This window comes from Bradyrhizobium macuxiense (assembly GCF_001542415.1).
Classification (GTDB): domain Bacteria; phylum Pseudomonadota; class Alphaproteobacteria; order Rhizobiales; family Xanthobacteraceae; genus Bradyrhizobium; species Bradyrhizobium macuxiense.
In genome coordinates, this window is sequence record NZ_LNCU01000036.1 from 101,205 (window position 1) to 146,380 (window position 45,176).

The following is a 45,176-nucleotide window of genomic DNA, read 5'->3' on the forward strand; positions in this document are numbered from 1 at the left end:
CGCCGTCACTCACAATACTGCCGGTGCCATTTCCGCCAGCGCCGCCGTTGCCGCCTTTGACGGTCACTCCGCTGTTGATGGTCAGGGATGTGCCCGAAAAATACACTCCTGTGCCGCCGCCGCCTCCGCCCGACGCGAAATTGAACCCGTCCGGTCCAGTGCCTCCGGTAACGCCGGTGGTTGTTGCTGACACGACGGCCGTTCCGGATGCTGTCGAGCCAGGGGCGCCGCCGGATCCTCCAGCGCTTTCTCCAGCACCGCCGATCCCGCCCGTGCCGCTGCTGCTCGGGCTGCCCGGCGTTTGCACTGTGACGCCCCCCACAATGGTGCTGCCGTTGCCGCCGACGCCATTGCCGCTGCCGCCGAGGCCGCCACGGTCGAAAGCGACGCTTCCCCCGGCTGCACTGCACGCCGTGGTGTCGGCCGTGCAGGCCGCCTGGGCGTGAGCTGGAACCGCAAAGCCTATCGTGCCGAGGATCAGCGCAAGCGGTGACACGGTGGCGAGCGCACGAAAATACTTTTCGCGCAATCTTGCCTCAAGACAACCAGAACGTGCCTTGTCGAATTGTCCTACAACGGGACGTTCCGCTGCGTCTTCCAATGGGGTCACCGCGTTCAGTCCCGGTCGTAACTCGAATTGTTGCAACTTTCGCCGGGGCATCCGTGTTGCAGCCCGAGACGACGTCGCGCGATGTGTCGGACTCGACACAGCAGAGAGATTCCGCAACCGAATGCGATCTGGCCACTACCCAAAAGGGTATACCAACGCGCGCACGAGCGATAAGACGGCGAGCGAGGCTTTGCTGCAACATGTAGGCACGTCGCGACGTTGCAGCGATAGCCGAAAAATCAAATCAAACGCTTTCGATCAGAAGCCCATGGAACGGGACAGCAAACTCGACGCCGAAATCATTCGCCTCTACGAATCCGAGCCCAACCTGCACACGCTGCCAGGCGTCATGTTCGCCTGCGTCGGCCGCCTGGTTGATGCGGAGGTGGTAAGCTTTACCGAATTCCATCGTCCGAGCTGGGATTTCCGATCGTTGATTTCGGTCGGAGACGATCCTGATGTCCGCGCCCGCGGGATGCAGGCGTTTGCGAAGCACATGCATTCGCATCCGTTCTGGCAACACGATCCGGCGTTCTATGGCGAGCGTGCGCTGCGCGAGTCGGATTTCTTCAGCGATGAGGAATTCGTCGAGTTGCCGATCGCCAAGGAGGTGTTCCTGCCGTCGGGGGCGCGGCGGATCATGGGAATCGCGTTCGAGCACGCCGGCTACGTGGTCACGGTTGTCGGGCATCGCGTCGTGGGACGGCCGGCGTTCAGCGACGATGAGCGCGACCGGATGCAGGGCTTTCGGCCGCACATCCTACGCAGCTACCGCCAGTCGCAGGAGCGAACGCTGGCGGCGCTGACGCCGAGCGATCGACTACGGCTGGCATTTCCCACGCTCACGCCGCGCCAGATCGAGGTGGCGTCATGGATCGCTCAGGGCAAGTCGAACGAAGAGATCGCTGCCATCCTCGGGGTCGGACTCGATGCCGTGAAGGCGCACGTCAAGGCGATCAACAGCAAGATCGATTCCGACAGCCGTCGTGCCGCGATCGCGATCGCCCACACCACGCCGCCGTTCGCCGACCTGCCGCCGCTGTGGAAGCTGGGTGTGCAGGGCTGACCCGCGCCTGATGGGCTCGGTCCCTCCACAAACTCGTCATGCCCGGGGATACGCGAGCGGAAGCGACGCCGTCCTTCTGACGGCTATGCCGGGCCATGACGGTGCGGAAAGCCGATTGATGCCAAATGCGATTGCCCGCGCTGGTCAGGGAGGGCAGGCGAACTCCCACTCGCGCAGTTCGCCTGACCGCCATCTGCTCAACGTTCCCGGCCCGGGTCCTTGCCGATCCTGCCAATGGTGAGAAGTCCCGCGAGCGACAGCAGGGCGAGGGCCAGGCTGCAAAGGAACGTGGCCGCGGGTCCAAGCGCGTCCCACAGGGCGCCCGCGATGATGCTCGAGCCAAGCATCGCGATGCCGGTGAACAGGTTGAAATATCCATAGGCGGTACCGCGCAGCGAAGCGGGCGAGGCGTCCGCGACCAGCGTTGCGAAAAGGCCTTGCGTCAGTCCCATGTGCAGGCCCCAAAGGATGACGCCGAGCGCGACCCCGCCGAGATTTGCAAAGCCCGCAAGCGCGAGATCGGCGGCGGCAAGGCATGCGAGGCCGAGCCCGAGCAGGCCGGTGCGGTCGATCCGGTCAGCCAGCACGCCGGCGGGATAGGCCGACAACGCATAGACGATGTTCATCAGCACCAACACCGCGGGCACCCACATCGCGCCAAGTCCGACATCTTGCGCACGCAGGATCAGGAACGCCTCGCTGAAGCGGGCGAGCGTGAACACGACGCCGATCCCGACCACACGCCAGTAAGCTCCTCCAAGATTCTTCGCAGCGGCGAGGCTAAGCGGATTTTTCGCGGCGCCGGCGTCCGCGTGCCGCTTCGGCTCCTCGACGGCAAGCACGATCAGCGCAAGCGAGAGAAAGGCCGGGAGCACGGCGACCCAGAAGACCACGCGGAAGTTGTCGGCGCTGGCCCACATCAGGGCGATGGCGAGCAGGGGGCCGAGGAAGGCGCCGACGGTGTCGAGCGATTGCCGCAGCCCGAAACTCGCGCCGCGCAATTCGGGGGGCGCGATATCGGCGACGAGCGCATCGCGCGGTGCGCCGCGTATGCCCTTGCCGACGCGATCGATGAAGCGGGCGGCGACCAGCCAGCCGACAGTCGGCGCCAGCGGGAACGCCGGCTTGGTGATGGCGGCAAGTCCATAGCCAAGCGCCGCGAGCAGCTTGCGCTTGCCTAGCCAATCAGATAGCGCGCCGGAGAAGATCTTCGTGATCGAGGCGGTCGCTTCCGCGATGCCCTCGATGAGGCCGACCGTCACCATCGAGGTGCCGAGCACGGTGACGAGATAGACCGGCAGGAGCGCGTGGATCATCTCGGAGGAGACGTCCATCAGCATCGACACGAAGCCCAGCGCCCAGATTCCCGTGGGGATCCGGGCGGATGAGGAAGGTTGGTTGGGTTTGGCCGTCACGTGCCGCCTTTCCTGCTCGGGTGACAAAAACTGCATCAGGCGGGGCTTACCATGGTTTCGGTGCGGCGAACTCCATCCACTCTCCGGCGGGCGCTGTCGGTCATCGCCCGCGTGAGTGCCAGCGCATCGCATATGCTAGCACAAGGTCGAGTCTGATATGGTGCTGCATGGCCTCGAGCGCGGCCGTCCTCGATAGGACGTCAGCATCGCTCTCGGCGTGACCTGCCCAACGCCTCTGCCAGGCCGGTCGGCTTCGTATCGGATGAACGGCCTGCGCGTGCAGCGATCTCGGCTTGCCGCGACCGGTGTCCGCCCTGCTGAACGTCCTGCTGCGCCTTGTGACGCGATCACGCATTCGATTCAAATTTTCCTCTGCACCTCCTGTGATTTGGATCACGGCAGTACACGCTTGGCGTGCATTAGTGTCAGAAGCAAGCGGGATCGCTTAGCGACCACTCGCGACAACCGCTGGCGCCACGACACGTCCGCGGCTCACTAGCTTTCAACAGGAGGGACACACTCCGAGGAGAACAGCATCATGACAAACATCTGGATTCGTTCCGCGACCAACTCGTTCGCATTCCTTCGCATGGACACCTCCAAGGTGACCAGCTTCAACGGCGCCGGAAGCGGCACCGTGAATTGTCAGTTCTATGGACCGGGAAGCGAGCCGGTCACCGCGCCCGGCAACGATGAAGTCTTCCTGTTCGTTGCACTCTCTGACACGGCCTTCGCACTCAGATCGACCGTTTCTGCACATGCGTATCTGCGCATGGACGGCTCGGGCGTGACTGAATTCAATGCGGCCGGAAGCGGAACGGTCAACTGCCAGTACTACGCTCAAGGCACCCAGCCGCAGGTTGCGCCCGGGAACGACGAGGTGTTCCAGTTCGTTCCGATACCGAACAGCCCCGTGGTCGCGATCCGCTCCTTCAACCATCCGAACGCCTATCTGCGGATGAATGCTGCCGGAGTCGAGTCGCGGCGCGGGAATGGCAGCGGCATTGTCAACTGCCAGTATTATCCTCAGGGGACCCTGCCGCAATGGACGGCCGGAAACCTCGAGGTGTTCTACGTCTCTGCCGTGCCGCTCCTGGCTTGATCGTCCCGAGGACGGCGAAAGCTTGAGGTCTGACATCGTCGGCGCTGCTTGTCGCGGCGCCGACGATCAGGCGCGCGGCGCTTCGCTTCAAACGAGATGCCTGACGCCGAGTTCAGCCCGCTGCCGTACCGCGCCGCCTTATGTCCTCATCCAAAAGAAAATGGCCGCGGTTGTCCGCGGCCATCTGTGATCTTAAGCGCGTCGCTTACTCCGCCGCCTGCTTGCGCGGCGGATCCAGCGCGCCGGAGTCGTGGATCTCGGCGACCTGGTGATCGGAGAAGCCGAGCACCTCGCGCAGGATCTCGTCGGTGTGTTCGCCGAGCAGCGGCGATCGCTGCACGTCGCTCGGTGAATCCGACAGCTTGATCGGGTTGCCGACCGAGAGATACTTGCCGCGGGTCGGATGATCGACCTCGACCACGGTGCCGGTCGCGCGCAGCGACTGGTCTTCCGCGAGTTCCTTCATCGACAGGATCGGACCGCAGGGGATGTCGTCCTTGTTGAGGATTTCCATCGCCTCGAACTTGGTCTTGGTCATCGTCCACTGCTCGATGCGGGCGAAGATCTCGTTCAGGCGCGGCAGGCGGGCCGCCGGCTTGGCGTAATTCGGATCGGTCTTCCAGGTCGGCTCGCCGATCACGTCGCAGATCTTCTCCCAGACCGGGGCCTGGGTGATGAAGTAGATGTAAGCGTTCGGATCGGTCTCCCAGCCCTTGCACTTCAGGATGCGGCCGGGCTGGCCGCCGCCGGAATCGTTGCCGGCGCGCGGCACGGCGTCTCCGAACGGAATGCCTTCGCCGAACTGGCTATATTCCTTCAGCGGACCGTGGGCGAGGCGCTGCTGGTCGCGCAGCTTGACGCGCGACAGGTTCAAGACGCCGTCCTGCATCGCCGCGGTGACGCGCTGGCCGCGGCCCGAATGGGTCCGGTGATAGAGCGCGGTGACGATGCCGAGCGCGAGATGCAGGCCGGTGCCGCTGTCGCCGATCTGCGCGCCGGTGACGAGCGGCAGGCCGTCGCGGAAGCCGGTGGTCGAGGCGGCGCCGCCGGTACACTGCGCGACGTTCTCATAGACCTTGCAATCCTCATACGGGCCGGGGCCGAAGCCCTTGATCGAGGCGACGATCATCTTCGGGTTGATGCTCTGGATCTTCTCCCAGGAGAAGCCCATGCGGTCGAGCACGCCGGGACCGAAGTTCTCGACCAGCACGTCGCAGCTCTTGATCAGCGCGGTCAGCACCTCCTTGCCCTTCGGGTTCTTGGTGTCGAGCGTGATCGAGCGCTTGTTGTGGTTCAGCATGGTGAAATACAGGCTGTCCACGTTCGGGATGTCCTGCAGCTGGCCGCGCGTGATGTCGCCGACGCCGGGGCGCTCGACCTTGATCACGTCTGCGCCGAACCAGGCCAGCAACTGCGTGCAGGTCGGGCCCGACTGGACGTGGGTGAAATCGAGAATGCGAACGCCCGTGAGCGCCTTGGTCATATCGTGTGCTCCGTACTCTGTAGGCCCCTGCACCCGCAGGGAGTGATTGGGGTTAGGGGGTGACTTACTTCTTCTTCAGAACGCTCTGTGGATTGAGGTTGCCGATGCGGCCGCTCTCCGAGCCCGCTGCCGGATCGATCACTGCGTTGATCAGCGTCGGCTTGCCGGAATCCAGCGCCGCGTTGACCGCGCGCTTCAGCTCGTCGGGCGAAGTCGCGTTGACGCCGACGCCGCCGAAGGCTTCCATCATCTTGTCGTAGCGCGAGCCCTTGACGAACACGGTGGTCGCCGGATCGGCGCTCACATCGTTGACGTCGGTGCCGCGATAGATGCCGTCATTGTTGAAGATCACGACGCAGATCGGCAGCTTGTAGCGGCAGATGGTCTCGACCTCCATGCCGGAGAAGCCGAAGGCGCTGTCGCCCTCGACCGCGAGCACGGGATGGCCGGTCTCGATCGCGGCCGCGATCGAATAGCCCATGCCGATGCCCATTACGCCCCAGGTGCCGACGTCGAGCCGCTTGCGCGGCTTGTGCATGTCGACGACGCCGCGGGCGAGGTCGAGCGTGTTGGCGCCTTCGTTGACGAAAATGGTGTCCGGACGTTCCGCGATGATGGCGCGCAGTGCGCCGAGCGCACCGTGATAGTCCATCGGCGAGGCGTTGCTCATCAGCTTCGGCGCCATCTTGGCGACGTTCTCGTCGCGCTTGGTCGTGATCTTGCCGACCCAGTCGGCCGGCGCCGCGGTCCAGTTCGCGCCCATGCCCTGCAGCAACGCGGTGACGCAGGAGCCGATATCGCCGACCACGGGGGCGACGATCTCGACGTTGGAATCCATTTCCTTCGGCTCGATATCGACCTGGATGAACTTCTTCGGAGCTTCGCCCCAGGTCTTGCCCTTGCCGTGCGACAAGAGCCAGTTGAGCCTGGCACCGATCAGCATCACGACGTCGGCGTCCTTCAGCGCGGTGGAGCGCGCCGCACCCGCGCATTGCGGATGCAGATCGGGCAGCAGGCCCTTGGCCATGCTCATCGGCAGGAACGGAACGCCGCTCTTCTCGACGAAGGCCTTGATCTGCTCGTCAGCCTGCGCGTACGCCGCGCCCTTGCCAAGGATGATCAGCGGACGCTTCGCGCTCTTGAGCACATCGAGCGCGCGCTTGATCGCCGAAGGCGAGGGGATCTGCTCGGGTGCTGCGTCAATCACCTTGACCAGCGATTTCTGGCCGGCATCGGCATTCATCACCTGGGAGAACAGCTTTGCCGGCAGGTCGAGATAGACGCCGCCCGGACGGCCCGACACCGCGGCGCGGATAGCGCGCGCAAGGCCGATGCCGATGTCCTGGGCGTGCAGCACGCGGAACGCCGCCTTGCACAGCGGCTTTGCGATGGCGAGCTGATCCATCTCCTCATAGTCGCCCTGCTGCAGGTCGACGATCTCGCGCTCGGAGGAGCCCGAGATCAGGATCATCGGGAAGCAGTTGGTGGTGGCGTGCGCCAGCGCGGTGAGGCCGTTGAGGAAGCCGGGCGCCGACACCGTGAGGCAGACGCCGGGGCGCTTGGTCAGGAAGCCCGCAATCGATGCCGCATAGCCGGCGTTCTGCTCATGGCGGAACGACAGCACGCGAATGCCCGCCGCCTGGGCCATACGGCCCAGGTCCGTGATCGGGATACCCGGCACACCGTAGATGGTGTTGATGCCGTTGAGCTTGAGCGCATCGATGACGAGGTGGAAGCCATCGGTCAGTTCTTGCTCGGTACCCGGTGCCTCGGACTTCGCGGCGGTATTCAGCATCGGCATCGTCTCCCTGATCGTTCTTGTTCGGACGATCTCATGGTCGTCTGAAGCGTGTGGACTCAAAGTAACTAAGTGAACAGCTCCTGGCCGTGCGCCTCGACATAGGCGGCAAGGCCGAGCGTGTGATCGCGGGCCCGCTTCTCGGCGAGCTCGGTGTCGCGTGCCTCCAGCGCCTCGATGATCCCGAGATGCTCGGGCAACGAAGTCGCGGTGCGGTCCTTGCGGCCGATCGTGAGCTGGCGATAGCCGCGCACATGCAGCAGCAGGTCGTTGGTGAGATCGACCAGCACGGGCGATTCCGACAGCGAGATCAGTGCCTGATGGAAGGCGATGTTGGCCTTGGAATATTCCTCGACGTGATCTTGCGGCAGGCGATCGGGGCCGAAATCTCTGAAGAAGTCGCGCAGCGCCGTGATGTCCTTCTTGCGCGCGGTGGTCGTGATCAGGCGCGCCGCCATGCTTTCCAGTGCCGCCCATGCGCGGATCATGTCGACGATCTCGGCCTTGCTGCGGCGGACCACGACGATGCCGCGGCGCGGCACGGTTTTCACGAAGCCGTCTTGCTCGAGCATCGCGATCGCCTCGCGGATCGGCGTGCGGCTGACGCCGAGCCGTTCCGACAGCGCGCGCTCGTCGAGCATGACCGGCTCAGGCGTCGCGTAGATGTCCATTTTCAGAATCGCTTCCTTCAAGGCCTCGTAGGCCTTGTTCTTGAAGCTCGTCTCCGGAGCGATCCGGACGATGGCGATGTCTGTGTCTGCCATGATAGGCGACGCCTTGGTCTGTTTTGGATCTGGCACGACTCGTCTCCTCCTCTTGGAGACGTCTTCTTAGCAGAAGAAATTACCTAAGTTTTTGGCATGCCAAATACCAGAATGTCAAGATACCTTTATTTTTGGCGCTTTTGAGCATTCAGCGACCTTGACAATTTCTTCTCTGGCATACCAAATGCCATAAAATTTGTCCCAGGAGGAAGTCAATGTCAAACTCAAAGGATGCGGTCCGCAAAGTTCTCGATGCGGTCAAGGCCGACAGGCGCACGAGCCTCACCGCGCCCGAGGGCAAGGTGGTGTGCGACGCCTACGGCATTCCGGTGCCCAAGGAAGGCGTTGCCAAGTCCGCCGCCGATGCCGCGCGGGTCGCCTCCGACATGGGCTTCCCGGTGGTGATGAAGATCGTCTCGCCCGACATCCTCCACAAAACCGAGGCCGGCGGCGTCGTGGTCGGCGTCAAGAGCGCCGCGGAGGCCGAGAAGAGCTACGAGACCATTCTCGCCAACGCCAGGAAGTACAAGGCCGACGCCAAGATCGAAGGCATCCAGGTGCAGCAGATGCTGGGCGGCGGCACCGAGGTCATCGTCGGCTCCATCACCGACGGCTCGTTCGGCAAGCTGGTCGCATTCGGCCTCGGCGGCGTGCTGGTCGAGGTTCTGAAGGACATCACGTTCCGTCTCGCGCCCGCGACCCGGGAGGATGCGTTGTCGATGCTCGACGGCATCCAGGCGCACGAGATGCTGAAGGGCGTGCGCGGCGGCGATCCCGTCAATCGCGAGGCGCTGGCCGACGTCATCGTCAAGGTCTCGCAGCTCGTCAGCGATTTCCCCGAGATCGTCGAGCTCGACCTCAATCCCGTGTTCGCGACCAGGAAGGATGCGATCGCGGCCGACGTCCGCATCGTCGTCGACTTCAACTACAAGCCGCGTCCGGCGCCGCGCCCGACCGAAGAGATCATAGCTGCGATGAACCGCATCATGCAGCCGAAGGGCGTTGCGGTGATCGGCGCCTCCGCGGAGGACGGCAAGATCGGCAACTCCGTGATGAAGAACCTCGTCAACGGCGGCTACAAGGGCGAGATCTATCCGATCCACCCGAAGGCGGGCGAGATCCTCGGCTACAAGGCGTACAAGAGCGTCAAGGACGTGCCGGGCGTGATCGACACTGCTGTGTTCGCGATCCCCGCCAAATTCGTCGCCGGCGCGCTGGCCGAGTGTGGCGAGAAGAAAATCCCAGGTGCGGTGCTGATTCCGTCGGGCTTTGCCGAAGCCGGTGCGCCGGAGCTGCAGGCCGAGATCGTCGAGGTCGGCAAGAAGTACGACATCCGCCTGATGGGGCCGAACATCTACGGCTTCTACTACACGCCGGCCAATCTCTGCGCGACCTTCTGCACCGCCTATGACGTCAAGGGCCACGCGGCGCTGTCGTCGCAGTCGGGCGGCATCGGCATGGCGATCATCGGCTTCTCGCGCTCGGCGAAGATGGGCGTGTCGGCGATCGTCGGCCTCGGCAACAAGTCCGACATCGACGAGGACGATCTGCTCGCCTTCTTCGAGCAGGACCCGAACACCAATTTGATCGCGCAGCACTGCGAGGACCTGAAGGACGGCCGCGCTTTTGCGGAAGCCGCCAAGCGCGTCTCGAAGAAGAAGCCGGTCGTCGTGCTCAAGGCCGGCCGTACCTCGGCCGGTGCGAAGGCGGCCTCGTCGCACACCGGCGCGCTGGCCGGCAACGACAAGATCTACGAGGACGTGTTCAAGCAATCCGGCGTGATCCGCGCCCGCAGCTTGCGGCAGCTGCTCGAATTCGCCCGCGGTGTGCCGGTGCTGCCGACGCCGAAGGGCGAGAACGTGCTGATCATCACCGGCGCCGGCGGCTCCGGCGTGCTGCTGTCGGACTCGGTCGTCGACAACGGCCTATCGCTGATGCAGATGCCGCCGGATCTCGATGCCGCCTTCCGCAAGTTCATCCCGCCGTTCGGTGCGGCCGGCAATCCCGTTGACATCACCGGGGGCGAGCCGCCGATCACCTATGTCAACACCGTGAAGCTCGGCCTGTCGGACGAGCGCATCCACGCGCTGATCCTCGGCTACTGGCACACGATCGTCACGCCGCCGATGGTGTTCGCCCGCAACATGGTCGAGGTGAAGAAGGAGATGGAGGCCAAGGGTTTCGTGAAGCCGATCGTCGCCTCGCTCGCCGGCGACGTCGAGGTCGAGGAGGCCGCCGAATATCTCTACCAGCACGGCATCCCGGCCTATGCCTATTCGACCGAGCTTCCGGTCGAGGTGCTCGGCGCCAAGTACAAATGGGCGCGCGGCGCGGGCCTGCTCTGATCCCGTGGGTCTGCTCTGATCCCACGCTGACATGAACCAACGATGAATGCCGCTTCGGACAACATCCGAAGCGGCATTTTTCATCTGCGTCGGAACTGACTGCAATTGCAGTGAAATCAGACCTGCTCGCGACGTTGCCGTTTTCGAACAGGAACAACTCATTCCTCCGGCTGTTGAAAGGCGTCTATCAAACTCGGAGGAGGAGAATGATGACGAAGCGTTTTGTTGTTTCAATTGTCGCTGCGTCGCTGCTCGCATCAGGTTCGGCTTTTGCGCAGTCGACTACTGCAGCGGGCGCCGCGAACGGTGCGCGGGCGGGCGGCGATGTTGCGGGGCCGGTCGGCGCGATCGTCGGCGGTACCGTTGGCGCCGCGGTCGGCGCCGGGCTCGAGATTCCGAATGCCGTGATCTCGTCGATCCCGCGCGACGAACCTTCAGTCGTGGTGCACGAACGCGTCGTGGTCGGCGAGCCGTTGCCCGACACGGTCGTGCTGCGCCCGGTGCCGCGTTACACCGAGTATCGCTATGCGGTGGTCAATGATCGCCGCGTGATCGTCGACCCGCGTACCCGCATGGTGATACGGGTCATCGAGTGATCGAGCTGGAAGCTTTCTTGATTGCCGACATCCTCGCGGGCCAGTCGCCCGCGAGGATTCGTTGGACTTGGTGTTGTCTTGGCGGATAGCCGCAGCGCCGCCGCGGATGGCAAGGTCGATTAACGGCGCCGCTAAAATCGAAGCCCTTCTGATAATTCGGCTTTAACGGACGCACGATTAGGTGTCGGCTGACGGCAAACGTGCCGGGCGCGCGGTAGGTGCCTGACGCTGTGCGCCGAGGGAGGCGCTTCCACCATGTCAGCTCAGATCGATACGGATTTCGCGAGCGAGGATCGCGCCCGGGCGGAAATCGGCGCTGCGGTCAGATATCTGCTCAAGGATGCGACAGGCCGTGCCCGGGACGAGATCGTCGAGGGGATCACCGCGCTGGTCCGCGACGTCGCGAGCGCGCCGCCTGCGCCTGAAAATCCATTGAGGCCGTCACCGATGAGCGGCGTTGCCTACAAGACCTTTCTGATCGACGCCTACCGCCGCGATACCGACCGGTGGCGTGCAACGATCCGCCGCTCGAACGGCAAGAAGATCCGGATTGCCTTTCCGCCCGCGGTGCGCGACGAAGCCACGACGTCGGCCGACGCCATCACTGCCGAGAAAGCCATCGAGTTCGCAAAACGGGCGATCGACGCCGGCGAGGTGATTTGATCCGAACCGGCGGAGCTGTCAAAGGTACGGCTGTCTCTCGGAAAATTAAGGCTGGCGGCGAGCGCCCCGACATCGGTATATCCTTCCATCGCCGCATAGAGTTTGCGGGTCCAACGATGGGGACAGTCATGCCTTCCGAACTCCGCTCGCCCCGTCTCGCCGTCCTGATTGACGCCGACAACGCCTCGGCAAAGATCGCCGACGGATTGTTCGAGGAGATCGCCAAGATCGGCGAGGCCAGCGTCCGCCGCATCTATGGCGACTTCTCCAATCCCCGCTCCAGGAGCTGGGCCGATATTCTGTCGAAGCACGCCATCATTCCGCAGCAGCAGTTCGCCTATACGACCGGCAAGAACGCTTCCGACATCACGCTGGTGATCGATGCGATGGACCTGCTGCATAGCGGCCGGTTCGATGGCTTCTGCCTGGTGTCGTCGGACAGCGATTTCACCCGCCTTGCCGCTCGCATCCGCGAGCATGGCGTCGATGTGTTCGGGTTCGGCGAGCAGAAGACGCCGGAGAGCTTCAGGCAGGCCTGCCGCCGATTCGTCTACACCGAGAACCTGCTTGCCGGGACGGTGAGCAACAAGGACGCTGCCGCAGGTCCGAACTCGCTTCAGCCGCCCGACGCCGCGACCCCTGTCATCAAGAAGGTCATCACCCAGATGGAGAGCGAGGACGGCTGGGTGACCCTTGGCGAAGTCGGACGACAGCTCGCCAATCTCGCGTCCGATTTCGATCCGCGGACCTACGGGTTCCGCAAGCTGAGCGATCTCGTGCGCAAGACCAACTCGTTCGAGATCGATCAGCCCAAAGGCGGAACGACGCGCATTCGCGTCAAGCCCACGGCCGCTTCGCCTTCGCCTCCAAGGCGGCGAAGGTCCCGCAAGCCTGCGGAATGAACGGGCAGCCCACGACTATCGGCATGGCACCGGCCCGCTTTTGACATAAGGCGGCCGTTGGCACGAAGCCCCGATCCACTACAGTGCTCCCCAACCGCGGGACGCGTGTGCGTCCGCTACAACAGGTCCAGGGGAAGCAAGCATGGGTCGGAAGATCGCGATCGTCGGAGCTGGCGCCGTCGGCGGGTATGCCGGTGCGCACATGGTGCAGGCCGGTGAGGACGTCACCTTCATCGATCCCTGGCCCGAGCATGTCGAGCACATGAGAAAGCACGGGCTGCGCGTGACCCATGCGATGGACATCGCGGAATTCTCGGTTCCGGTTCGCGCGCTCCACGTCACCGACGCGCAGCAACTCGCCAAGGAGAAGCCGGTCGACATCGCATTCGTCTGCATGAAGTCATACGACACGGCCTGGGCCACCATGCTGATCCGGCAATATCTGGCGCCGGACGGCTATGTGGTGTCGCTGCAGAACTGCATGAACGAGGAGACCATCGCCGGCATCGTCGGCTGGGGCAAGACGCTCGGCTGCATCGCGAGCAGCATCACCGTCAATTTGCCGGAGCCCGGCCACATCCATCGCGGCGCCGGCAAGGGCGGGGCGGCGCACACGGTGTTTCGCGCCGGCGAGGTGCACGGGCGCATCACGGAGCGCGCGGAAGAAGTCCGCCGTCTGGTCGGCTATTCCGACAGCGCGAAGGTGACGAGCAATCTCTGGGGCGAGCGCTGGTCGAAGCTGGTCGCCAACGTGATGGCCAACGGACTGTCGGCCTGCAGCGGCCTGCCGGGCGGCGAGATCCTGCAGAGCGAGCCGCTGCGCCGCTTCTCGACGCGGCTCGGCAGCGAGGCGATCCGCGTCGGCCAGGCCTACGGCTATCAGCTCGAAGAGATCCTGCATCTGCCGCCCGAGACCATCGCCCGCGCCGGCGAAGGCGACGAGGCCGCAATCCGCGCCTGCGACGAGCAGCGATTCAAGGACAGCAAGCGCACCTCATCCGCTCAGCGCCCCTCGATGGGCCAGGACATGCAGAAGGGCCGCCGCACGGAGATCGAATTCCTCAACGGCTTCGTGGTGCGCGAGGGCGAAAAGCTCGGCCTTGCCTGCAACGCCAACGCCGCCCTGACCGACATCGTCAAGCGCGTCGAGCGTGGCGAGTTGAAGCCCGACCCGACGCACATCACCGAGCTGCGGATGAATTGAGCTAAACCTTGAGTCTCCCGCCGTCATTGCGAGGAGCGAAGGGACGAGGCAATCCATCTTTCCACGCGTGCGGCAGCATGGATTGCTTCGCTTCGCTCGCAATGACGGGACGAGAATTGCGCGAAGCGCTGCGACCTGCGCCGAGGTGCACTACAACAACTGCCTTACCCCCATGCCGTGCATGAACCGCTCGCGGATCTGCACGGGATCGCGGCGCGTCGTGCCGGTGCCGGGCTTGTCGTCGATGCGGACGCCGATCAGGGTCGGCGCTGTGGCCGTCATCGATTGCTCGATCAGCCGCTCGAAGTCGTCTTCATCCGCGGCCCAGGAGCTCTTGGCGAGGCCGCTTGCCAGTGCGACCGCGACGACATCGGTGTGACCGGCGGCCGGCGTCGGCTGGCTGCCGGTGATCTGATAGATGCCGTTGTCCATCACCACCATGGTGAGGTTCTTCGGCGCCTGCGTTGCGATCGTCGAGAGGCAGCCGAGCTGCATCAACAGCGAGCCGTCGCCTTCGAGCGCGAACACCCGCCGCTTCGGCTGCGCCAGCGCGACGCCGAGTGCTATCGGAAAGGCGAGCCCCATGCTGCCCAGCATGTAGAAATTCTGCGGGCGATGGCCGGCGGCCCAGAGGTCGAAATTGGTGTTGCCGATGCCGCCGATCACGGCCTCGTCCTTCAGCTTGGCGATCAGGCGCTGGGTGAGATCGAAGCGGTTCATCACCTTGGTGTTGCGTGCTGGTGTTGCGGTCATGGCTGATCTCACTTGTCGAACGTTTTGCCGCCGGTCAGAAGCGGCGAGAGGATCAGCGCCACGGGCGCCTGGGTGGTGACGGCCTGCTTGATCGAGCGGTCGGCGATGAACTCGAGCTCGTCGAGCCGCGTGACGGTGTGGTGTTCCACGGCAAGCGAATCCAGCACCGGGCGCATGGTGCGGCAGACCAACGCCTGGCCGTAGTTGAACTCGCCGAGCGTGCCGCGCTCGGAGACGAACATGATCAGCGGGATCTGGTAGGGCACCGCGAGCGAGGCCAGCACATTGGCGAGCGTGGCAAAGCCCGAGGTCTGCATCAGCACCGCGCCGCGCATCCCGGCCATCCAGGCGCCGGAGACGATGCCGACGGCCTCTTCCTCGCGCGCGGTCGGAAACGTCGTGAAATAGGGATCGGCGTGCAGATTCTTGATCAGCGTGGTCAACACCCGGTCGGGTACGTAGGGGACCAGGCGGATCTCGTTGCGCTTCAGCGTCTCGAGCACGATGCCGTGCCAGGTCGTCGCGGGCGACGCCTGCTTCTGAGCTGAGCTTTGTTCCGCTGATGCGGCCATCCCGTTCTCCCTCGTCGCGCGACGCTTGTGGCCGCTTGCGGGTGAAAACTTGACGTGGTGCACGGGATTGTCAACATGCCCCGGCCGCAACGCGATCTGCGGATTTCGGCGATACGGCGCCGATCCGGCGTGCGATAGAAATGACAACAATAATGACGGGAGGGTGTGCATGGCCGGGTGGGTCTGGCGGACGGCCGTCGCGGCAGCGGCGATGATCGCGGCCGGCATTGCCTCGGCCCAACCGTTCCCGACCAAGGCGGTTCACATCCTCGTGCCATATCCGCCCGGCGGCGGCGTCGATGTGCTGACGCGCACGCTCGCCGATACGGTGTCGAAGAGCTGGAGACAATCGATCGTGGTCGAGAACCGGCCCGGCGCCGGCGGGGTGATCGCCTCGCAGGCGATCGCGACGTCCGCGCCGGACGGCTACAATCTGATCATGGTGGCGAGCGGGCATGCCACCAATCCATTCCTCTATCCGAAACTGCCCTACGACACCTTCAAGGATTTTTCGCCGATCTCGCTGCTCGCATCGTCGCCGAACGTGCTGCTGGTGCGGACCGATTCACCGTTCAAATCGGTTGGCGACGTTATCGCCGCGGCGAAGGCGAAACCCGGCAGCCTGTCCTTTGCGCATGCCGGTAACGGAACTTCGACGCATCTGGCCGGCGAGCTCCTGAACAATCTGGCGAAGATCGATCTGGAGGCCATCCCCTACAAGGGCGGCGCGCCCGCGATCAACGATCTGCTCGGCGGCCAGATTCCGATGTCGTTCAATAACGGGCCGGAATCGGTCGGGCAGCTGCAGGCCGGCACGGTGCGGGCGCTTGCGGTGACGACCGCGACGCGCGCGCCGTTCCTGCCCGACGTGCCCAGCATGTCGGAAGCCGTGCCCGGCTACGACACCGAGGTGTGGTGGGGGCTGCTCGGGCCCGGCGGCATGCCGGCCGACCTGGCCGGACAGATCTCGCGTGATTTCGTTGCAGCGCTGAATACGCCGTCCGTGAAGGAACGTCTCGGCAAGCTCGGCGCGATTCCGATCGGCAGCACGCCGGACAAGTTCGATGCCAAGATCCACGCCGACTATGACAAATGGGGGCCGATCATCAAGGCCGCCGGCATGATGGCGGAGTGAGCCGATGACGACCTCCGAGATCCCGGCCTGCCTGCCGCCGCGCCCGGTCACGCCGCCGCGCGAGGCGCTGCCGCCGAGGGCCTGCGACACGCATGCGCATGTGTTCGGTCCGGGGGAGCGCTTTCCCTATGCCGCCGATCGGAGCTACACGCCTCCAGACGCGCCGTTGCAGAAGTATCTCGGCATGCTCGATGCGCTCGGCTTCGCGCGCGGCGTGCTGGTACAGGGCAGCGCGCATGGCTGCGACAATTCAGCAATGCTGGATGCGTTGCAGCGCGAGCCCGCGCGCCTGCGCGGCGTCGCCGTCGCGGATGCCGATGTGTCGGCGGGCACGCTGCGGCAATGGCATGTGCTCGGCGTTCGCGCGCTGCGCTTCAATCATTTCTTTCGCGGCGGCCAGCTGCACTATCGCGGCGGCATTCCCTTGAGCGTGGCCGAAACCCATGCGCCCGTGATGGCCGAGCTTGGCTGGCACCTGCAGCTCTGGATCGATGTGAAGGATCTGCCCGCGACGATCCCGGCACTGAAGGCGCTGGGATTGCCTGTCGTGGTCGATCACATGGGCCGAACCGATGCACGCGCCGGCGTCGACACCGAGGGCTTTCAGAGCCTGCTGCACGCGGTCGACGAGGGCTGGTGCTGGGCCAAACTCTCCGGGGCGCATCGTCTGAGCCTCAAGGCACCTGACTATCCCGATGCGCGCCCATTCCATGAGGCGCTGGTATCGGCCAATTCCGAGCGGCTGGTATGGGGCGGCGACTGGCCGCATCCGCGGGTCGAAGGCGAGATGCCCGACGCCGGCCATCTGCTCGACCTGTTCCACGAATGGACGCCGGATGCGGCGGCACGACACCGCATCCTCGTCGACAATCCCGCAAGACTCTATGGCTTCCCAAACTGAGAGCTGCTCGAAGACATGACCGTCAACAACAAGCGCGTGTTCTACGTCAAATACCTCGCCCACGACATCTACGTCGACATCCTGAAGAAGCGGCCGGACGTGCGGCTCGACCGGCTCGAGAACGAGACGCCGGAGGCGCAGTTCGCGCCGGTCCTGGCGGAAGCGCATGCTTACCAGATCGGCGCGGCACGCGACGAACTGGCGCCGCACTTCCATGCCCATGCCGAACTGCTGAAGCGTGCGCCGAACCTGTTGATCGTCTCCTCGAACGGCGCGGGCTTCGATCCCGTCGACGTCGACGCCTGCACCGCGGCAGGTGTGCTGGTCGTCAACCAGTCCGGCGGCAACGCCAATTCGGTCGCCGAGCACGCGCTCGGCATGATGCTGACGCTGTCGAAGCGCATCATCCAGTCCGACCGCCGGCTGCGGCGCGAGGCCAATGTCAATCGCAACGACCTGATCGGCAACGAGCTGAAGGAGAAGACCGTCGGCATCGTCGGTCTCGGCAATGTCGGCCGCCGTATCGCCGAGCTCTGCAAGGGCCTCCTGCACATGAAGGTGATCGCCTACGATCCCTATCTGACCGCGGAGGAGATGGCGAAGCGGGGCGGGGAGAAGGTTGAGCTCGACGATCTCCTCCGCCGCGCCGACTTCGTCTCGATCTCGTGCCCGCTGGACAGCAAGAGCAGGGGCATGATCAACACCCGCGAGTTCGCGCTGATGCAGCCGCACGCCTATTTCGTCACCACCGCGCGCGGCTTCATCCACGACGAGAAGGCGCTGGAGGACGCGCTGCGCGAGAAGCGGATCGCCGGCGCCGGCCTCGACGTCTGGGCCAAGGAACCGCCGCCGCCGGATCATCCGCTGCTCCAGTTCGACAATGTACTGGCGAGCCCGCACACTGCCGGCGTCACCCGCGAGGCGCGGATCAACATGGGCCGCATCGCCGCCGAGCAGATCCTCGACGCCCTCGACGGCAAGCGCCCGCCGCGCATCATCAATCCCGAAGTCTGGCCGGTCTACGCGAGAAGGTTCGAGAGGGCGTTCGGGTTTATGCCGGGGTAGGTCGACGTCCATTGCTGTCTACGGTGGAGTCAGCCAAGTGAGGTGAGCACGCCGGTCAGGCTCGCTCCGTCTTTGCGGAGGCCGCACAGCTGCGCGGCCAAAATATCGAAAACAACCCCATGCAAAGGAGCCGGCAGCCGCCGGCGCTCGGCTTGGCAACTTGACACGTCGGGCAACTCAGGAATATTTTTCCAATATTCCGAAATCGTGCAAGCGCCCCGCCTTGCGGGGGAGGGTTACCGCAAGGAGCCTTTCAGCCGGTGCGTCCCTTACGGGATGGCGAGCCGCGCGCGTGGGCTGTGTGCCCAAAAAACGCCGGAGAAAATCTCCTTCGCCGGAGCCTTGATTGAAGCAACAAACCCACTGCCGAACCGCCGCCCGGCAATGCGTCCGTTGTTATTTTCCCTGAGATATCGACGACTTAGCTCGAAAGCTCCATTTTCCCTTCATGCTCGAACAATCCGGGCACGGAAGGAAATCTATCATGCGACAGGTCCAGACATTGCTCCGCACCGCGAACGCCAGGATCGGCCGCCGCCTTGCGCAGATCGTCGCGATCGCCGCGGCCAGCCTGCCGCAGGCCGGCGCATAATTTTCCCGCGGCTCGCGAGCAGTCGCACACGACCCCGCCGAATTAACTCACTCCCATTTCGGGTTAGTGCTAGCGTGGTACCTCTCCGGCTCTCTGCCGGTTCTGCAGGGAGGGTTCCATGTCACGCTTCGTCGTCCAATTCATGAAGGACGTGCTCGGCGGCAACGGCCGCGAGCGCGAGGTCTGCCAAAGCGCGATCGAGATCGATGCGTTAAGCGAAGGGCAGGCCACCGAGATGGCCAAGCTCAAATTCTGCGAGCAGCAGTCGCTGTGCGACTGGTCGCTCCATGCCGACCGCATCCGGATCGATGCGGCCGACCTTCACGCCTGAGTTGACGCTGCCGCGCCGCGCTCACTGCTCTGGCAGGATGCGCACCGCGCCCTTTGCCGCGCTGCTCGCGAACGCCGCATAGGCCTTCAGCGCGGTTGAGACCGCGCGCTTGCGCGGCGCGGCCGGTTTCCATGCGGCCTTGCCCTTCGCGACCATCGCCTCACGCCGGCGCTTGAACTCGGCGTCGTCGACCGCGAGGTTGACCTTGCGGTTCGGGATGTCGAACTCGACGATGTCGCCTTCCTCGGCAAGCCCGATCAGGCCGCCTTCGGCGGCTTCCGGCGAGACGTGGCCGATCGACAGGCCCGACGATCCGCCGGAGAAGCGGCCATCGGTGATCAGCGCGCAGGCCTTTCCGAGACCCTTCGACTTCAGATAGCTGGTCGGATAGAGCATCTCTTGCATGCCGGGGCCGCCGCGCGGCCCCTCATAGCGGATCAGCACGACATCGCCAGCCTTCACCTTGTTGCCCAGGATGCCTTCGACCGCTGCGTCCTGGCTTTCGAAGATGCGGGCAGGGCCGGAGAACTTCAGGATGCTCTCGTCGACGCCGGCGGTTTTCACGATGCAGCCGTCCTCGGCGAGGTTGCCGAACAGCACGGCGAGGCCGCCGTCCTTGGAATAGGCATGCGCGGCGTTGCGGATGACGCCCTTTTCGCGGTCGAGATCGACCTCGTCGAAGCGGCGATCCTGGCTGAAGGCTTCCTGCGTCGGCACACCGCCCGGCGCGGCGCAGTAGAAGGTGCGGACCTTCTCGCTGGTGGTGCGCACCACGTCCCAGCGGTTGAGGGCTTCGCCGAGCGTCGGGCTATGCACGGTCGGTCCATCAGTCGTGATCAGCCTGGCGCGATCGAGTTCGCCGAGGATCGCCATGATGCCGCCGGCGTGGTGCACGTCCTCCATATGCACGTCCTGCACCGAGGGCGCGACCTTGCAGAGCACGGGCACCTTGCGCGAGAGACGGTCGATGTCGGCCATCGTGAAGGGCACCGCGCCCTCGCGCGCGGCGGCGAGCAGATGCAGCACGGTGTTGGTCGAGCCGCCCATCGCGATGTCGAGCGTCATCGCGTTCTCGAACGACTTGAAGCTCGCGATCGTGCGCGGCAGCACCTTGGCGTCGTCCTGCTCGTAATAGCGGCGGGCGAGATCGACGATCAGATGGCCGGCCTCGACGAACAGGCTCTTGCGGTCGGCGTGGGTTGCCAGCACGGAGCCGTTGCCGGGCAGCGCCAGGCCGAGCGCCTCGGTCAGGCAGTTCATCGAGTTCGCCGTGAACATGCCGGAGCAGGAACCGCAGGTCGGGCAGGCCGAACGCTCGATCACCGCGACCTCGTCGTCGGTGACGTTCGAATCCGCCGCCGCAACCATAGCGTCGATCAGGTCGACCGCGCGCTTCTTGCCCTTGAGCTGGATCTTGCCCGACTCCATCGGTCCGCCCGAGACGAACACGGTCGGGATGTTGAGGCGCATCGTCGCCATCAGCATGCCGGGCGTGATCTTGTCGCAGTTCGAGATGCAGACCATCGCGTCGGCGCAATGCGCATTGACCATGTATTCGACGCTGTCGGCGATCAGTTCGCGCGAGGGCAGGCTGTAGAGCATGCCGTCATGGCCCATCGCGATGCCGTCGTCGACGGCGATGGTGTTGAACTCCTTGGCGACGCCGCCGGCCTTCTCGATCTCGCGCGCGACGAGCTGGCCGAGATTCTGCAGATGCACGTGGCCGGGCACGAACTGGGTGAACGAGTTGACCACCGCGATGATCGGCTTGCCGAAATCCTCGTTCTTCATGCCGGTGGCGCGCCAGAGGCCGCGCGCACCCGCCATGTTGCGGCCGTGGGTGGTTGTGCGGGAGCGATAGGCGGGCATCGTAAATCCTTGGGCTATGGGCGCATTTTTAAGGGAGAAGGCGTCCTTATGCCCGTCTGCGCCAGCCGATTCAAGCGCGGAACCGCATGGCTGGATCGCGGTATTTGGGCAATCGCGGGCGGCCCGCTTGATCTCGGTCGGCCCGGTGCCTTAGGTGGACGCACCGGGATGCCGGACGACGACAACGAACAACAAGCAGCGAAACGGGAGAGACGCGTGGCAAGACTGCCTCTGATTGATCCGGAGACGACGAGCGGAGATATCCGCGCCTCGTTCGACCGCATGCCGGTCAAGCTCAACATCTTCCGCATGCTCGCCAACGCCGAGACCAACATGATCCCGGCGATGCGGCTCGGCAATTCGATCCTGCACAAGCAGAAGCTTTCGGCGGTCAATCGCGAGCTCCTGATCCTGCAGGCCGCGCAGCTCGAAGGCGGCGCCTATGAATGGCGCCAGCACGTGCCGATCGCGCTCGGCGTCGGCGTCAAGCAGGCGCAGATCGATGCGGTCGAGCGCGGCCGATACGACGATGCGGCATTGAACGAGGCTGAGCGTGCGCTGCTCACCTTCGGCCGCGAGGTCGTCGAGAACGTGCGCGTCGGTGACGCCGTCTTTGCCAGCACGGCCAAACATTTCAGCAATCGGGAGATCGTCGAGGCGATCATCACGCTCGGCTTCTACATGATGATGGCGCGGTTGACGGAAGCCACCGAGACCGATCTCGATCCGGCCGCCGGCATGGCCGTGTATGACGGCGGCAAGAAGCCGGGCTGAGGCGATGTCGGAGAGTTCGCTCGATGCCAAGCCGGAGCGCTATGTTCGCCCCTTGAGCGCGGAGTCCGCGGGCACAGCACCTGGCAAGGGACGGCTGAACGGCCGACGCATCCTGGTCGTCGGCGGCGGCCAGCGCGTATTCGATGCTGCGACCGATCCGATCGGCAATGGCCGTGCCATGAGCCTGCTGTTCGCGCGCGAGGGCGCGCATGTCGCGGTTGCCGATCTCAACCGTACGTCGGCCGAGGATACGGTCGCGCGCATCGCAGCGGACGGGGGTCGTGCCTTCGCGATCGCGGCCGACGTCACCGTCGAGGCCGATGTCATCAGGATGATCGGCGAGGCGCATCAGGTCATGGGTGGGCTCGACGGCATGGTCCTGAACATCGGCACCTTCGGCAAGACCGGGCTCGACAATGTCAGCGCGGAAGATTGGAACAGGATCTACGACGTCAACGTCCGTGGCCCCATGCTGTGCTGTCGTGCCGCCTTGCCGAAGTTCGAGAATGGCGGCTCGATCGTCTTCATCTCCTCGATCGCGGCGCTGAAGGCCGGCTCGCAGATGGCGGTCTATGATTCCTCCAAGGCCGCGCTCGGCGGATTGATGCGCAACATCGCGCATACCGGCGCGCGGCGCGGCATCCGCGCCAATCTCGTTTATCCCGGCCTCGTCGACACACCCAACGGCCGCGAGGCCGGCGCCGGGCGGCCGTCGCGCGGCAAGGGCCACGTTCCGTTCGGCCGCCAGGCGACCGCGTGGGAGGTCGCATACGCGGTGCTGTTCTTCATGTCGGACGAAAGCGTTTACGTCACCGCGCAGACGCTCGCGGTCGACAGCGGGCTGAGCGGATTGTGAACCGTCATTCGGCGGCGATTGCGGTAGGCGACGAGAATCCTGCCCTTGGCTTGGCCCTTGCCACACGTCCGTTCTTGCGGCCGAACTGGCTACCGGCCAGCAGTTTCGCGGCGGCCTGCAACTGCTCGCGTAGCCACTGATTGGTGGTGTCGCCCTCGGCGGTGGCATGCCAGTAAAGATAATTGACATGCGGGCTGATCGGGAACGGGCAGGGGAAGCACTGCAACAGCCCCGGCTGTTCCAGCACCGAGGCTGCGCTTTCGGACGCCGTCAGCAGCATGTTGCTGCGGCTGACGACGTGGCAGGCGGTCGCGAAGTTCTGGCATTGCAGGCGCACGGTGCGCTTGATGCCGAGGCGCTGGAACTGGAAATCCTCGAACGACAGCCCGCTGCGCCGCGACGTCACGCAGACATGTTCCAGGCGCAGATAGGTCTTCTTGTCGAGCCGCGTGCGCAAATCGGGATGGTCGCGACGGGCGAACACCGCGATGTGCTCGGTCAGGATCCGTTCGCGCCGCACCTCCGCCGATAGCGGCAGCAGCGTATCGATCGCGACGTCGAGCGTGCCGGCGGCAAGCTCCCGCTCCAGATTGTTGCGCTCGCTGCGTACGGTCGCGATCTCGACCAGCGGTGCGACCGCACTGATCCGGTTCACCAGCGCGCTCAGCATCGGCGCCTCGAGATTGTTGCGCAGGCCGATCACGAACCGCTTCGGCGTCTTCGCCGGATCGAAACGGTCGGTGTGGGTCAGCGTCGTCTCCAACCCGTTGAGCGCCTGGCGCACGGTGGTGATGATCTGGCGTGCCAGAGGTGTCGGCGTCATCACGTGATGGCGGCGCACGAACAGCGGATCGTTGAACATCGCGCGCAGCCGCCCGAGCGCGTGGCTCACCGCCGGCTGGGTCAGATTGAGACGAATGCAGGCGCGGCTGACGCCGCCCTCGGAATAGATCGCATCGAACACGACGAACAGGTTCAGATCGATGTCGCGCACATGCATGGAATTAATCAATCCGTATCCGCCGAATGCATTTGACGAATACTAAGCGGCACTCTTAAAGTCGCAAGCAAAATAATACCTGGAGGAAACGATGAGCGTGCAATCGCCATCGCGCGGCGTCGCTGTTCCGGCGGCGCCATCACGTTCGGCCTCGATCTTCGCCAAGCCGAGCCAGGAGCAGATCGTGCTCCTGATCACGATCGCGCTTCTGGTCGTGTTCGGCCTGACGCTGAACGGCTTTGCCAGCGTTTCCAATCTCCTCAATCTGTTGCGCAGCATTTCCATCCTCGGCGTGCTCGGGCTCGGCATGGGGCTGATCGTGATCAGCCGCGGCATCGACCTCTCGGAGGTCGCGATCATGGCGGGCTCCTGGGCGATCGCGCTGATCGAGATGCAGAACGGCATGGCGGTTTTCCCCGCGGTGCTGCTGGCGCTGGCGATCGCGGTGCTGATCGGCGTCGTGAACGGCGTGATGGTCGCCTTCGTCGAGGCGCCGGCGCTGTTCGTGACGCTCGCCGCGGGCTTCGTGATCTACGGCCTCGCATTCTGGATCGCGCCGGCCTGGGTGGTTTATGCGCCGAAGGACGCGCCGGGGCTGATGTATCTCGGCGCCGGCCGGCTGTTCGGCGTCCCGGTTCCGATCCTGGTGTTCGCCGTGGCCGCGATCGCGATGCATTTGTTCCTGTCGCGCACCTCGATCGGCCGCTTCATTTATGCGCAGGGCGACAACCCGGAGGCCGCGCGGCTGACCGGCATCCCGCTGCGTCCATTGATCGTGCTGGAGCACGTTCTGGTTGCATTGCTCGCCTGGATTGCAGGTATGGTCTGGGTCGGCACGACCGGCAGCATGCAGATGGCGATCACGCAGGGCACCATGATCTTCGACGTCGTGCTCGTCGTCGTGATCGGCGGCATCAGCCTGATCGGCGGCCGCGGCAGCGTGTTCAGCGTCGTGGTCGGCTGCATCCTGATCGGCACGCTGCTGAACGCCTTCACCATCATGGACGTCAACAGCGAGGTGCAGAACATCATCAAGGGCGTGGTGCTGCTGGCCGCGATCGTGCTCGACAACTGGCTGCACCCCCGCGACGAGGAGACGGCGCGGCAGGGTGACTGACGCGGGCGCGGCGCGCGCGCCGTCGCGACGGCAAATCAGACAATCAATCATAAGAATATCTGTGTGGAGGAGACGATGAAGACGACCAAGTTCTGGACGATCCTGCTTGCCGGGGCGACGCTCGCCGCGTTGCCGTTCGTGGCCAGCGCGCAGGAGGAAGGCACCAAGGCCGGGCGCGAGCTGCGCGCCGCCTACGACAAGGCGCTGCAGGGCAAGACCATCGCCTATCTGCCGATCGCGCTCGGCGTGCCCCTGTCTGACGAATGGGGCCGCGTGGTGCACGAAGAGGCAGAGTGGCGCGGCATGAAATACATCGTCCGCGATCCCAACAACAATCCGTCGGCGATGCAGCAGGCGCTGACTGCGCTGGTCGACCAGAAGCCCGACGTTCTGATCGTGCAGAACCCGAGCGTCACACTGTTGATGAAGGACCTCAAGCGCGCCGAGAGCCAGGGCACGCATGTGATCCAGGTCAACATGGCCTCGAACTACAAGTCGAGCGCTTTCGTCGGCGTCGACTGGCGCGAGATCGGCAGGTTGCTCGCCAACGAAACGGTCAAGGCTTGCGGCACCGGCTCCGGCAAATCGGGCAAGGTCCAGATCGTGCAGGGCGAGTTGACCGCGGCCGCCAGCGTCGATCAGGTCGGCGCGATCATGGAAGTCCTGAACAAGGACCCGAACATCAAGGTGGTGTCGAACCAGGCAGCGAACTGGGACGCCAACACCGCGCTCAACATCACCGCGACCGTGATCCAGCAGCATCCCGATCTCTGCGCCTCGATCGGCTTCTGGGGCATCATGGAATCGGGCGCCGCGCAGGCGATCCGCAATGCCGGCAAGATCGACGCCGTGAAAGTGTTCGCCTCGGGCGAGGGCTCGCAGCTCGATTGCGATCAAGTCAATTCGGGCAATTTCTCCAAGTTCCTGAGCTACAAGGCGACCGAGCAGGGCCACGACCTGATGTTCGCGGCCGAAACCCTGCTGGAATCCGGCGACAAGCCCGGCTCCCGCAATCTCGCCTATTTCACGCGGCCGATCTGGCTCGACAAGTCGAACGCCTCCGGCGCCAACTGCTTCGCGCTGCCTAAGAAGAACTAACAGCATGATCCGGAAAAGTGGGCACCGGTTTTCCCTCGCGACAAACGCGGGACGCGTTTGCGCGGAGATCATGCTCAAACAGGGAAACGAGATCATGAAGCGATTGCTTGCAATCGCTTCATGATTGAGGGCGCGGCGGCCGGCGCGGGGGGCATTCCCGCGCCGGCCGTATCAACGAGCATGATCCGGGCCCGGAGGGTCGCGTCGGCGCGAAGGGGAAGCCGGATCGAGGGAGTGCTTCGCAATGTCGATGGCAGTTGATTCCTTTGCCGCATCGGTGCGGCGGTTCTCACCCCGGCTCCTGCTGTCGGAGCTCCTGCTCAAGCAGTGGTTCGAGCCGGTCGTTCCCTTCACCGTGATGATCGGGTTGTGGGCCTATTTCGCGCTCACGATTCCCGATTACGCCTCGGTGCAGAACTCGGTGTCGCTGCTCAGGTTGTTTGCCGAATTCGGCTTCGTGGCGCTCGCGATGGGCTTCTGCCTCGTCACCGGCGGCATCGACCTTTCCGTCGGAGCGATCTTCGCGCTATGCAATTTCGCGGCACTGTATTTCCTCTTGGTGCGCGAATGGCCTGTCGGCCTCGCGGTGCCGGCGACGCTGCTGGTCGGTGCGCTGCTCGGCAGCATCAATGGCTTCCTGATCGGCTTCCTGAAGACGCGGCCGTTCCTCACCACGCTGGTGACGCTGATTATCCTGCGCGCCTCGGTCAATCTGCTCAACACCTCCTATGCGCAGGTGTTCGCGACCAATTCGATCGACAGCGACGCCTGGGATTTCATCGGCGGCGGCAGCGTGCTCGGAATTCCCGTCAATGCGGCGACGCTGTTCGTGGTGCTGCTGATCTGCCACATCTTCCTGTCGCGCTCGCGCTATGGCTGGCACCTCACCGCGATCGGCGCAAGCCGCAAGGCGGCGCGCCATGCCGGCATCCGCGTCCGCCTGATGCTGTTCATGACCTACGTGCTGTCGGGCACGCTGTGCGCGGCGAGCGGCATCTTCTATGCCTCACGCCAAGCCTCGACGGATTCCACCACCGGCGTCGGTTGGGAGTTCCAGGCGCTCACGGCGGTCGTGCTCGGTGGCGTCTCGCTCGCCGGCGGCAAGGGCACGGTGTGGCGGGCGATGATCGGTGCGCTGATCATCTTCCTGCTGACCAACGGCCTGGTGCGCATGGGCATCCCCGGCTACGTCACCTCGGCCGTGACGGGCCTGATCCTGCTCGCCGCCGTCGGCATCGACGTCAAATGGTCGAAGAACCGCGGCAAGGCGATCCAGAAGATCTACGTCAATCCGGCCTTTGTGCCGCTGGCGTCGGCGCCGTCGGTGCAGCCCGGTGCTGCGTCGCCTTACGCGCAGAACGACCGGCTGATTCACGCGCAGGCGATCGGCCTCGACCAGGTCGAGGGGCCCGAGGATGTCATCCTCGACCGCCAGGGCCGGGTCTATGGCTCGACCCGCGACGGCAATGTGATGAGATTCTCCGGCCCGAACTTCGAGACCCGCGAAGTGTTCGCCCATATCGGCGGCCGGCCGCTCGGCATGCAGTTCGATCGCGACGAGAATCTGATCGTCGCGGTCGCCGGCATGGGTGTCTACGGCGTCGCGCCTGATGGGCGCATCTTCAAGGTTACCGACGAGACCAACCGCACCTGGTACAAGCTGAACGACGATTCCCGGCTGCGCATGGCCGACGACCTCGACATCGCGCCCGACGGCAAGATCTATTTCAGCGATTGCACCACGCGCTACGAGATGACGACCAACACCCTCGACATCCTCGAGGGCCGGCCGAACGGCCGCGTGGTCTGCTACGATCCCGCGACGAAAACCACGCGCACGGTGATCAACCACTTCTATTTTCCGAACGGGATATGCGTCTCGCATGACGGCAAGTCGATCCTGATCGCGAGCACCTCACTGTGCAAGATATTCCGCCACTGGATCGACGGGCCGAACAAGGGCCGCACCGAGATCCTGATGGATGAATTGCCGGGCAACCCCGACAACATCAACCGCGCCTCCGACGGCACCTACTGGCTGGCGCTGGTCGGCATCCGCACGCCGACGTTCGACCTGGCCGCGCGAAAACCCGGCTTCCGGCTGCGCATGGTCAAGCAGGTGCCGACCGACGAGTGGCTGGCGCCTGCGCTCAACCATGGCTGCGTGCTGAAGTTCAACGAGCAGGGCGAGGCGCTGGAATCGTGGTGGGACCCGACCGGCATCTCGCATTCGACGTTGACCTCGATGCGCGAGCACCAGGGCTATCTCTATCTCGGCGGGCTCGAGAACAACCGGATCGGCCGCATCAAGCTCGACGGCGTCGATGAGAGCTGGACCGGCTACGATGCGTATTGGGGCGCGAAAAGCAGGGTGACGAGGTAATGGGACTGTTCGATCATCTGTTGCGCGACATCAGAAGCGTCATCGACCGCGACGGCGGCCAGAACGCGATCCCGCCGCTCGACGGCGCACTCAGCCCGAACGACCGGCTCGACACGGCGACGCCGATCGGTGAGCCGCTGCCCGGCATCGACGACGTGATCGCCGACGGCCGCGGCGCGGTCTATGTCTCCGCCGGGCGCAACGTCTGGAAGCTCAGCGGCAGCGACTTCACGACCCTCACGCTGGTGGCCGAGTTCGAGGACGAGGCCGGCGGGCTTGCGCTGCATCCGGATGGCCGCTTGCTGGTCTGCGTGGCGGGCAGGGGCCTTGCCGCGATCGATCCGGCGAAACCCGCTCCGCGCTGGCTGGAAGTGGCCGACGGCCGCGCCCTCACGGGGCTGTTGTCGGTGGCTGTGGCACCCGATGGCCGCATCTATGCCGTCGAAGGCAGCACCGGTCGTCGTCCTGATCAGTGGCGTCACGACGTGATGGAGAAGCGCGCCAACGGCCGCCTCGTCACCTGCGGTGCCGGCCTCGACAATCCGCAGGTGCTGCTGCGTGACCTGCCATATCCCTATGGCGTTGCGGTCTCGGCCGACGGCAAGAGCCTGTGGCTCACCGAAAGCTGGACGCATCGGCTCAGCCGGTTCGCGCTCGGCGGCAATGGTCTCGGTCCGCGCGAGATCGTCGCGGGCAACATGCCGGGCTATCCGGCACGGCTGCATCCGGACGGCCATGGCGGCTTCCTGCTCGGCATCTTCGCGCGCCGCACCCACCTGATCGAGTTCGTGCTCAAGGAAGACGATTTCCGCGCGGAGATGATGGCGACGATGCCGCTGGACTACTGGGTGGCGCCGGCGCTGGTCGGCGGCAGCGATTGCCTGGAGCCGATGCAGATCGGGGGGGTGAAGGCGCTCGGCATCCAGAAGCCGTGGGCGCCGCCGCGCTCATACGGCCTGCTCGTGCATCTCGACGCTGAGGGCGACGCGTCGGACAGTTTGCACAGCCGCGCCGGCGGCCGCTTCCATGGCATTACCGCGGCCTGCGCGACGCCCGGCGGCATCGTGATTGCCGCGCGCGGCGCCGGGCGCCTGTTGCTCCATACGGGAGACCTGCGATGAATGACGGCGTGATGCAGGCGGCCCCCAATGCCGAGAGCGCGGCCCGTGAACCGGTGCTGAAGATCACCAACGGCTCGAAGATCTATGGCGGCGTCCACGCCATCGAGGGCGTCAATTTCGATCTCTATCCCGGCGAGGTGCATGCGCTGGTCGGCGAGAACGGCGCCGGCAAGTCGACGCTGTGCAAGGCGATCGCCGGCGCAATCCAGCTCACCTCAGGCGACTTCCTGCTCGACGGCAAGCCTGCCAATTTCGAGCAGCCGCGCGACTCGCTCAATGCCGGCATCTGCATGGTCTATCAGGAGACCAGCCTGGTGCCGACCATGACGGCGGCGCAGAATATCGAGCTCGGCAACGAGAAGCTCTTGACGCGCTTCCGCACCCTGAACATCCAGGCCCAGCAATTGCTGCAGTCGCTCAACTTCCATGTCGATCCGGCGACGCCGGTAGCGCTGCTCGGCACCGCCAAGAAGCAGATGGTCGAGATCGCGCGCGCGATCTACAACAAGGCGCGCATCATCATCTTCGACGAGCCGACCGCGTCGCTCACGCCAGAGGAGATCGTTCACTTCTTCCATCTGGTGCGCGACCTGCGCGCCCGCGGCGTCTCGATTATCTACATCTCCCATGCGCTCGAGGAGTCGCTGCAGATCGCCGATCGCATCACCGTGCTGCGCGACGGCAAGCTGGTGATCACGGCAGCCGCAAAGCAGCTCACGCGCGACGCGCTGGTGCAGCACATGGTCGGCCGCGAGGTGGCGCAGGCGGTCTACGGACGCAAGGAAAAGACCCATCAGCGCCGCGAGAAGGTGCTGACGATCGAGAACGTCACCATGGGCATGGCGGTCAAGAACATGTCGTTCTCGGTCTATGCCGGCGAGGTGGTCGGCATCGCCGGCCTGATCGGCTCGGGCCGCACCGAGATCGCCAAGATCGTCTACGGGGCGCTGAAGCGTAACCTCGTCAACGGCGGCACCATCCGGCTGCGCGGCAAACCGATCCGCTACCGCGTGCCGCGGCAAGCGATCAATGACGGCATCGCCTATATCACCGAGGACCGCAAGGCCAACGGCTTCTTCGAAACCATGGTGGTCGACGACAACGTCTATATCGGCAGCCTCGCCACCCGGAAGGGCTGGAGCTTCCTGCTGTCGCGCGCGCGCCGCAGCAAGCTTGCGAACTACTGGGTCGAGCGGCTCAAGATCAGCGCCTTGCAGCGCAAGGCCAAGATCATCGAGCTCTCGGGCGGCAACCAGCAGAAGGTGGTGCTGGCGAAGACGCTGGTGCAGGAACCCTCGATCATCATCTTCGACGAGCCGACCCGCGGCGTCGACGTCGGCACCATCCCGCATATCCACGGCGAAATCCGCCGTCTCGCCGACGAGGGCAAGGCGGTAGTGGTGATCTCGTCCTACCTGCCGGAGATCCTTGCGGTGTCTGACCGCATCCTGGTCGCCCGCACCGGCCGCATCGTCGCCGAATTCGATGCCGCCGATGCGACGCAGGACAAGATCCTGTACGCGGCGGTGCATTGAGGTTACGCCGCTTCTCTTCGTCATTCCGGGTTCGACGCTTCGCGTCGCCCCGAACGAGATGCAAAGCTCGGGCGATTCCTGTCGCGAGAACGTGGACGTATGATCCGCAGGCCGTGCCACACGTTCAGTGTCGTCCCTGCGGAAGCAGGGACCCATAGCCACCAATGCCGTTTGGTTTGCGGCGCTCGGGCCACAGCCTTTTTTCAACAACAGAGCCCTATGGTTATGGGTCCCTGCTCCCGTGCGCAATTGCGCACTAGGCAGGGACGACAGTTGCGGGACGGGCGCCATCCCACCCTTGACAATTATTTTAAGTATAAAATAATATCCGGCGTCGGCTGACGGCAGATCGCTGCCCCGGCCGCCGAAGCCAACGGGAGATCGCCATGCGCATCGTTTGCATTGGGGGCGGGCCGGCCGGGCTCTACTTCGGCATCCTGATGAAGATGCTGGACCCCGCGCACCGGATTTCCGTGGTCGAGCGCAACCGGCCCTATGACACGTTCGGATTCGGCGTGGTGTTTTCCGACGCCACCATGGACAACATGCGCAAGTGGGATCCGGTGACTGCCGACACGATCGAGCAGGCCTTCAACCACTGGGACGACATCGAGGTCCTGATCAAGGGCCGGCGCATGCGCACGACGGGCCACGGCTTCGTCGGCATCGGCCGCAAGCATCTGCTCAACATCCTGCAGGCGCGGGCCGAGGAGCTCGGCGTCGAGCTGATCTTCGAGCGTGAGGTCAATTCCGATCTCGAATTCCCCGACGCCGACCTGATCGTGGCGTGCGACGGCGTGAATTCGAAGATCCGCACCAAATATGCGAAAGACTTCCAGCCGGACATGCTGATGCGGCCGAACCGCTATATCTGGCTCGGCACCAACCGTCCCTTCGACGCCTTCACCTTCGATTTCCGCAAGACCGAGCACGGCTGGTTCCAGGCCCACATCTACAAGTTCGAGGAGGGCGCGGCGACCTTCATCGTCGAGACCACCGAGGAGGCGTATCTCGCCCACGGCCTCGACAGGATGGACCAGGATGCCTCGATCGCATTCTGCGAGAACGTGTTCGCCGAAATCCTCGAGGGCCATCATCTGGTCTCCAACGCGCGCCATCTGCGCGGCTCGGCCTGGCTGTCCTTCCCGCGGCTGATCTGCGGCAAATGGACCGCCTTCAACGGCAACAGCCATGTCGTGCTGATGGGCGACGCCGCACACACCGCGCATTTCGCGATCGGCTCGGGCACGAAGCTCGCGCTGGAAGATGCGATCGAGCTGACCAACCAGTTCAAGAAGCACGGAGCGATCAGGGAGAATATTCCCGCGGTGCTGGCCGGCTATGAGGAGCTGCGGCGCGTGGACGTGGCGCGGATCCAGAACGCCGCGCGCAATGCGATGGAATGGTTCGAGGTGGTCGGCTCACGCTATGCCGACACGCTGGAGCCGGAGCAGTTCATGTATTCGCTGCTGACGCGCTCGCAGCGCATCAGCCACGAGAATCTGCGGCTGCGCGACCAGACCTGGCTCGAGGGCTATGAGCGCTGGTTCGCCGAGCGCAGCGGGTTGCCCGCTACCAATGACCGCGTCACTCCGCCGATGCTGACGCCGTTCCGTATCCGCGGGCTGGCGCTGAACAATCGCATCATCGTCTCGCCGATGGCGATGTATTCGGCGGAGGAAGGCGTGCCCAACGACTTCCATCTGGTGCATTTCGGCTCGCGGGCGCTCGGCGGCGCCGGCCTCATGTTCACCGAGATGACCTGCGTGTCGCCGGAGGCGCGGATCACGCCTGGCTGCTGCGGGCTGTGGAACGACGAGCAGGCGGTGGCCTACAAGCGCATCGTCGATTTCGTGCACCGCAATTCGCAGGCCAAGATCGGCATTCAGCTCGGCCATGCCGGCCGCAAAGGATCGACCCGCGTGGCGTGGGAGGGCATGGACGAAGCGCTGCCCGATCACAATTGGCCGCTGGTGTCGGCTTCATCGGTGCCTTATCTGCCCGATGGCCAGGTGCCTGAAGCTATGACCCGTGCCGAGATGGACGAGATCCGCGATCAGTTCGTCGCGGCCGCCAGGCGCGGAGCAAAAGCCGGCTTCGATATCCTGGAGCTGCACTGCGCCCATGGCTATCTCTTGTCGAGCTTCCTGTCGCCGCTGACCAACCGCCGCACCGACGACTATGGCGGATCGATCGCAAAGCGCGCGCGCTATCCGATCGAGGTGTTCGGCGCCGTCCGCGAGGTGTGGCCGGCCGACAAGCCGATGTCGGTGCGCTTGTCCTGTCACGATTGGGCGGAGGGCGGCAACACGCCCGAGGATGCGCTCGAATTCGCAAGGCTGTTCAAGGCCGCCGGCGCGGACTTGATCGATTGCTCCTCAGGCCAGGTCTGGGCCGACGACCATCCGGTCTACGGCCGACTCTACCAGACGCCGTTCGCCGACAAGATCCGCAACGAGGTCGGCATCGCCACCATCGCGGTCGGTGCGATCTCGGAAGCCGACCACGCCAACTCGATCATCGCCGCCGGCCGCGCCGACCTCTGTGCGATCGCGCGGCCGCATCTGGCCGATCCGGCCTGGACGCTGCACGAGGCCGCGAAGATCGGCGTGAAGTCGGTTCCCTGGCCGAAGCAATATCTGTCGGGCAAATCGCAATACGAGGCCAATCTCGAACGCGCCGCGGGAGCAAAGGCATGACGCGATTCTGGCCCAATGCCCATGCGCTCGTCACCGGTGCCGGTTCCGGTATCGGCGCCGCGACCGCGATTGCGCTCGCCAAGGCCGGCGTGCGCGTCAGCATCGCCGGACGCCGGATCGAGACACTGGAGGCGACCGCTACACAGCTAGGCGATCGCACCGGCGCGGTCGTTGCGATCGATGTGACCGATGGGGCCGCGGTGAGCGGCGGTGTCGCGCAGATCGAGGCCGAGAAAGGTCCGATCGACGTCCTCGTCAACAATGCCGGCAAGGCGTCCAGCGCACCGTTCGACAAGACCGATGCGGGGCTGTGGGCGGACATGCTGGCGAGCAATCTCTCCAGCGTATTCCTGGTGACGCACGCGGTGCTGCCCGGCATGGCGCAGCGTGGACGCGGGCGCGTGATCAACGTCGCCTCGACCGCGGGCCTGACCGGCTATGCCTATGTCTCGGCCTATGTCGCGGCCAAGCACGGCGTCGTGGGCCTGACCCGATCGCTGGCGCTGGAATATGCCCGGCGCGGCGTCACCGTGAACGCGGTGTGCCCCGGCTATACCGACACGCCGCTGGTGGCGGATGCCGCGGCCAACATCGTCGCCAAGACCGGGCGCAGCGAGCACGAGGCGCGCGCGGCGCTGGCGAAGGTCAATCCCATGCAGCGGCTGGTGACGCCGCAGGAGGTGGCCGATGCCATCCTCTGGCTCGCCTCCGAGGGCGCATCGTCAATCAACGGACAAGCCGTGGCGGTCGCCGGCGGCGAAGTCCTTACCGGGTGAAGGAACAGGTTATGTCCGAGATGAAAGCAAAGCTCCGTCCGTTCAAGGATTATCCGGCGAAGCACTTCCGCTGGTCGGCCGATGCAAGCGGCCGCGTCGCGACCATCACGCTGAACCGGCCGGACAAGAAGAACCCGCTGACCTTCGAGTCCTACGAGGAGCTGCGCGATCTCTTCACCAATCTCAGGTCAGCATCGGATGTGCGCTCGATCGTGCTGACCGGCGCGGACGGCAATTTCTGCTCCGGCGGCGACGTGTTCGAGATCATCGAGCCGCTGACGCGGATGGCGATGCCGGATCTGCTCGCCTTCACGCGGATGACCGGCGAGGTGGTGCGCGCGATGCGCAAATGTCCCCAGATCATCGTCGCCGCGATCGACGGCATCTGCGCCGGAGCCGGCGCGATGCTCGCGCTCGCCTCCGATCTCAGGCTGGCGACGCCGCAGGCCAAGACCGCGTTCCTGTTCACCCGCGTCGGCCTTGCCGGCGCCGACATGGGCGCCTGCGGATTGCTGCCGCGGGTGATCGGGCAGGGCCGCGCCGCCGATCTGCTCTACACCGGACGCGCGATGAGCGCCGACGAAGGCCTCGCCTGGGGCTTCCACAATCGTCTCGTGCCCGCGGCCGAGCTCTCAGTCGCCGCGCACGAGCTGGCGCGTTCGCTTGCGGACGGGCCGTGGTTCGCGCATGGGGTCACGAAAACCATGTTCAACCAGGAATGGGCGATGGGCGTCGACGAGATGATCGAGTCGGAAGCGCAGGCGCAGGCGATCTGCATGGTCACGGGCGACTTCCGCCGCGCCTTCGACGCCTTCGCCGCCAAGCAGAAACCGGCCTTCGAGGGCAACTGAGATGAGCGAGATCCTGCAACCGGACGGATGGGCCAAGCCGATCGGCTACGCCAACGGCGTGGCTGCGCGCGGCAAGCAAATATTCATCGCCGGCCAGATCGGCTGGAACGGGCAATGCGTGTTCGAGAGCGACGATCTGGTCGCGCAGATCGGCCAGACCCTGCGCAACATCGTCGCGGTCGCCGCCGCCGGCGGGGCCGGACCTGAGCACATCGTGTCGATGACCTGGTTCCTGCTCGACCGCAAGGAATATTCAGCGCGGCTGAAGGAGATCGGTGTTGTCTATCGCGACGCCATGGGACGGCGCTTTCCGGCGATGACGGCGATCCAGGTCGCCGGCCTGATCGAGGACCGCGCCAAGGTGGAAATCCAGGCGATCGCGGTGGTGCCGGATTGATGATGACGCGCCTTGCCGACAGACCCGTCATCCTGAGGTGCGAGCGGAGCGAGCCTCGAAGGATGCACGGCCCGGCTGGTGGTCGTCGACCCTTCGAGACGCGCATTCCGCGCTCCTCCAGCGACAAAGGCTACGCCTTTGCGCGGGGGTGACGGGGTGTATGGGTGGATGCCGCGACAATGTTAATCCTAAGCCCGAATAGCGCCGTCGGGCCGCAGGTTAAGACGACAAAGCCGCTTGCGGCTGGATCACGGGCCGTGCGACCCTGAGGGCAAATGTAGAACGTCCTGTGTTCGAGTGGAGTAAGGGACGATGAAGGCGATAATCGTCGGAGGCGGAATCGGAGGCCTCACCACGGCGCTGATGCTGCGCTCGCGCGGTATTCAGTGCGAGCTCTACGAGCAGTCCGAGACCATCCGCGAGCTCGGCGTCGGCATCAACACGCTGCCGCATGCGATCCGCGAGCTGGCCGGGCTCGGCCTGCTTGATAGACTCGACGACGTTGCGATCCGCACCTACGAGCTGTTCTATCTGACGCGGCACGGCCAGCAGGTCTGGCACGAGAAGCGCGGGCTCGATGCCGGCCATGACGTGCCGCAATTCTCCATCCATCGCGGCCGGCTGCAGGGCGTGATCCATCAGGCCGTGATCGAGCGCCTCGGCGCGGATGCGATCCGCACCGGTTGCCGGCTCGGCTCGTTTACGCAGGATGAAGGTGGCGTCTCGGCCTATTTCTTCGATCGTGCTGGCAGCCATGTCCACACCGCGCGGGGCGACATCCTGATCGGCGCCGACGGCATTCACTCTAAGGTGCGGCAGACGCTGTTTCCAAACGAAGGCGGGCCATGCTGGAACGGATTGATGCTGTGGCGCGGCGCCACCGATTGGCCGGCATTCCTGACCGGACGATCGATGATCATCGCCGGCGGGTTGAACGCGAAGGCGGTGATCTATCCGATCGCGCCGGGATCGAGCCCGGCGAGCCGGCTCACCAACTGGGCCGTGCTGGTGCGGATTGGTGACGGCTCCTCGCCGCCGCCGCGCCGCGAAGGCTGGTCGAATCTCGGCCGGCGCGACGAGATGATGCCCTATGTCACGAGCTTCACGATCCCGCAGGTCGATTTCGCCGGCTTGATCAATGCGACCCCCGAGTTCTGGGAGTATCCGTGCTGTGACCGCGATCCGTTGTCCTATTGGTCGAGCGGCCGCGTCACGCTGCTCGGCGACGCCGCGCATCCGATGTATCCGGTCGGCTCGAATGGCGCCTCGCAGGCCATCCTCGATGCGCGGTGCCTCGCGGACATGCTGGCGCGGTCGGAGCATCCGCGCCAGGCGCTGGTTGCCTATGAGCGGCAGCGCCTGCCGATGACCGCCGATATCGTGGCCTCCAACCGCCGCGGCGGGCCGGAAGGCGTGATCGACGCCGTCGAGCAGCTCGCGCCGCAAGGCTTCACCGACGTCGACACCATCCTCAACTACGAGGCACGCGAGGCGATTGTGCGCGGCTATGCCGCGAAGGCCGGCTTTGCCGCGCGCGTAGTCGCGCGGGGGTAGGTCGCGGTAGGAGACGGGGCGTCGGCCCTCTCCACATCGTCATTGCGAGGAGCGAAGCGACGAAGCAATCCATCTTCCCGCCCGCGGCGCTATGGATTGCTTCGCTTCGCTCGCAATGACGGGCGTATGTTACGCCGGAGGCGGCGGCAGGAAGTGGATGTTGTGTTCGGCGGCGAGCTTCACCACGTCGTCCGGGTTCTGCTCCTTCATGTTGTGGATCGCCCAGAACAGGTCGTACAGCCTGCGGGTCGGCGACACCCAGAACAGCGTCTTCGCCGGCTGCTGCGACTTGTTGAAGATGCCGTGCGGCTTGCCCATCGGCAGGCGCACAAGATCGCCGGGGGTGGCGGATTCGTCGGCGCCGTCGAGCATGAAATCGAGCTTGCCCTCGAGGAGGTAGAGGTACTCGTCCTGGTCGGGATGGATATGCGGAGGAACGAAGGTGCCGGGCGGAAAGGTCGCGTGCCAGGAGAACGAATGCTCGGTGCGGGTCTTCGGCACATAGGTCTGACCGAGGATGCTCCAGGAGATGCCCTGGAGGCCTTCATTGGCGCGGGTGATGCCGGCGATCTCGTCTTTCATGGCTCTACTTCCTCCTGTCGATTACTTGGCCGCGCAGTCCTTGGCGTAGCGGTCGCCGTAGTTCGAGAACACCTTTTCGACGATCTCGGTCTGGAACTTGCCGTCCGGCCGCTTCGCCACCTTGGTGAGGTAGAAATCCTGGATCGGATAGCCATTGTTGTTGAATTTGAAGTTACCGCGCAGCGAGGCGAAGTCAGCCTTCTTCAGCGCAGCCGCGATCGCGTCCTTGTTGGAGAGATCGCCCTTCACCGCCTTCACCGCGCTGTCGATCAGCATCGCCGCGTCATAGGCCTGCATCGCATAGGTGCCGGGCACGCCGTTGTAAGCGGCCTCATAGGCGGCGACGAACTTCTTGCTCTGGGGATTGTCGAGATCTGGCGCCCAGTTCGCGCCGCCGAACATGCCGACCGCGGCGTCTTGCTGTGCGGGCAGAGTAGACTCGTCGACCGTGAAGGCGGACAGCACGGGCACGGTGGTGCCGGCCTGCTTGTACTGCTTCACCAGGTTTACGCCCATGCCGCCCGGCATGAAGGTGAACAGCGCGTCCGGCTTCAACGAGGCGATCTTGGAAAGCTCGGGCTGGAAATCCAGTGTGTTCAGCGGCGTGTAGGATTCCTCGACGATCTCGCCCTTGTAGTCGAGCTTGAACCCGGCGACCGAGTCGCGGCCGGCCTGATAGTTCGGCACCAGCAGATAGACGCGCTTGTAGCCGCGGTCCTGCGCGACCTTGCCGAGGACCTCGTGCACCTGGTCGTTCTGGTACGACGTCACATAGAAGAACGGATTGCACTCCTTGCCTGCGTAGCTCGACGGCCCCGCATTCGGGCTGATCAGGAAGGTTTTGCTCTCGGTCACCGGGCGGTGGATCGCCAGCAGGATGTTGGAGAAGATCGGGCCGACCACGAAGTCGACCTTGTCGCGCTCGAGCAGCCCGCGCACCTTGGTCACCGCGGCATCCGGCTTGAGTTCGTCGTCGGCGTTGATGATCTCGACGTCGCGGCCAGCCATCTTGCCGCCGAGGTCCTTGATCGCGAGCGCAAAGCCGTCACGTACCTGCTGGCCGAGCGCCGCCGCCGGGCCCGAGGTGGTCACCAGCACGCCGATCTTGATCTTGCCCTGGCTGCTGTCCTGTGCGATCGCCGGAGTGATCGCGAGGCCCAGTATCGCCGCCAGTCCCGCCAAACGCGTCAGCTGTTTCATGTCTCTCCCCCTGGCATTGCCTTGTTGCTTTGGCCTCAGCTTATTCTGACGAGCGCGACCGCTGCAAGCGATGCGGCATGGCGTCCGGACGATGTCGGCGCGGCATGCAAGCGGCGCGCCAATTGCTTGAAGCCTAAAGAAATTGCAGGGTTGAGCTGCCGAAACCGCGTCGATTCGCAATTGTCCTTGCGGCGCGCCGCGAATTGCTTGAAGCTCAAAACAATCCATCCGACCGCAGCCCGCCGCGGAGGCATGATGGCCGCATGAACCTCGATTCCGAAACCAAAGCCGTTGAATTGCCCGACGATCACGGCACCGAGCTGCGGCTCTGGCTCCGCCTGCTGACCTGCACCACGCTGATCGAAGGCGAGGTACGCAGCCGGCTGCGCGAGCGGTTTGATGTGACGCTGCCGCGCTTCGACCTGATGGCCCAGCTCGACAAGGTGCAGGACGGCATGACGCTGTCGGACCTGTCGAAGCGGATGATGGTCTCCAACGGCAACGTTACCGGCCTGGTCGAACGTCTGGTCGAGTCGGGCCATCTCGATCGCCGTACCTCGGAGACCGACCGCCGCGTCCAGTTCATCCGGTTGACGAAACTCGGCCGCGCGGAATTCCGCAAGATGGCCGGCGAGCACGAGAAATGGATCGCCGATATCTTTGGCGACCTGTCGCCAAAGGACATGCGCGAGCTGATGCGGTTGCTCGCCAAGGCGAAGGGCTCGGCGCAACGCGCCGCCAAGGCGAGGACGCCGTAGCCGTGGCCGAGATCGATTACGAGGTCGAGTACAACAATCGCGCGCGGGTGCCGGAGAATCCGGCACTGATGGCCGGCTGGGCGCGGGACTCCGCCGCCTATCGCGAGCAGCATCCGCCGCGGCGGCTGGCCTATGGTCCCGGCAGCCGCAACATCATCGACCTGTTCGAGGCAGGCCGCGACGGTCCGCTCGTCGTCTTCATCCATGGCGGCTATTGGCAGGCGCTCGACGGCTCGTCGTCGAGCCACTGCGCGCGGGGACTGAATGCGCACGGCATCAGCGTTGCGGTGCCGACTTATGATCTCTGTCCCAACGTCACGGTCGGCGACATCATCGGCGAAATGCGTGCGGCGTCGCGCGAGCTGGCAAAGCTCGGCCGTCCGCTCGTGGTCAGCGGACATTCGGCAGGCGGCCACCTTGCCGCGTGCATGCTGGCGACCGATTGGCCGGCCTACGATGCGGCGCTGCCGACAAATCTGGTCAAGGCTGCTTACGCGATCTCGGGCCTGTTCGAGCTCGAACCGCTGGTCGGCACCTCCGTCAACAAGGCGCTCGGCCTTGACCGCGCCGCAGCAAAGGCTGCGAGTCCGCTGCTCTGGACGCCGCCCGAGGGAAAGACGCTCGACGCCGTGGTCGGAGGCAATGAGAGCGCAGAGTATCACCGGCAGAGCCGGACCATCGCCGACGTCTGGGGCAAGGCCGGCGTTGCAACGCGTTTCGGCGTTGTACCCGATGCCAACCATTTCACCGCGATCGCGCCGCTCGCCGACCCCGACTCTGCAATGGTGCTGCGGCTGAAGGAGCTCACACAGATCTAGGGGCCAAGAGGATTTTCCGATTTCCACCCTTGCGCCGAATTATTTTAAGTATAAAATAACTGGCGACGGGAACGCTGCCGGGCGTCCTCGTTATCGGTCTTCTCGATGTTGGTCTTGGCCTTTCTGGGTGGAAAGCGAGGGGCAATCGAATGTCAGGTGATATTGCCGGGCTTGGCCCGTCGGGACACGTTGACGATTTCGCGCGGCGCAACCTGCCGCCGGTCCACCAATGGCCGAAGCTGCTGCTCGATCGGCCGGAATTCAGCTATCCCGACTATCTCAACGCCGCGGTCGAACTGACCGACCGTATCGTCGAGCAGGGCATGGGCGATCGTATCGCGCTGATCGGCAACGGCCGCCAGCGCACCTACAAGGAATTGACCGACTGGTCGAACCGCCTGGCGCATGCGCTGGTGGAGAATTACGGCGTCAAGCCGGGCAATCGCGTGCTGATCCGCTCGGGCAACAATCCGGCACTGGTAGCGGCCTGGCTTGCAGCGACCAAGGCGGGCGCCGTCGTCGTCAACACCATGCCGATGCTGCGCGCTGGCGAGCTGGCGAAAATCGTCGACAAGGCCGAGATCTCGCTGGCGCTGACCGACAGCCGCATTGCTGATGAGCTGGTCGCCTGCGCCAAGACCAGCAAATTCCTGAAGCAGGTCGTCAACTTCGACGGTACGCAGAACCATGACGCCGAGCTTGACCGGATCGCGCTGAACAAGCCGGTGAAGTTCGACGCGGTGAAGACCGGCCGCGACGACGTCGCGCTGCTCGGCTTCACGTCGGGCACCACAGGCGAGCCGAAGGCGACGATGCATTTTCATCGCGATCTCCTGATCGTCGCCGACGGCTATGCCAGGGAAGTGCTCAAGGTGACGCCGGACGATGTGTTCGTCGGCTCGCCACCGCTTGCCTTCACCTTCGGCCTCGGTGGGCTAGCAATCTTTCCGCTGCGCTTCGGTGCCACGGCGACTCTACTGGAGAATGCGGCGCCGAGCGAGATGATCAAGATCATCGAGAATTTCAAGGCGACGATCTGCTTCACCGCGCCGACAGCCTATCGCGCCATGATGGCCGCGATGGACAAGGGGGCCGATCTGTCGTCGCTGCGGATCGCGGTCTCTGCGGGCGAGACGCTGCCGGCGCCGGTGTTCGAGAGCTGGACGAAGAAGACGGGAAAGCCGATCCTCGACGGCATCGGCAGCACGGAGTTGCTGCACATCTTCATCACCAACCGCATCGGCAGTGCGGTGGGCGGGACCACCGGCAATCCGGTCTCCGGCTATGAGGCGAAGGTCGTCGACGAGAACATGAACGAACTGCCGCCGGGGACGGTCGGCAAGCTCGCCGTGCGTGGGCCCACAGGGTGCCGTTATCTGGCCGACAGCAGGCAGACCAGTTATGTCCGCGACGGCTGGAACATCACCGGCGATGCCTTCGTCAGCGACGCGAACGGCAGGCTGTCGTTCGTCGCGCGCGCCGACGACATGATCATCTCGGCCGGCTACAACATCGCTGGTCCCGAGGTCGAGGCCGCGCTGCTTGGGCATCCTGATGTCGCGGAATGCGCCGTCATCGGTGCGCCCGACGAGGAACGCGGGCAGATCGTCTCGGCATTCGTCGTGCTGAAGCAGGGCGCACACGGCGACGATCTCGAGGTCAAGCTGTTACAGGATCACGTCAAGGCGACGATCGCGCCGTACAAATATCCCCGCGCGATCTCCTTCGTGGAGGCGCTGCCGAAGACCCAGACCGGCAAGATCCAGCGCTTCAAGCTGCGCGAGGCGAGCTGAGAAGGCGACGGCTCTGGCCGTCGCCCCGAGGAAAGGTTAGTGCGCGCCGGCGCCGCCCGCTGCACCCTTCGGCTTGCCGGTCAACACGATCGCGATCGCGGCAAACACCAGCACCACGCCGATCACGGCAAACGCATCGCTGAAGCCGAGCACCAGCGCCTGACGCTTCACGGTATTGCCGAGCGCCACGATCGCCTGATGCTGCGCGGCAGCTGGATCGGTGACACCGCGGCTGAGGAAGTAGTTGGTCATCTCCGCGATCCTGGTCCGCACCTCCTCGCGGCCGAGGTGGACGGACTGGCCGATGATGTTGGAATGGAACTGCTCCCGCTTGGTGACGATGGTGGAGAGCAGCGCGGTGCCGATCGCGCCACCGAGGTTGCGCATCATGTTGGAGATGCCGGAGGCAGCCGGCGCGTCCTGCGGCGCGACGCTGCCGAGGCTGACCGCGGACAGCGGAGCGAGCGTCAGGGCCTGGCCGACGGCGCGGACGATATTCGGCAGGAAGAACTGGTCGCCGGAATAGTCGAGCGACATCTCGATATTCATCAAGGAGGAGATTGCGAACAGCGACATGCCGGCAAAGGCGATGAAGCGGGCATCGATGCGCTGCATCAGCTTCGGCACCAGTGGAATCAGGATCAGTTGCGGCAGCCCGGTCCAGGCCAGCACGTTGCCGATCTGCTCCGCATTGTAGCCCTGCACCTGGCCGAGATAGGCGGGCAGCAGGTAGACGGAGCCGAACAGCGCGAACCCGAGAAACACCGCCGAGATGGTGCCGAAGCCGAAGCTGCGCTGGGTCAGCAGCCGCAGACGGAGCAGCGGCTTCTCGACCACGAGCTCGATCAAGATGAACAGGCTCAGGCTGATCGCGGCCACCACCGCGAGCTTGATGATGAAGGGTGAACCGAACCAGTCGTCCTTGTTGCCCTCCTCGAGCACCGCCTGCAGAGCCGACAGGCCGACCGCCATCGTCACGATACCGGCCCAGTCGCCCTCGCGCAGTAAATGAAGCTGCATCGGCTGGCGTTCGAGGGTGAAATAAAGCGTGATGACCATCACCGCGGTTGGGATCACATTGACGAAGAAGATGGTCTGCCAGCCGTAGTTCTCGGTGAGGTAACCTCCGATGGTCGGGCCGATTGCCGGCGCGAAGGTGACGGCAAGCGCGAACATCGCGAGCCCAATCGGCTGCTGCGGCTTCGGCAGCTTGGTGAAGACCAGCGTGAACGCCATCGGGATCAGCACGCCGCCGAAGAAGCCCTGCAGGCCGCGCATCGCGATCATCGACGGCAGATCGTGGGTGAAGGCGCAGGCGACCGAGAACACCGCGAACAGCGCGGCGTGGCCGATCATGATCTTGCGGAACGAGAAGACGCGGCTGAGATAGTCGGTGAGCGGGATCACCACGATCTCGCCGATCAGGTACGACGTCGAGATCCACGAGCCGTTGTCGACGCCGGTGCCGATGCCGCCCTCGATGTTGAGGAGGGAGGCATTGGTGATCTGGATGTTCAGGATCGCCATGAAGGCGCCGATCATCGCCGCAAAGACCGAGATCCAGACGACCGCGCTGGCGCGGTTGGGATCGACGGCTACGGCTTTGGCGCTGGGCGAGGCAGCCGGAGATGGGAGCGCGAGGTCGGACATGACATCACCTATTTGAAGGAGGCGACAGCGACTTTCGGAGTGGACTTCGAGTGCGAGGCGGGAGCCGGATGCGACAGCGTCGCGATGGTCGGGATCACCGACATGCCCGGCCGCAATTCGACGGACGTGGCATCGAGCGCGATCTTCACGGGGATGCGCTGCACGACCTTGGTGAAGTTGCCGGTGGCGTTGTCCGGCGGCAGCAGCGCGAATTCCTGACCGCTCGCGGGCGCGAGGCTGTCGACGTGACCGCGCACGACCTGTCCGGGGAACATGTCGACCGCGATCTCGACCGACTGGCCCTTGCGGACGTCGGTCAGCTGCGTCTCCTTGAAATTGGCGATCACATAGGCGCCGGTGGCCGGCACCAGCGACATCAGTTGCGTGCCGGCCTGGACGAACTGGCCGGTACGCAGCGTGCGGTTGCCGACGACGCCGTCGATCGGCGCGACGATCGTGGTGTAGCCGAGATTGAGTTCGGCCTGGTGCTGAAGCGCGGTCGCGCGTTGCTGCGCCGCGACAGTCTGGGCGATCTCGGCCTTGAGCAACTCCACCTGACGCAGTGCGGAGGCGAGGTTGGCGGTATCGCGCGCGATGGCGGCTTCCGCGCTGGCGTAGCGCGACTGCGCCTGCTGCGCGTTCTGCACGCTGCCGAAGCCGGTACCGGCGAGGTCGGTGTAGCGCTTGTTCTCCTGCGCGGCGAAAGTCTGCGTCGCAGTATCGACCGCAAGCGTCGCGCGCGCCGCCTCGATCACGGACTGCTGTACCTCGAGCTGGGCGCGCTTGCTGGTCACGGCGGCTTCGGCAGCGGCAACGTCGGCTTTAGCCTGGTCGAGCGCCACCTTGAAGTCCCGGTCGTCGATCCGCGCCAGCACCTGGCCGGCATGCACGTGCTCGTTGTCGCCGACCAGCACGTTGCTGAGATAGCCGGAGACCTTGGGAGCGATCGTGGTGTTGTCGGCCTTCACATAGGCGTCGTCGGTGGAGACGAGAAAGCGCCCGACGGTCCAGTAGTCCCAGCCATACCAGGCCGCGCCCGCGAGGACGG

General features: G+C 64.8%; 38 protein-coding genes and 1 pseudogene. 26 read left to right on the plus strand and 13 right to left on the minus strand.

Translation table 11 applies throughout. The features are described from left to right. A pseudogene (locus tag AS156_RS42775) lies at positions 1–529 on the minus strand (hypothetical protein); the annotation flags it as partial. 349 nt (positions 530–878) lie between these two features. Between AS156_RS42775 and AS156_RS09970 the strand changes: the two are divergent. Further along, on the plus strand, positions 879–1,676 hold the full coding sequence (locus AS156_RS09970) for a helix-turn-helix transcriptional regulator (protein WP_066503306.1): 798 nt from the start codon (positions 879–881) through the stop codon (positions 1,674–1,676). Positions 1,677–1,873: 197 nt separating this feature from the next. Here AS156_RS09970 and AS156_RS09975 read toward each other — a convergent pair whose 3' ends face one another. After that, positions 1,874–3,127, minus strand: a complete 1,254-nt coding sequence (locus tag AS156_RS09975) for an MFS transporter (protein ID WP_066503308.1) — start codon at positions 3,125–3,127, stop codon at positions 1,874–1,876. 553 nt (positions 3,128–3,680) lie between these two features. Between AS156_RS09975 and AS156_RS09980 the strand changes: the two genes are divergently transcribed. Then, positions 3,681–4,193, plus strand: coding sequence for a fascin domain-containing protein (locus AS156_RS09980; RefSeq protein WP_136626116.1), 513 nt, complete (start codon positions 3,681–3,683; stop codon positions 4,191–4,193). Positions 4,194–4,398: 205 nt separating this feature from the next. Here AS156_RS09980 and frc read toward each other — a convergent pair whose 3' ends face one another. From frc to AS156_RS09995, 3 genes are all read right to left on the minus strand, one after another. Next, complete coding sequence (gene frc / locus AS156_RS09985; protein WP_066503312.1) at positions 4,399–5,676, minus strand: formyl-CoA transferase; 1,278 nt, start codon at positions 5,674–5,676, stop codon at positions 4,399–4,401. A 64-nt stretch (positions 5,677–5,740) separates the two neighbouring features. Then, positions 5,741–7,471 (minus strand): oxalyl-CoA decarboxylase, encoded by a 1,731-nt coding sequence (gene oxc / locus AS156_RS09990; RefSeq protein ID WP_066503497.1) that lies wholly within the window; start codon positions 7,469–7,471, stop codon positions 5,741–5,743. Between the two features lie 71 nt (positions 7,472–7,542). After that, positions 7,543–8,238, minus strand: coding sequence for a GntR family transcriptional regulator (locus AS156_RS09995; RefSeq protein WP_066503314.1), 696 nt, complete (start codon positions 8,236–8,238; stop codon positions 7,543–7,545). A 215-nt stretch (positions 8,239–8,453) separates the two neighbouring features. On the opposite strand from AS156_RS09995, the gene AS156_RS10000 reads away from it, so the two are divergent. The 5 genes from AS156_RS10000 to AS156_RS10020 all read left to right on the plus strand — a co-directional run bounded on the left by AS156_RS10000 (position 8,454) and on the right by AS156_RS10020 (position 13,948). Beyond that, positions 8,454–10,583, plus strand: a complete 2,130-nt coding sequence (locus AS156_RS10000) for an acetate--CoA ligase family protein (RefSeq protein ID WP_066503315.1) — start codon at positions 8,454–8,456, stop codon at positions 10,581–10,583. Between the two features lie 209 nt (positions 10,584–10,792). Next, positions 10,793–11,179, plus strand: coding sequence for a DUF1236 domain-containing protein (locus AS156_RS10005; RefSeq protein ID WP_066503498.1), 387 nt, complete (start codon positions 10,793–10,795; stop codon positions 11,177–11,179). A gap of 255 nt (positions 11,180–11,434) precedes the next feature. Next, positions 11,435–11,842 carry a hypothetical protein gene (locus AS156_RS10010; protein WP_066503316.1) on the plus strand — a complete coding sequence of 136 codons (408 nt, stop codon included), beginning with the start codon at positions 11,435–11,437 and terminating at the stop codon, positions 11,840–11,842. Between the two features lie 128 nt (positions 11,843–11,970). Further along, positions 11,971–12,744: an NYN domain-containing protein gene (locus AS156_RS10015; RefSeq protein WP_066503317.1), complete on the plus strand. Its 774-nt coding sequence runs from the start codon at positions 11,971–11,973 to the stop codon at positions 12,742–12,744. Between the two features lie 142 nt (positions 12,745–12,886). Beyond that, entirely contained in the window at positions 12,887–13,948 is a 1,062-nt protein-coding gene (locus AS156_RS10020; protein ID WP_066503318.1) for a ketopantoate reductase family protein, read from the plus strand. Positions 13,949–14,098: 150 nt separating this feature from the next. On the opposite strand, the gene AS156_RS10025 is transcribed toward AS156_RS10020, so the two are convergent. After that, positions 14,099–14,701 carry a thiamine pyrophosphate-dependent enzyme gene (locus tag AS156_RS10025; protein ID WP_066503319.1) on the minus strand — a complete coding sequence of 201 codons (603 nt, stop codon included), beginning with the start codon at positions 14,699–14,701 and terminating at the stop codon, positions 14,099–14,101. Between the two features lie 8 nt (positions 14,702–14,709). Continuing rightward, entirely contained in the window at positions 14,710–15,273 is a 564-nt protein-coding gene (locus AS156_RS10030) for a thiamine pyrophosphate-binding protein (RefSeq protein ID WP_066503500.1), read from the minus strand. 169 nt (positions 15,274–15,442) lie between these two features. On the opposite strand from AS156_RS10030, the gene AS156_RS10035 reads away from it, so the two are divergent. The 4 genes from AS156_RS10035 (at position 15,443) to AS156_RS10050 (ending at position 19,297) form a co-directional block, all read left to right on the plus strand. Continuing rightward, positions 15,443–16,408, plus strand: coding sequence for a tripartite tricarboxylate transporter substrate binding protein (locus AS156_RS10035; protein WP_066503328.1), 966 nt, complete (start codon positions 15,443–15,445; stop codon positions 16,406–16,408). 4 nt (positions 16,409–16,412) lie between these two features. Then, positions 16,413–17,309: an amidohydrolase family protein gene (locus AS156_RS10040; RefSeq protein ID WP_066503330.1), complete on the plus strand. Its 897-nt coding sequence runs from the start codon at positions 16,413–16,415 to the stop codon at positions 17,307–17,309. 15 nt (positions 17,310–17,324) lie between these two features. Next, on the plus strand, positions 17,325–18,374 hold the full coding sequence (locus tag AS156_RS10045; RefSeq protein ID WP_066503331.1) for a hydroxyacid dehydrogenase: 1,050 nt from the start codon (positions 17,325–17,327) through the stop codon (positions 18,372–18,374). 710 nt (positions 18,375–19,084) lie between these two features. Beyond that, positions 19,085–19,297 (plus strand): hypothetical protein, encoded by a 213-nt coding sequence (locus tag AS156_RS10050; RefSeq protein ID WP_066503334.1) that lies wholly within the window; start codon positions 19,085–19,087, stop codon positions 19,295–19,297. 21 nt (positions 19,298–19,318) lie between these two features. Here AS156_RS10050 and ilvD read toward each other — a convergent pair whose 3' ends face one another. Then, on the minus strand, positions 19,319–21,166 hold the full coding sequence (gene ilvD, locus AS156_RS10055; RefSeq protein WP_066503335.1) for a dihydroxy-acid dehydratase: 1,848 nt from the start codon (positions 21,164–21,166) through the stop codon (positions 19,319–19,321). Between the two features lie 216 nt (positions 21,167–21,382). Between ilvD and AS156_RS10060 the strand changes: the two genes are divergently transcribed. Both AS156_RS10060 and AS156_RS10065 read left to right on the plus strand, forming a co-directional pair. After that, positions 21,383–21,940: a carboxymuconolactone decarboxylase family protein gene (locus AS156_RS10060; protein WP_066503502.1), complete on the plus strand. Its 558-nt coding sequence runs from the start codon at positions 21,383–21,385 to the stop codon at positions 21,938–21,940. Further along, positions 21,915–22,796, plus strand: coding sequence for an SDR family NAD(P)-dependent oxidoreductase (locus tag AS156_RS10065; protein WP_136626118.1), 882 nt, complete (start codon positions 21,915–21,917; stop codon positions 22,794–22,796). Before AS156_RS10060 ends, AS156_RS10065 begins: the two co-directional genes overlap by 26 nt. A gap of 4 nt (positions 22,797–22,800) precedes the next feature. Here AS156_RS10065 and AS156_RS10070 read toward each other — a convergent pair whose 3' ends face one another. Next, positions 22,801–23,808, minus strand: coding sequence for a LysR family transcriptional regulator (locus AS156_RS10070; protein WP_245312680.1), 1,008 nt, complete (start codon positions 23,806–23,808; stop codon positions 22,801–22,803). A 79-nt stretch (positions 23,809–23,887) separates the two neighbouring features. Between AS156_RS10070 and AS156_RS10075 the strand changes: the two genes are divergently transcribed. The 10 genes from AS156_RS10075 (at position 23,888) to AS156_RS10120 (ending at position 37,327) form a co-directional block, all read left to right on the plus strand. Continuing rightward, positions 23,888–24,913 carry an ABC transporter permease gene (locus AS156_RS10075; protein ID WP_066503339.1) on the plus strand — a complete coding sequence of 342 codons (1,026 nt, stop codon included), beginning with the start codon at positions 23,888–23,890 and terminating at the stop codon, positions 24,911–24,913. A 75-nt stretch (positions 24,914–24,988) separates the two neighbouring features. Further along, positions 24,989–26,011, plus strand: a complete 1,023-nt coding sequence (locus tag AS156_RS10080) for a sugar ABC transporter substrate-binding protein (protein ID WP_066503345.1) — start codon at positions 24,989–24,991, stop codon at positions 26,009–26,011. A 244-nt stretch (positions 26,012–26,255) separates the two neighbouring features. Beyond that, entirely contained in the window at positions 26,256–28,394 is a 2,139-nt protein-coding gene (locus AS156_RS10085; protein WP_066503346.1) for an ABC transporter permease, read from the plus strand. Then, positions 28,394–29,515, plus strand: coding sequence for an SMP-30/gluconolactonase/LRE family protein (locus AS156_RS10090; RefSeq protein WP_066503347.1), 1,122 nt, complete (start codon positions 28,394–28,396; stop codon positions 29,513–29,515). Before AS156_RS10085 ends, AS156_RS10090 begins: the two co-directional genes overlap by 1 nt. 11 nt (positions 29,516–29,526) lie before the next feature. Then, positions 29,527–31,050, plus strand: coding sequence for a sugar ABC transporter ATP-binding protein (locus AS156_RS10095; protein WP_066503503.1), 1,524 nt, complete (start codon positions 29,527–29,529; stop codon positions 31,048–31,050). A 386-nt stretch (positions 31,051–31,436) separates the two neighbouring features. Beyond that, entirely contained in the window at positions 31,437–33,749 is a 2,313-nt protein-coding gene (locus AS156_RS10100) for a bifunctional salicylyl-CoA 5-hydroxylase/oxidoreductase (RefSeq protein WP_066503348.1), read from the plus strand. Continuing rightward, the gene (locus AS156_RS10105) at positions 33,746–34,525 is read left to right on the plus strand and encodes an SDR family NAD(P)-dependent oxidoreductase (RefSeq protein ID WP_066503349.1); all 780 of its coding nucleotides are present in this window, start codon (positions 33,746–33,748) and stop codon (positions 34,523–34,525) included. The genes AS156_RS10100 and AS156_RS10105 overlap by 4 nt, the downstream gene beginning before the upstream one ends. 11 nt (positions 34,526–34,536) lie before the next feature. Continuing rightward, on the plus strand, positions 34,537–35,376 hold the full coding sequence (locus tag AS156_RS10110) for an enoyl-CoA hydratase family protein (protein ID WP_201456022.1): 840 nt from the start codon (positions 34,537–34,539) through the stop codon (positions 35,374–35,376). A 1-nt stretch (position 35,377) separates the two neighbouring features. Next, positions 35,378–35,773, plus strand: coding sequence for a RidA family protein (locus tag AS156_RS10115; RefSeq protein ID WP_066503352.1), 396 nt, complete (start codon positions 35,378–35,380; stop codon positions 35,771–35,773). A gap of 312 nt (positions 35,774–36,085) precedes the next feature. Next, complete coding sequence (locus AS156_RS10120; protein WP_066503354.1) at positions 36,086–37,327, plus strand: flavin-dependent oxidoreductase; 1,242 nt, start codon at positions 36,086–36,088, stop codon at positions 37,325–37,327. Positions 37,328–37,456: 129 nt separating this feature from the next. Here the strand turns inward: AS156_RS10120 and AS156_RS10125 are convergent, their stop codons facing one another. Then, complete coding sequence (locus AS156_RS10125; RefSeq protein ID WP_066503356.1) at positions 37,457–37,909, minus strand: cupin domain-containing protein; 453 nt, start codon at positions 37,907–37,909, stop codon at positions 37,457–37,459. A gap of 21 nt (positions 37,910–37,930) precedes the next feature. Further along, positions 37,931–39,109, minus strand: a complete 1,179-nt coding sequence (locus AS156_RS10130; RefSeq protein WP_066503361.1) for an ABC transporter substrate-binding protein — start codon at positions 39,107–39,109, stop codon at positions 37,931–37,933. 263 nt (positions 39,110–39,372) lie between these two features. Here AS156_RS10130 and AS156_RS10140 point away from each other — a divergent pair, with 263 nt between their 5' ends. The 3 genes from AS156_RS10140 (at position 39,373) to AS156_RS10150 (ending at position 42,478) form a co-directional block, all read left to right on the plus strand. Beyond that, positions 39,373–39,867, plus strand: a complete 495-nt coding sequence (locus AS156_RS10140; protein WP_066503364.1) for a MarR family winged helix-turn-helix transcriptional regulator — start codon at positions 39,373–39,375, stop codon at positions 39,865–39,867. 2 nt (positions 39,868–39,869) lie between these two features. After that, a complete protein-coding gene (locus AS156_RS10145; protein ID WP_066503366.1) occupies positions 39,870–40,685 on the plus strand; it encodes an alpha/beta hydrolase in 816 nt (271 codons plus the stop codon). Between the two features lie 149 nt (positions 40,686–40,834). Further along, entirely contained in the window at positions 40,835–42,478 is a 1,644-nt protein-coding gene (locus tag AS156_RS10150) for a benzoate-CoA ligase family protein (protein WP_066503368.1), read from the plus strand. Between the two features lie 36 nt (positions 42,479–42,514). On the opposite strand, the gene AS156_RS10155 is transcribed toward AS156_RS10150, so the two are convergent. Further along, on the minus strand, positions 42,515–44,128 hold the full coding sequence (locus AS156_RS10155) for a DHA2 family efflux MFS transporter permease subunit (protein ID WP_066503369.1): 1,614 nt from the start codon (positions 44,126–44,128) through the stop codon (positions 42,515–42,517). Positions 44,129–44,136: 8 nt separating this feature from the next. Further along, on the minus strand, positions 44,137–45,176 hold a 1,040-nt coding region (locus tag AS156_RS10160; protein ID WP_136626129.1), incomplete at its 5' end, for an HlyD family secretion protein.

Bases quoted from the DNA above. Each gene is read 5' to 3' on its own strand.
- AS156_RS09970 (WP_066503306.1), top strand. From the start codon at position 879: ATGGAACGGGACAGCAAACTCGACGCCGAAATCATTCGCCTCTACGAA.
- AS156_RS09975 (WP_066503308.1), bottom strand. From the start codon at position 3,127: ATGCAGTTTTTGTCACCCGAGCAGGAAAGGCGGCACGTGACGGCCAAA.
- AS156_RS09980 (WP_136626116.1), top strand. From the start codon at position 3,681: ATGGACACCTCCAAGGTGACCAGCTTCAACGGCGCCGGAAGCGGCACC.
- frc (WP_066503312.1), bottom strand. From the start codon at position 5,676: ATGACCAAGGCGCTCACGGGCGTTCGCATTCTCGATTTCACCCACGTC.
- oxc (WP_066503497.1), bottom strand. From the start codon at position 7,471: ATGCTGAATACCGCCGCGAAGTCCGAGGCACCGGGTACCGAGCAAGAA.
- AS156_RS09995 (WP_066503314.1), bottom strand. From the start codon at position 8,238: ATGGCAGACACAGACATCGCCATCGTCCGGATCGCTCCGGAGACGAGC.
- AS156_RS10000 (WP_066503315.1), top strand. From the start codon at position 8,454: ATGTCAAACTCAAAGGATGCGGTCCGCAAAGTTCTCGATGCGGTCAAG.
- AS156_RS10005 (WP_066503498.1), top strand. From the start codon at position 10,793: ATGACGAAGCGTTTTGTTGTTTCAATTGTCGCTGCGTCGCTGCTCGCA.
- AS156_RS10010 (WP_066503316.1), top strand. From the start codon at position 11,435: ATGTCAGCTCAGATCGATACGGATTTCGCGAGCGAGGATCGCGCCCGG.
- AS156_RS10015 (WP_066503317.1), top strand. From the start codon at position 11,971: ATGCCTTCCGAACTCCGCTCGCCCCGTCTCGCCGTCCTGATTGACGCC.
- AS156_RS10020 (WP_066503318.1), top strand. From the start codon at position 12,887: ATGGGTCGGAAGATCGCGATCGTCGGAGCTGGCGCCGTCGGCGGGTAT.
- AS156_RS10025 (WP_066503319.1), bottom strand. From the start codon at position 14,701: ATGACCGCAACACCAGCACGCAACACCAAGGTGATGAACCGCTTCGAT.
- AS156_RS10030 (WP_066503500.1), bottom strand. From the start codon at position 15,273: ATGGCCGCATCAGCGGAACAAAGCTCAGCTCAGAAGCAGGCGTCGCCC.
- AS156_RS10035 (WP_066503328.1), top strand. From the start codon at position 15,443: ATGGCCGGGTGGGTCTGGCGGACGGCCGTCGCGGCAGCGGCGATGATC.
- AS156_RS10040 (WP_066503330.1), top strand. From the start codon at position 16,413: ATGACGACCTCCGAGATCCCGGCCTGCCTGCCGCCGCGCCCGGTCACG.
- AS156_RS10045 (WP_066503331.1), top strand. From the start codon at position 17,325: ATGACCGTCAACAACAAGCGCGTGTTCTACGTCAAATACCTCGCCCAC.
- AS156_RS10050 (WP_066503334.1), top strand. From the start codon at position 19,085: ATGTCACGCTTCGTCGTCCAATTCATGAAGGACGTGCTCGGCGGCAAC.
- ilvD (WP_066503335.1), bottom strand. From the start codon at position 21,166: ATGCCCGCCTATCGCTCCCGCACAACCACCCACGGCCGCAACATGGCG.
- AS156_RS10065 (WP_136626118.1), top strand. From the start codon at position 21,915: ATGACGGCGGCAAGAAGCCGGGCTGAGGCGATGTCGGAGAGTTCGCTC.
- AS156_RS10075 (WP_066503339.1), top strand. From the start codon at position 23,888: ATGAGCGTGCAATCGCCATCGCGCGGCGTCGCTGTTCCGGCGGCGCCA.
- AS156_RS10080 (WP_066503345.1), top strand. From the start codon at position 24,989: ATGAAGACGACCAAGTTCTGGACGATCCTGCTTGCCGGGGCGACGCTC.
- AS156_RS10085 (WP_066503346.1), top strand. From the start codon at position 26,256: ATGTCGATGGCAGTTGATTCCTTTGCCGCATCGGTGCGGCGGTTCTCA.
- AS156_RS10090 (WP_066503347.1), top strand. From the start codon at position 28,394: ATGGGACTGTTCGATCATCTGTTGCGCGACATCAGAAGCGTCATCGAC.
- AS156_RS10095 (WP_066503503.1), top strand. From the start codon at position 29,527: ATGCAGGCGGCCCCCAATGCCGAGAGCGCGGCCCGTGAACCGGTGCTG.
- AS156_RS10100 (WP_066503348.1), top strand. From the start codon at position 31,437: ATGCGCATCGTTTGCATTGGGGGCGGGCCGGCCGGGCTCTACTTCGGC.
- AS156_RS10105 (WP_066503349.1), top strand. From the start codon at position 33,746: ATGACGCGATTCTGGCCCAATGCCCATGCGCTCGTCACCGGTGCCGGT.
- AS156_RS10110 (WP_201456022.1), top strand. From the start codon at position 34,537: ATGTCCGAGATGAAAGCAAAGCTCCGTCCGTTCAAGGATTATCCGGCG.
- AS156_RS10115 (WP_066503352.1), top strand. From the start codon at position 35,378: ATGAGCGAGATCCTGCAACCGGACGGATGGGCCAAGCCGATCGGCTAC.
- AS156_RS10120 (WP_066503354.1), top strand. From the start codon at position 36,086: ATGAAGGCGATAATCGTCGGAGGCGGAATCGGAGGCCTCACCACGGCG.
- AS156_RS10125 (WP_066503356.1), bottom strand. From the start codon at position 37,909: ATGAAAGACGAGATCGCCGGCATCACCCGCGCCAATGAAGGCCTCCAG.
- AS156_RS10130 (WP_066503361.1), bottom strand. From the start codon at position 39,109: ATGAAACAGCTGACGCGTTTGGCGGGACTGGCGGCGATACTGGGCCTC.
- AS156_RS10140 (WP_066503364.1), top strand. From the start codon at position 39,373: ATGAACCTCGATTCCGAAACCAAAGCCGTTGAATTGCCCGACGATCAC.
- AS156_RS10150 (WP_066503368.1), top strand. From the start codon at position 40,835: ATGTCAGGTGATATTGCCGGGCTTGGCCCGTCGGGACACGTTGACGAT.
- AS156_RS10155 (WP_066503369.1), bottom strand. From the start codon at position 44,128: ATGTCCGACCTCGCGCTCCCATCTCCGGCTGCCTCGCCCAGCGCCAAA.